51 protein-coding genes, 1 tRNA gene and 1 pseudogene (1 of these 53 cut by a window edge) are annotated in these 56,074 nt (G+C 74.8%); 23 read left to right on the forward strand and 30 right to left on the reverse strand.

What is annotated here, in order from left to right; translation table 11 throughout:
- Positions 1-16: 16 nt before the first annotated feature.
- From QC029_RS10185 to QC029_RS10215, 7 genes are all read right to left on the reverse strand, one after another.
- Positions 17-718, reverse strand: a complete 702-nt coding sequence (locus tag QC029_RS10185) for a response regulator transcription factor (protein ID WP_279555209.1) — start codon at positions 716-718, stop codon at positions 17-19.
- Between the two features lie 234 nt (positions 719-952).
- Positions 953-2,815: a PQQ-binding-like beta-propeller repeat protein gene (locus QC029_RS10190; RefSeq protein WP_279555210.1), complete on the reverse strand. Its 1,863-nt coding sequence runs from the start codon at positions 2,813-2,815 to the stop codon at positions 953-955.
- 267 nt (positions 2,816-3,082) lie between these two features.
- A complete protein-coding gene (locus tag QC029_RS10195; protein ID WP_279555211.1) occupies positions 3,083-4,924 on the reverse strand; it encodes an ABC-F family ATP-binding cassette domain-containing protein in 1,842 nt (613 codons plus the stop codon).
- A gap of 188 nt (positions 4,925-5,112) precedes the next feature.
- The gene (locus QC029_RS10200; RefSeq protein ID WP_279555212.1) at positions 5,113-5,763 is read right to left on the reverse strand and encodes a hypothetical protein; all 651 of its coding nucleotides are present in this window, start codon (positions 5,761-5,763) and stop codon (positions 5,113-5,115) included.
- 272 nt (positions 5,764-6,035) lie between these two features.
- On the reverse strand, positions 6,036-6,368 hold the full coding sequence (gene trxA / locus QC029_RS10205; RefSeq protein WP_279555213.1) for a thioredoxin: 333 nt from the start codon (positions 6,366-6,368) through the stop codon (positions 6,036-6,038).
- A gap of 16 nt (positions 6,369-6,384) precedes the next feature.
- On the reverse strand, positions 6,385-6,828 hold the full coding sequence (locus QC029_RS10210; RefSeq protein WP_279555214.1) for a MerR family transcriptional regulator: 444 nt from the start codon (positions 6,826-6,828) through the stop codon (positions 6,385-6,387).
- Positions 6,829-6,975: 147 nt separating this feature from the next.
- Positions 6,976-8,631 (reverse strand): penicillin-binding transpeptidase domain-containing protein, encoded by a 1,656-nt coding sequence (locus tag QC029_RS10215; protein WP_279555215.1) that lies wholly within the window; start codon positions 8,629-8,631, stop codon positions 6,976-6,978.
- Between the two features lie 491 nt (positions 8,632-9,122).
- On the opposite strand from QC029_RS10215, the gene QC029_RS10220 reads away from it, so the two are divergent.
- Positions 9,123-9,452 (forward strand): hypothetical protein, encoded by a 330-nt coding sequence (locus QC029_RS10220; protein WP_279555216.1) that lies wholly within the window; start codon positions 9,123-9,125, stop codon positions 9,450-9,452.
- Positions 9,453-9,864: 412 nt separating this feature from the next.
- Positions 9,865-10,191, forward strand: coding sequence for a hypothetical protein (locus QC029_RS10225; protein ID WP_279555217.1), 327 nt, complete (start codon positions 9,865-9,867; stop codon positions 10,189-10,191).
- Between the two features lie 131 nt (positions 10,192-10,322).
- Here QC029_RS10225 and QC029_RS10230 read toward each other — a convergent pair whose 3' ends face one another.
- Positions 10,323-12,095, reverse strand: coding sequence for a dolichyl-phosphate-mannose--protein mannosyltransferase (locus QC029_RS10230; protein ID WP_279555218.1), 1,773 nt, complete (start codon positions 12,093-12,095; stop codon positions 10,323-10,325).
- Between the two features lie 95 nt (positions 12,096-12,190).
- Here QC029_RS10230 and rsmI point away from each other — a divergent pair, with 95 nt between their 5' ends.
- The 7 genes from rsmI (at position 12,191) to QC029_RS10265 (ending at position 19,636) form a co-directional block, all read left to right on the forward strand.
- Complete coding sequence (rsmI, locus tag QC029_RS10235) at positions 12,191-13,042, forward strand: 16S rRNA (cytidine(1402)-2'-O)-methyltransferase (protein WP_279555219.1); 852 nt, start codon at positions 12,191-12,193, stop codon at positions 13,040-13,042.
- 84 nt (positions 13,043-13,126) lie between these two features.
- Positions 13,127-13,390 (forward strand): hypothetical protein, encoded by a 264-nt coding sequence (locus QC029_RS10240; protein ID WP_279555220.1) that lies wholly within the window; start codon positions 13,127-13,129, stop codon positions 13,388-13,390.
- Positions 13,391-13,474: 84 nt separating this feature from the next.
- Positions 13,475-14,326, forward strand: coding sequence for a TatD family hydrolase (locus QC029_RS10245; RefSeq protein WP_279555221.1), 852 nt, complete (start codon positions 13,475-13,477; stop codon positions 14,324-14,326).
- Positions 14,327-14,459: 133 nt separating this feature from the next.
- On the forward strand, positions 14,460-16,055 hold the full coding sequence (locus tag QC029_RS10250) for a resuscitation-promoting factor (protein ID WP_279555222.1): 1,596 nt from the start codon (positions 14,460-14,462) through the stop codon (positions 16,053-16,055).
- A complete protein-coding gene (gene rsmA, locus QC029_RS10255) occupies positions 16,052-16,948 on the forward strand; it encodes a 16S rRNA (adenine(1518)-N(6)/adenine(1519)-N(6))-dimethyltransferase RsmA (RefSeq protein WP_279555223.1) in 897 nt (298 codons plus the stop codon). The genes QC029_RS10250 and rsmA overlap by 4 nt, the downstream gene beginning before the upstream one ends.
- A complete protein-coding gene (locus QC029_RS10260; protein ID WP_279555224.1) occupies positions 16,945-17,925 on the forward strand; it encodes a 4-(cytidine 5'-diphospho)-2-C-methyl-D-erythritol kinase in 981 nt (326 codons plus the stop codon). Before rsmA ends, QC029_RS10260 begins: the two co-directional genes overlap by 4 nt.
- 127 nt (positions 17,926-18,052) lie before the next feature.
- Entirely contained in the window at positions 18,053-19,636 is a 1,584-nt protein-coding gene (locus QC029_RS10265; RefSeq protein ID WP_279555225.1) for an acyltransferase, read from the forward strand.
- Here the strand turns inward: QC029_RS10265 and QC029_RS10270 are convergent.
- The 3 genes from QC029_RS10270 to QC029_RS10280 all read right to left on the reverse strand — a co-directional run bounded on the left by QC029_RS10270 (position 19,623) and on the right by QC029_RS10280 (position 22,375).
- Entirely contained in the window at positions 19,623-20,291 is a 669-nt protein-coding gene (locus QC029_RS10270; RefSeq protein ID WP_279555226.1) for a lytic polysaccharide monooxygenase, read from the reverse strand. The genes QC029_RS10265 and QC029_RS10270 overlap by 14 nt on opposite strands.
- Positions 20,292-20,461: 170 nt before the next feature.
- Positions 20,462-21,640, reverse strand: coding sequence for a serine hydrolase domain-containing protein (locus tag QC029_RS10275; RefSeq protein ID WP_279555227.1), 1,179 nt, complete (start codon positions 21,638-21,640; stop codon positions 20,462-20,464).
- Between the two features lie 72 nt (positions 21,641-21,712).
- A complete protein-coding gene (locus tag QC029_RS10280; protein ID WP_279555228.1) occupies positions 21,713-22,375 on the reverse strand; it encodes an energy-coupling factor ABC transporter ATP-binding protein in 663 nt (220 codons plus the stop codon).
- Between the two features lie 539 nt (positions 22,376-22,914).
- On the opposite strand from QC029_RS10280, the gene QC029_RS10285 reads away from it, so the two are divergent.
- The gene (locus QC029_RS10285; RefSeq protein WP_279555229.1) at positions 22,915-23,322 is read left to right on the forward strand and encodes an SsgA family sporulation/cell division regulator; all 408 of its coding nucleotides are present in this window, start codon (positions 22,915-22,917) and stop codon (positions 23,320-23,322) included.
- A gap of 188 nt (positions 23,323-23,510) precedes the next feature.
- Here the strand turns inward: QC029_RS10285 and QC029_RS10290 are convergent, their stop codons facing one another.
- The gene (locus QC029_RS10290; protein WP_279555230.1) at positions 23,511-25,733 is read right to left on the reverse strand and encodes an MMPL family transporter; all 2,223 of its coding nucleotides are present in this window, start codon (positions 25,731-25,733) and stop codon (positions 23,511-23,513) included.
- A gap of 225 nt (positions 25,734-25,958) precedes the next feature.
- On the opposite strand from QC029_RS10290, the gene QC029_RS10295 reads away from it, so the two are divergent.
- Both QC029_RS10295 and QC029_RS10300 read left to right on the forward strand, forming a co-directional pair.
- Entirely contained in the window at positions 25,959-29,330 is a 3,372-nt protein-coding gene (locus QC029_RS10295; RefSeq protein ID WP_279555231.1) for a S41 family peptidase, read from the forward strand.
- A gap of 90 nt (positions 29,331-29,420) precedes the next feature.
- Positions 29,421-29,618, forward strand: a complete 198-nt coding sequence (locus QC029_RS10300; protein ID WP_279555233.1) for a hypothetical protein — start codon at positions 29,421-29,423, stop codon at positions 29,616-29,618.
- A 9-nt stretch (positions 29,619-29,627) separates the two neighbouring features.
- Here the strand turns inward: QC029_RS10300 and QC029_RS10305 are convergent, their stop codons facing one another.
- Positions 29,628-30,422 (reverse strand): NAD(P)H-dependent oxidoreductase, encoded by a 795-nt coding sequence (locus QC029_RS10305; RefSeq protein WP_279555234.1) that lies wholly within the window; start codon positions 30,420-30,422, stop codon positions 29,628-29,630.
- Positions 30,423-30,519: 97 nt separating this feature from the next.
- On the opposite strand from QC029_RS10305, the gene QC029_RS10310 reads away from it, so the two are divergent.
- The gene (locus QC029_RS10310; protein ID WP_279555235.1) at positions 30,520-31,494 is read left to right on the forward strand and encodes a helix-turn-helix domain-containing protein; all 975 of its coding nucleotides are present in this window, start codon (positions 30,520-30,522) and stop codon (positions 31,492-31,494) included.
- A 143-nt stretch (positions 31,495-31,637) separates the two neighbouring features.
- On the opposite strand, the gene QC029_RS10315 is transcribed toward QC029_RS10310, so the two are convergent.
- Positions 31,638-32,672: a saccharopine dehydrogenase NADP-binding domain-containing protein gene (locus QC029_RS10315; protein ID WP_279555236.1), complete on the reverse strand. Its 1,035-nt coding sequence runs from the start codon at positions 32,670-32,672 to the stop codon at positions 31,638-31,640.
- Between the two features lie 110 nt (positions 32,673-32,782).
- On the opposite strand from QC029_RS10315, the gene QC029_RS10320 reads away from it, so the two are divergent.
- Entirely contained in the window at positions 32,783-33,763 is a 981-nt protein-coding gene (locus tag QC029_RS10320; protein WP_279555237.1) for a helix-turn-helix domain-containing protein, read from the forward strand.
- 111 nt (positions 33,764-33,874) lie between these two features.
- Here QC029_RS10320 and QC029_RS10325 read toward each other — a convergent pair whose 3' ends face one another.
- Genes QC029_RS10325 through QC029_RS10335 form a run of 3 tightly spaced genes read right to left on the reverse strand, consistent with a single transcriptional unit; the run spans position 33,875 to position 37,277 of the window.
- Entirely contained in the window at positions 33,875-34,759 is an 885-nt protein-coding gene (locus tag QC029_RS10325; protein ID WP_279555238.1) for an SDR family oxidoreductase, read from the reverse strand.
- Positions 34,759-35,757: an alpha/beta fold hydrolase gene (locus tag QC029_RS10330; RefSeq protein ID WP_279555239.1), complete on the reverse strand. Its 999-nt coding sequence runs from the start codon at positions 35,755-35,757 to the stop codon at positions 34,759-34,761. The genes QC029_RS10325 and QC029_RS10330 overlap by 1 nt, the downstream gene beginning before the upstream one ends.
- Entirely contained in the window at positions 35,754-37,277 is a 1,524-nt protein-coding gene (locus QC029_RS10335) for an NAD(P)/FAD-dependent oxidoreductase (protein WP_279555294.1), read from the reverse strand. Before QC029_RS10335 ends, QC029_RS10330 begins: the two co-directional genes overlap by 4 nt.
- 169 nt (positions 37,278-37,446) lie before the next feature.
- On the opposite strand from QC029_RS10335, the gene QC029_RS10340 reads away from it, so the two are divergent.
- Together QC029_RS10340 and QC029_RS10345 are read left to right on the forward strand one after the other, a co-directional pair.
- On the forward strand, positions 37,447-38,319 hold the full coding sequence (locus QC029_RS10340; protein WP_279555240.1) for a MerR family transcriptional regulator: 873 nt from the start codon (positions 37,447-37,449) through the stop codon (positions 38,317-38,319).
- A gap of 165 nt (positions 38,320-38,484) precedes the next feature.
- Positions 38,485-39,729: an aromatic acid exporter family protein gene (locus tag QC029_RS10345; protein WP_279555241.1), complete on the forward strand. Its 1,245-nt coding sequence runs from the start codon at positions 38,485-38,487 to the stop codon at positions 39,727-39,729.
- 67 nt (positions 39,730-39,796) lie between these two features.
- On the opposite strand, the gene QC029_RS10350 is transcribed toward QC029_RS10345, so the two are convergent.
- Positions 39,797-40,594: an exodeoxyribonuclease III gene (locus QC029_RS10350; protein WP_279555242.1), complete on the reverse strand. Its 798-nt coding sequence runs from the start codon at positions 40,592-40,594 to the stop codon at positions 39,797-39,799.
- A 22-nt stretch (positions 40,595-40,616) separates the two neighbouring features.
- Here QC029_RS10350 and QC029_RS10355 point away from each other — a divergent pair, with 22 nt between their 5' ends.
- The 3 genes from QC029_RS10355 to QC029_RS10365 all read left to right on the forward strand — a co-directional run bounded on the left by QC029_RS10355 (position 40,617) and on the right by QC029_RS10365 (position 43,065).
- Complete coding sequence (locus QC029_RS10355) at positions 40,617-41,096, forward strand: GNAT family N-acetyltransferase (protein ID WP_279555243.1); 480 nt, start codon at positions 40,617-40,619, stop codon at positions 41,094-41,096.
- Positions 41,097-41,234: 138 nt separating this feature from the next.
- A complete protein-coding gene (locus QC029_RS10360; RefSeq protein ID WP_279555244.1) occupies positions 41,235-42,167 on the forward strand; it encodes an arylamine N-acetyltransferase in 933 nt (310 codons plus the stop codon).
- A 136-nt stretch (positions 42,168-42,303) separates the two neighbouring features.
- Positions 42,304-43,065 carry a cyclopropane-fatty-acyl-phospholipid synthase family protein gene (locus tag QC029_RS10365; protein WP_279555245.1) on the forward strand — a complete coding sequence of 254 codons (762 nt, stop codon included), beginning with the start codon at positions 42,304-42,306 and terminating at the stop codon, positions 43,063-43,065.
- A 79-nt stretch (positions 43,066-43,144) separates the two neighbouring features.
- On the opposite strand, the gene QC029_RS10370 is transcribed toward QC029_RS10365, so the two are convergent.
- The 5 genes and pseudogenes from QC029_RS10370 to QC029_RS10390 form a co-directional block, all read right to left on the reverse strand.
- The gene (locus QC029_RS10370) at positions 43,145-43,444 is read right to left on the reverse strand and encodes a hypothetical protein (RefSeq protein ID WP_279555246.1); all 300 of its coding nucleotides are present in this window, start codon (positions 43,442-43,444) and stop codon (positions 43,145-43,147) included.
- A 91-nt stretch (positions 43,445-43,535) separates the two neighbouring features.
- Entirely contained in the window at positions 43,536-44,258 is a 723-nt protein-coding gene (locus tag QC029_RS10375; RefSeq protein ID WP_279555247.1) for a class F sortase, read from the reverse strand.
- Positions 44,259-44,263: 5 nt separating this feature from the next.
- Positions 44,264-45,103: a DUF4397 domain-containing protein gene (locus QC029_RS10380; protein ID WP_279555248.1), complete on the reverse strand. Its 840-nt coding sequence runs from the start codon at positions 45,101-45,103 to the stop codon at positions 44,264-44,266.
- Positions 45,104-45,441: 338 nt separating this feature from the next.
- Positions 45,442-45,915 (reverse strand): annotated as a pseudogene (locus QC029_RS10385) (DUF4383 domain-containing protein); the annotation flags it as partial.
- 24 nt (positions 45,916-45,939) lie between these two features.
- The gene (locus QC029_RS10390; RefSeq protein WP_279555249.1) at positions 45,940-46,551 is read right to left on the reverse strand and encodes a sigma-70 family RNA polymerase sigma factor; all 612 of its coding nucleotides are present in this window, start codon (positions 46,549-46,551) and stop codon (positions 45,940-45,942) included.
- A 108-nt stretch (positions 46,552-46,659) separates the two neighbouring features.
- On the opposite strand from QC029_RS10390, the gene QC029_RS10395 reads away from it, so the two are divergent.
- Positions 46,660-47,751: a MerR family transcriptional regulator gene (locus tag QC029_RS10395; RefSeq protein ID WP_279555250.1), complete on the forward strand. Its 1,092-nt coding sequence runs from the start codon at positions 46,660-46,662 to the stop codon at positions 47,749-47,751.
- A gap of 145 nt (positions 47,752-47,896) precedes the next feature.
- On the opposite strand, the gene QC029_RS10400 is transcribed toward QC029_RS10395, so the two are convergent.
- Positions 47,897-48,301 (reverse strand): hypothetical protein, encoded by a 405-nt coding sequence (locus QC029_RS10400; RefSeq protein WP_279555251.1) that lies wholly within the window; start codon positions 48,299-48,301, stop codon positions 47,897-47,899.
- A gap of 385 nt (positions 48,302-48,686) precedes the next feature.
- Between QC029_RS10400 and QC029_RS10405 the strand changes: the two genes are divergently transcribed.
- From QC029_RS10405 to QC029_RS10415, 3 genes are all read left to right on the forward strand, one after another.
- Positions 48,687-48,923: a winged helix-turn-helix domain-containing protein gene (locus QC029_RS10405; RefSeq protein ID WP_279555252.1), complete on the forward strand. Its 237-nt coding sequence runs from the start codon at positions 48,687-48,689 to the stop codon at positions 48,921-48,923.
- 100 nt (positions 48,924-49,023) lie between these two features.
- Positions 49,024-49,470 (forward strand): NUDIX domain-containing protein, encoded by a 447-nt coding sequence (locus QC029_RS10410; RefSeq protein ID WP_279555295.1) that lies wholly within the window; start codon positions 49,024-49,026, stop codon positions 49,468-49,470.
- A gap of 212 nt (positions 49,471-49,682) precedes the next feature.
- Positions 49,683-51,770, forward strand: a complete 2,088-nt coding sequence (locus tag QC029_RS10415; RefSeq protein WP_279555253.1) for an FG-GAP-like repeat-containing protein — start codon at positions 49,683-49,685, stop codon at positions 51,768-51,770.
- 121 nt (positions 51,771-51,891) lie between these two features.
- Here the strand turns inward: QC029_RS10415 and QC029_RS10420 are convergent.
- The 6 genes from QC029_RS10420 to glp form a co-directional block, all read right to left on the reverse strand.
- A tRNA-Ala gene (locus QC029_RS10420) sits at positions 51,892-51,965 on the reverse strand.
- 85 nt (positions 51,966-52,050) lie between these two features.
- Complete coding sequence (glpR, locus tag QC029_RS10425; RefSeq protein ID WP_279555254.1) at positions 52,051-53,106, reverse strand: gephyrin-like molybdotransferase receptor GlpR; 1,056 nt, start codon at positions 53,104-53,106, stop codon at positions 52,051-52,053.
- 172 nt (positions 53,107-53,278) lie between these two features.
- Positions 53,279-53,905 carry a GNAT family N-acetyltransferase gene (locus QC029_RS10430; protein ID WP_279555296.1) on the reverse strand — a complete coding sequence of 209 codons (627 nt, stop codon included), beginning with the start codon at positions 53,903-53,905 and terminating at the stop codon, positions 53,279-53,281.
- The gene (locus QC029_RS10435; protein WP_279555255.1) at positions 53,902-54,429 is read right to left on the reverse strand and encodes a molybdenum cofactor biosynthesis protein B; all 528 of its coding nucleotides are present in this window, start codon (positions 54,427-54,429) and stop codon (positions 53,902-53,904) included. Before QC029_RS10435 ends, QC029_RS10430 begins: the two co-directional genes overlap by 4 nt.
- Positions 54,426-54,935, reverse strand: a complete 510-nt coding sequence (moaC, locus tag QC029_RS10440) for a cyclic pyranopterin monophosphate synthase MoaC (RefSeq protein ID WP_279555256.1) — start codon at positions 54,933-54,935, stop codon at positions 54,426-54,428. Before moaC ends, QC029_RS10435 begins: the two co-directional genes overlap by 4 nt.
- Before the next feature lie 65 nt (positions 54,936-55,000).
- Positions 55,001-56,074, reverse strand: partial view of a gephyrin-like molybdotransferase Glp gene (gene glp / locus QC029_RS10445; RefSeq protein ID WP_279555257.1) — the 3' portion only. 357 nt of this gene lie beyond the right edge of the window; the window shows 1,074 of its 1,431 coding nt (coding positions 358-1,431); the start codon falls outside the window, past its right edge — the gene reads right to left on this strand; it ends in the stop codon at positions 55,001-55,003.

Genomic DNA, 56,074 nt, shown 5'->3' on the forward strand with positions numbered 1-56,074 from the left:
GGGCCGGGCCGGGGGATCAGCCCGGCCCCGCACCCGCGTCCGCGCCCTCCCGCGCCCCGGCCACCCGGTCCAGCAGTCCGGTACGGGCCGCCAGCGCCGCCGCCTCCAGCCGCGAGCCGACGCCGAGCTTCATCAGCACCCGCTGCACGTGCGTACGGGCCGTGCTGGGGGCTATCCCCATCCCCACCGCGATCCGCCGGGTGTCCTCCCCCTCCGCCACCCGCACCAGCACCTCGGCCTCGCGCGGGGTGAGCATCCGCAGCAGCCGCACGCCCTCGTCGTCCGGCTCGGCCCTGGGGTTGAGCAGTTCCGCGAACGCCCCCTGGAGCAGGTGCGGCGTCACCGCCGCCTCCCCGGCGCGCGCCCTGACCATGCCGCGCTCGACGCCCTCGATCCGCTCGTCGTGCCGTATGTAGCCCGACGCCCCCGCGGCGAACGCCGCCGCGATGCCCCGCGGGCTGGGCACCGGTCCCAGCACCACCACGGCGATCTGCGACCGCTCCCGCTTGATCCGCGCCACGGGGTCGAACGCCCCCGGCTCCGCGGGGGCCGCCGTCCCCCACAGGCACACCTCGGGGGCCCGGCCGATCACCAGCTCGGCCGCCCCCGCGGCCGGCGCGGCGGCGGCGAGCACCCGGTGCCCGCGCAACTTCAGCGCCGAGGCGAGCGCCTCGGCGTGCAGACGGTGGTCGTCGACCACCACGAGCCGCACGGTCATCCACACCCCTGTCGTTCCGTCTGCCCCGCCCCAGGGACCGGGCCGCGCCCCGTCCGGCCCCGGCCCCGGCCCGCCCGGCTCCGTCTTGCCCCCGGAAGCTACACGCTCCCCCCGTGTCGCGCGTCCCTTCCGGCAAGAACTCGGGCAGGAACTCCCCGGGGCGCACGCGAGCGGCCCCGCACCCCTTCGCGGAAGGGGCGCGGGGCCGCCGGGCCGGGGCGGTGGGCCGCCGGGTCAGCCGAACGCCAGGATGCTGCCCTCGTTGAGGCTGGAGTCCTGGTAGAACCGGTGCACCACGAGGAAGAGCCTGCCGTCGTGCCAGTACGGGCGGCCGTTGCCGAGGGAGTTCATGCCCCGCTCGGCGTCCATGTCCTCCTCCGGCATCCGCGTGTACGGAGTCGGCTTGCCGGTCTTGGGGTCGATGGACGTGATGAGGCCGGGCTTCTCGTAGTTCGGCTGCTCGTAGCCGAGCAGCCTGCCGTCCTGGACGGTCAGCGGGGTGGTCTGGCGGCCGTCCTCCGTCGGCTCCGAGAGCCACTTCGACTTGCCGCTGGCCAGGTCGAACGCGGCGATCTCGCTGACGCTGCCGCCCTCGCCCTGGTGCATGTTGGTCTGGAGGTAGAGGGCGTCGTTCGCCTTGTCCACGACGACGTTGTGGCAGTCGGCGAGCCCGATGCCGCCGCAGGAGAACCAGTAGCGCTCCTTGGGCAGGCCGATCTTCGCCCTCAGCTTGCCCTTGTCGTCGAGGACCATGATGTCGGTGAGGTCGTACTCACCGCCGGCCTCGACGCCGATCACCACCGGGTCGACCGAGAAGACCCGCTTGATCTCGACGCCCGCGGGGGCCTTCCACTCCCAGCCCTTCTTGCCGTCGGGCCTGACGGACTGGAGCGACTGGCTGTCGCCGAAGCCGCACTCGATCTGCGCGATGAGCTGCTTGCCGCCGACGTAGGCGCGGTCCTGGCACTCGGAGCCGTCCTCCATCTGCCACAGCTTCTTGCCGGTGGCCAGGTCGTAGCCGACCGCGTCGCCGATCCACGCCGCGGCGGCGGTGTCGCCGCTGACGGCCATCTCGGTGTAGTTGAACTCGGTCGCGCCCCGGTCCTCGGAGGGGAGGTCCGCGCGCCACAGCTCCTTGCCCTTGGCGAGGTCGATCGCCATGATCTTCTCGCACTTGCGGCCCCACTGGACCACGGTCCTGTCGCCCGACGCGTCGGGAGCGGCCGCGCACCGGGGACCGCGCACGAGGTCGATGGACCAGGCTTCCTCGCCGCTGTCCGCGGCGTAGGCGGTGACGGAGTCGACCGACGCCCTCACCAGGTTGCCGCCCACCGTCCAGGTGCCGGGGACCTCGTAGATCTTGTCCTCGCCGGCCGGCAGCTTCGGCGCCTCCACCCGCCAGATCGCCTCGACCCGGTCCTTGTGGCCGCCGCTGCCGTCGTCCCCGCCGGTGGAGCCGTCGGTGGAGCCGCCGTCACCGCCCCGGGTGGTGCCCTTGTCGCCCTTCTTGGCCTCGGTGCCGCCGTCGTCCCCGGTCAGGAACCAGATCCCGCCGCCCGCGACGAGCAGGACGGCGACGACCGCGGCGACGATCGCCAGGATCTTGCCCTTGTTGCCCCCGCCGGGCGGCTGTACGCCGCCGCCGTACATGGGCTGGGTCGGGTACTGCCCGTACGCCGGCGGCTGGCCGTACGCCGGCTGCTGACCGTAAGCCGGCGGCTGCCCGTAGGCCGGGGGCTGCCCGTACGGCGCCTGCGGCGGCTGGCCGAACTGGCCGGGCGGCTGCTGCGGATAGCCGTACGACGGCGGCTGACCGGGCGGGACCTGCGGCGCCTGGCCGAACTGGCCGGGCGGCTGCTGCGGATAGCCGTAGGGCTGGGGGGCCGGGGGCGCCTGCGGCCCGGGGGGCGTCTGCGGCGGCTGTCCCGGCGGGTCCGCCGGAGGCGGCGTCTTGGACAGCGGGTCCTGCGGAGACTGCCCGGCCTGTTCCGGCTGCCCAGACCGTTCCGGCTGCTCCGGCCCGTCCTCCGGCTGCTCCGGCGGCGGACCGAAGCCGCCGGACGGCGGCTGGCTGGGTGGCGGAGGCGGCTGCGACATGGGTTTCCTCATTCACGCGCGGACCGGCTGCCCAGCCCCTCAAACCCCCGTAGGGCAGAGCGAATCGGACATGGCCCGCCACTTTTCGGCTGTGGTCGGCCTGTGACGCCGACGGTCGGAAGAAACTCTTTCTACCACCGGACACCCGGAGGGCGACCGCCGGTTCCCGCTCCGGCCCACCAGGTGAGACCGGTCCGCGACCGCGCCGTTATCGTCGCCGTCACCGCCGCCGCGTCCGCCCCCGTCACCGCCGCCGGGCCCGCCCCGTCAGCCCTCGTCGGCCAGTTCCAGCCAGCGCGTCTCCAACTCGTCGCGCTCGCCCGCCAGTTCGCGCAGCTCGGCGTCGAGTCCGGCGACCTTCTCGAAGTCGGTGGCGTGCTCGGCCATCCGCGCGTGCAGCTCCGCCTCCCGCTCCCCGATCCGCTCCAGCCTGCGCTCGATGCGCTGCAACTCCTTCTGGGCCGCCCGGGAGAGGGCCGCCGGCTTGGCGGGCCCGGCGGGCGCCGCCGCCGGGGAACCGGTGGCCGCGGTGGCCGTCGCCGGGGCCGGGGCGCCCGGGGCGGTGGCGGCCTGGCGCAGCCGCTCGCGGCGCTCCAGGTACTCGTCCAGCCCGCGCGGCAGCATCCGCAGCGTGCCGTCGCCCAGCAGCGCGTACACCCGGTCCGTGGTCCGCTCGACGAAGTAGCGGTCGTGGGAGATGACGACCAGTGAGCCGGGCCAGCCGTCGAGCAGGTCCTCCAGCCGGGTCAGGGTCTCGATGTCCAGGTCGTTGGTCGGCTCGTCCATGAACAGCACGTTCGGCTCGTCCATCAGCAGCCGCAGGAGCTGGAGCCGCCGCCGCTCGCCGCCGGAGAGGTCGCCGACCGGCGTCCACTGCTTCTCCTTGCCGAAGCCGAAGCGGTCGCACAGCTGGGAGGCGCTCATCTCGCGCCCCTTGCCCAGGTCGACGCGCGAGCGCACCCGCTCCACGGCCTCCAGCACCCGCCAGGCGGGGTCGAGTTCGGCGACCTCCTGGGAGAGGTAGGCCAGCCGCACCGTCCTGCCGACCCCGATCCGGCCGGCCGCGGGCTGCTTCTCGCCGCCGCTGTACGCCGCGTCCGCCAGCGCCCGCAGCAGCGAGGTCTTGCCCGCGCCGTTGACGCCGACCAGGCCGATCCGGTCGCCGGGGCCGAGCTGCCAGGTCAGGTGCTTGAGCAGCACCTTGGGCCCGGCCTGGACCGTCACGTCCTCCAGGTCGAAGACGGTCTTGCCCAGCCGCGAGCCCGCGAACCTCATCAGCTCGGCGCTGTCGCGCGGCGGCGGTACGTCGACGATCAGCTCGTTGGCGGCCTCGACGCGGAAGCGGGGCTTGCTGGTGCGGGCCGGGGCGCCGCGCCGCAGCCAGGCCAGCTCCTTGCGGACCAGGTTCTGCCGCTTGGCCTCCTCGGTGGCGGCGATGCGCTCGCGTTCGGCGCGGGCGAAGACGTAGTCGCTGTAGCCGCCCTCGTACTCGTGGACCGTGCCGCGCTGCACGTCCCACATCCGCGTGCACACCTGGTCCAGGAACCAGCGGTCGTGGGTGACGCACACCAGCGCCGAGCGCCGGGCCCGCAGGTGCGCGGCGAGCCAGGCGATGCCCTCGACGTCGAGGTGGTTGGTGGGCTCGTCCAGCACGATCAGGTCCTGCTCGGCGATGAGCAGCTTGGCCAGCGCGATGCGCCGCCGCTCGCCGCCGGAGAGCGGGCCGATGACGGTGTCCAGGCCCTGCGGGAAGCCCGGCATGTCCAGGCCGCCGAAGAGTCCGGTGAGGATGTCGCGGACGCGGGCGTTCCCGGCCCACTCGTGGTCGGCCATGTCGCCGATGACCTCGTGCCGGACAGTGGCGGCCGGGTCGAGCGAGTCGTGCTGGGTGAGCACGCCCAGCCGCAGCCCGCCCGCGTGGGTGACCCGGCCGTCGTCGGCGGGCTCCAGCCTGGACAGGATGCGGATGAGGGTGGTCTTGCCGTCGCCGTTGCGCCCGACGACGCCGATCCGGTCTCCCTCGCTGACGCCGAGGGAGACGCCGTCGAGCAGCGCACGGGTGCCGTACACCTTGCCGACGGCTTCCAGATTGACGAGGTTCGTGGCCATGGGGCTCCCGCTGCCCGGCAGGCGCCGGGCTGGTGTGGTCTTCGGGTGGGCTGGTCAGCCTCTCAGCCTAGTCGCCGTCCGGGTGCGCGCGCTCGTGCCCGCCCCTCCCCGCCGGCCGCACCGGCCGCCACGGCCCCGTCCAGGGCCCCGTCCACCGCCGCGCGGGCCGGCCGGGCGACGGCCCCGGCTCAGTACGACGGGCTGTGCTGGGCGGGGGCCGAGCGCGGGGTCGGCCGGTTGAGGCCGAACAGCGAACCGGTGGCGACCGTCAGCTCGGCGGCGCAGTCCGCCGCCGGCTGGTCCGGGACGCCCATCCGGCGCAGCGCTCCGGAGAACACGTCCTCCAGCAGGGCCAGCCGCCAGCTCAGCTCGGCGGGGCCGACCTGCTGGCCGTCGCGCGGCCGGCTCGCCAGGACGGTCAGCACGTCCTGCGCGTTGCTCTGCAGGTCGGCCAGGGACTGCCAGCCGTTCGGCAGCCGCGCGGGGGCCTGCCCCGACGCCTCCGCGCCCGGCGCGCCCAGCGTCATGGGCAGCTGCGCGGGGATGGAGGAGTACCAGTCGACCAGCGCGCCGCTCAGGTCGGCCCGCAGCCCGTCGAGGAAGCTCAGCAGCACGGCCGCGCCCATGGGGGCGCTGACGGGCTCGACGCGCGGGGCGGAGTCGCCGGGGGCGGACTGCCGGCCGGCCGCGTCGGGGCCCAGGAAGGACCGGATGACGACCGAGACCTCCTCCTGCTGCGCCGGGGCGTTTCGCTGGGACGGCACCAGCAGCGCCCGTACGGGCGCGATACCGCGGGCGGCCTGCTCGGCTGCCGCCTGGCACGCGTAGTCAGTGGGCACGGGGATCCCCCTTCTCCCGAAGCCGCCTTCTCTCCGCGGCATCGGCCTTACGTTTCGGGGCCGTACCGTATCGCTCCGCGACGGCTGGGGGGAGGTGTCGGTCACGCAGAGTTCTCGCAGGGCGGTCCCCGGGACCGGCCGCCCCGACCGCCCGGCCACGGGTCCGGGCGCGGCGGCGCCGCCGCGCCTCCCCGACGGCCGGGGACGGCCGGGGCCCGTCCCGCTCCCCGGCCGTCCCCGGCCTCCGCGGGCCCCTACCGCCCGTCACACCGTCACAGCACGCCGGCCAGTTCCTGGAGCAGCCGCCGCTTCGGGCGCGCGCCCACCACGGTCCGCACCGGCTCGCCGTCGCGGAAGACCATCAGCGTGGGCAGGGACAGCACCCCGTACGCCACCGCCGTCCGCTGGTTGGCGTCCACGTCGAGCTGGACGACCGCGAGCCGGCCGGCCTCCTCGCGGGCCACTTCCGCCAGCACCGGGGCGATCATCCTGCAGTACCCGCACCAGTCGGCGGTGAACTGCACCAGGACCGGTCCCGCCGCCTCCAGCACCTCCTCGGCGAACGTCGCGTCCGTGACCGCCGTCAGTTCCCCGGTCAGCGTCATGCCGTTCCTCCCCTTCTCACAGCCGGTACGGCCCGTGCGGCTCGCACGGCGCCATCGCGCACCGCGGTCGCGGCCCGGTCGTCCCGGGCGCCGGGCGCCCGGGTTCCGGGGCGCCCTCCGCCCGGGAGAGCTGGGCGGCGATCGCGTCCCGCACCGTCCGCAACCGGTCGATGCAGTCGTCCAGTTCGGCGAGCCTGCGGCGGTACGCCTCCAGCGAGGCCGGGCACGCGTCGCCCGTCGGATGGCCCGCCCGCAGGCACTCCACGAACGGGCGGGTGTCCTCCAGACCGAAGCCGAAGGCCTGGAGGGTCAGGATCTGCCGCAGCAGCCGCAGGTCCTCCTCGCCGTACTCGCGGTAGCCGTTGGAGGTGCGCCGCGCCCGCAGCAGGCCCAGCGACTCGTAGTACCGCAGGGCGCGGGTGGTGGTCCCCGCGCGCTTCGCCAGCTCGCCGATCCGCATGACCCGACCGTAGACCTTCACGCCGACGTCAACGCCAGCCCCGGCGCCGGGCCCGATACCGGTCCCGGTGCGGAACGGGCACGGCCCGCGCGATGCCGTCTCGCGCGGGCCGTGCGGGGTTCGGGGCGGCCGGGGGCGGGGTGGCGGTCAGCCGATGGAGTTGAGGACCTGGCGGACGACCGGGCCCGCGTTCTTGCCGCCGTGTCCCGAGGCCGGGACGACCGCCGCGGCGGCCATGTCGTTGCGGTAGGCGGTGAACCAGGCGTTGGGCTTCTCCTGGCCGTCCACCTCGGCCGAACCGGTCTTCGCGCCGAAGTCGCCGCTGGTGCCGGCCATCGCCTCGGCCGCCGAGCCGCTGGTGGCCGTCAGCCGCATCAGGGAGCGCAGCTCCTGGGAGACGGACGCCGGGAGGGTGCGCGGGGCCTTGGCCAGGGTGCGGCCGTCCACCTCGGGCGAGACGATGTACGGCTGGTTGAACACGCCGCTCTTCACCGTGGCCGACACCGAGGCCATGATCAGCGGGTTCGCCCGGACCCCGCCCTGTCCGATCAGCGAGGCGGCCATCTGCGCGTGGGACTGCACGGGCACCGAGCCGTCGAAGGTGGCGGTGCCGACCTGCCAGGTCAGCCCGATGCCGAAGACGTCGCGGGCCTGCCGGGTGAGGTCGTCGTCCTTCAGCTCGCCGGCCTGGCTGATGAAGGCGGTGTTGCAGGAGGCGGCGAAGGACTGCGCGAAGGTGCCGCCGTTGATCTCGAACTTGTCGAGGTTCTGGAACTTCCAGCCGCCGTGCGTGAAGTACTTCGGGCAGGGGTGCTGCGCGGAGCTGGAGGCCAGGCCCTTCTCCATGAGCATCGACGCGGTCACGATCTTCATCGTGGAGCCGGGGGCGAGGGAGCCCTTGAAGGCGGTGTTGAAGCCTCCGGCCGGGGTGTTGGCGACCGCCAGGATCTCGCCGGTGCTGGCCTTCAGCGCGACGACCGACGCCTTGGGCCTGCCCGCGATGGCCTGGACGGCGGCCTTCTGCACCGTGGCGTCCAGCGTGGTCCTCAGCTCGCCCGGGGTGCCCTCGCTGAGCCGCTTGAGCGTCTTGACCTCCTTGCCCGCGGCGTCGACGATCCGGGTCTCGACACCGGGCTTCCCGTCGGTCCTGTCGCCGTAGCGCTTGCGCAGGTCGGCCAGGATCGCGGCCAGTTCGGGGTGGGCCTCGGGCGTCAGCTCGGTGCCGTTGCGGTCCAGGGCCTTGATGGGCGGGGCCTCGGCCTCGGCGGTCTCCAGCTTCTGGCCGTCCTCGAGCGCGGGGTGCACGACGGACGGCTCCCAGTCGACGACCGGCCGGCCGGTCGCGGCGTCCCGTACGACCGTCAGCTCCGACTCGTAGGTCCAGACGCCGGGCTTCTCCTCCTCGTCGTACTCCACCCGGGCCGTGACCGTGAACGGGACGTCGGCGCCCGCGGCGGTGCCCGGCCGCAGGCTCACGCCCGACACGCGGACGTCCTCGCGGAAGCCGGCCAGTGCCCGGGCGGCGGCGGCCCGGTCGTCGGTCAGCGCGGCGGCCTCGTCGGCCTTCCCCGCCTGCCAGGCCCGGAGGAACTCTCCGGCGGTCTCCCGGACCTCCTCGTCCGAGGGCGGGCCGGTCTCGGCCGCCGGGGCGTCGGCCTTGCCGTCGGCGAGGGCCACCCCCTGCCGGTCCCCGCCACCGGACGTGCCGCTGTCGCCGATCAAGGTGTACGCCCCGAACCCGGCGGCTCCGACCACGGCGGTGAAGACCGCTCCGATCACCGCCACCTTCTGACCGTCACGCATGAGTCTCCCGAGTCTCCGCCCCTGCCCCGGCCCGACGCCGCCGGGGCTCGTGCGCAGAACCCTAGAGCACGTGAGCGACACGAGTCAGATCCAGGTGTCCGCGCGCGGACCGGGCCGCGGGCCGTGAACGGGCGCCGGTCCTTTCACCGTCCGCCACGAGGATGATTAGTATTCTTTTCCGAAGATTAATGACAGGAAAAACGTGCCGCTCTCGGCTCCGTCCGCCCGGGACGCGGCCGATTCACCCTTTCGGCAGCAGTACCATCACTCCCGCCCCGTCGTTATCAGCACGAAGCAGAAGGCCGATCCTCCTTACCGGCAATCACCGTTCGGGCCCGCGTCGCCTCCAGCGACGCGGGCCCGCAACACGTATGGAGCAGAAAAGAATTTCACGGCGCGCGGCAAGGCTTACCGTGTACTCGGCGAGCAGGTTCGTAGCATTACGCACCGCAAGCCTGTGAAGCGGCTTCGTACATTGGAGGTACACGCCCATGAATCTGAAGCGGACTGCTGCCGTCGCGCTTTCCACCGCCGCGCTGCTGATCGGCGGAGCCGGTGTCTCCCACGCCGGCGACGGCCCCAAGTTCCAGAACAACGCGCAGATCCTGCCCTGCGCCAACCTCGAGGTCATCAACATCCCGATCCTGTCGGCGGACATCAACAACCTCGACTGCTCGGTGAACTACAAGAAGAAGGTCCACGTCGAGTCCTACGGGTCCGACCGGGACCGGGACCGCGAAAGGGACCACCACAAGGGCGACGAGGACCACGGCAAGGGCTACGAGGACCACGGCAAGGACAACGGGTACGACAAGCACTGAGAGTCGGCACCACGACCGACCACGGTCCTGGAAGGCCGCCCCCGGTTCACCGGAGGCGGCCTTTCGCCTTTCCGCTCCATATCCGCGGGATAACACGGCGAAACAACACCCGGTTGGAGCAACGGCGACACGAAACCGCAGGTGGTTCACCGATCGGCGATGTCGGACACGAACTTTCCGAAGACACGCAGCGGCGTAAAAGCGTGCAAACGCGGATTCGGTCGGTTAATGTCGCCGACGTGGGGGCAACTCCCGCCTTTCCGGTGAGCCGGCCGCACGGCGGCCGCAATCCGGAAACCGGTTATCCGGCCGCTCGGCGGCGGCCGGGGACATCGGAACCTTCCTTCTCTCGTCAAGGAGACAAGACCGCATGATGCTGAAGAAGACGCTCGTCGTTTCTTTCGCCGCCGCCATGGCCCTCGCGGGTGGGGCCGCCAGCGCCCACGCCGGTGAGGGCAAGTTCGAGAACAACGCGCAGATCCTGCCCTGCCCGAACCTCGAGGTCGTCAACATCCCGATCCTGTCGAGCGACGTCAACAACCTCGACTGCTCGCGCAACTACAAGGAAGAGGTCAGCATCAAGAAGGTGACCAAGGTCGAGAAGGAGCACAAGCTCGTCTTCGCCCCCGAGCTGGAGCAGGCTCAGGGTCAGGGCCAGGGTCAGGAGCAGGACACCAAGCAGGGCCAGAAGCAGGAGGGCGAGCAGGACCTCCAGAACAAGAACAAGATCAAGGACTGACCCGCATCTGACGTTCACCCGTCAGATCGCTCGGACCCCCCAGATGACGCCGCCCGCCGGGTTTCCCGGCGGGCGGCGTCGGTCGTGTACGGGCGCCCGAGGGCACGGCCCCGGGGGCCGGCCCCGGGCCCTCAGATCCAGGTGTCCAGCCACATGCGGGCCTGCCAGGCCTCCTTGGGGATCTGCACCCCGGTGTAGAGCGGGTGGAAGTAGACGAAGTTCCAGACGATCAGCAGGACGAGCACGCCCGCGCCCACGGCGCCCGCCGCCCGCCGCCGCTCCGTGCTGCCGGGCGGCCCGAGGAGCGCGCCGATCGCCATGGCCAGCGCCAGGCACAGGAACGGCACGAAGACGACGGCGTAGAAGTAGAAGATCGTGCGCTCCTGGTACAGGAACCACGGCAGGTAGCCCGCCGCCACCCCGCACAGGATCGCGCCCGCGCGCCAGTCGCGCCGCAGCGCCCAGCGGTACAGGCAGTACAGCAGCGCGAAGCAGCCCGCCCACCACAGCAGCGGGGTGCCCAGCGCGAGCACCTCGCGGGCGCAGCCGCCGTCCGCCGTACAGCCGTGCTCGCCCCGGTCGGAGGACTCGTAGAAGTACGACACCGGGCGGGCGGTCACCAGCCAGCTCCAGGGGTGGGACTGGTAGGTGTGCTCGGAGGTCAGCCCCACGTGGAAGCTGTAGACCTCGCTCTCGTAGTGCCACAGGCTGCGCAGCGGCGCCGGGACCCAGGTCATGTCGAACTGGGGCAGGGGGAGCTTCAGACCGGTGAAGGGGACGGGCAGCGACTCCGGCGACAGGCCCCGCCGGTTCTCCGCCCAGGTGCGGAAGTAGCCGTCCCGGCTCGCGAACCAGCCGGCCCAGGAGGCCAGGTAGGTGGCGACGGCGACCGGCACCAGGGAGAGGAAGGCCGGGGCGGCGTCACGGCGCAGCATCGACCGGTGGGGGTGGTACGCCCCGGCGGTGCGCCGGGAGGCGGCGTCCCACAGGACGGTGAGGATCCCGAAGGCCGCCAGGACGTACAGACCGCTCCACTTGGTGGCGCAGGCCAGCCCCAGGCAGAGCCCGGCGGCCAGCCGCCAGGGGCGCCACCCCAGGCCCAGCCGGTCGCCGACCCCCGCGTCGGGCCGCCCGTCCGGCGGCAGGGCCCCGGCGAGCCGGGCGCGGACGTGGTCGCGGTCGACCAGCAGGCAGCCGAAGGCCGCCAGCACGAAGAACATCAGCACCAGGTCGAGCAGCGCGGTGCGGCTCATCACCAGGTGCAGCCCGTCCACGGCCAGCAGGAAGCCCGCCAGGCAGCCCAGGGCGGTGGAGCGGAACAGGCGGCGGCCGATGCGGCAGACCATCAGCACCGACAGGGTGCCGAGCACGGCGACCATGAAGCGCCAGCCGAAGGGCGTCAGGCCGAACGCCGCCTCGCCCAGGGCGATGATCCACTTGCCCACGGGCGGGTGCACCACGTACGAGGCGGCCTCACCGAGCGGGGCGGCCGCGGGGTTGTCGAGGATGGTGTCGTTGGCGCCGTCGGGCCAGGTCCCCTCGTAGCCGAGCTTGTACAGCGCCCAGGCGTCCTTGGCGTAGTACGTCTCGTCGAATATCACCGCGTGCGGCGAGCCGAGGTTCCAGAACCGCAGGAGACCGGCGAAGAGCGCGACGAGGACCGGGCCGCCCCACCCCGTCAGGCGTCCCAGCAGCCGGGCGTCCTCGCCGTCCAGCCCGAACAGGCCCCACACCCGGCCGCGGCCGGGCTCCGGGTACGGCGGCACCAGCCGCTCCCGCGCGCCGGCCCGCGGTGGGGGCGCGTATCCGTATCGCCGCAGCCGCCCACGCCACGACGGGGGCTGCTCCCCGACGGACTCCCCGTGCCGGGCCTGGGTCGCGGTGTCACTGGTCACGCGGGCCATCGTAGGGAACGGCCCCGCGGCGCCGTGCCGCGTACCGGCGCCCGGGCCGTGCCGCGCCGGTCCCCGGCCCCCGCCGGAGCTGCGAGGATGGCGGGGTGAGCGGAACACTCGTACTGGCAGGCACACCCATCGGCGACGTCGCCGACGCACCGCCCCGGCTCGCGGCGGAACTGGCGGGGGCCGACATCGTCGCCGCCGAGGACACCCGGCGGCTGCGGCGGCTCACGCAGGCGCTGGGGGTGCGGATCTCCGGCCGGGTGGTGTCGTACTTCGAGGGCAACGAGGCCGCGCGGACGCCCGAGCTGGCCGACGCGCTGGCGGAGGGCTCCCGGGTGCTGCTGGTCACGGACGCCGGGATGCCGTCGGTCTCCGACCCCGGCTACCGGCTGGTGGCCGCGGCCGTGGAGCGCGGGATCAGGGTCACGGCCGTGCCCGGACCGTCCGCCGTGCTGACCGCGCTGGCGCTGTCGGGGCTGCCGGTGGACCGCTTCTGCTTCGAGGGCTTCCTGCCGCGCAAGGCGGGCGAGCGGCTGGCGCGGCTGCGCGAGGCGGCCGGGGAGCGCCGCACGCTGGTCTACTTCGAGGCCCCGCACCGGCTGGCCGCCACCCTCGCCGCCATGGCGGAGGCCTTCGGCGCGGACCGCCGGGCCGCGGTGTGCCGGGAGCTGACCAAGACGTACGAGGAGGTCCGGCGGGGCCCGCTGGAGGAGCTGGCCGCCTGGGCGGAGGAGGGCGTCAGGGGCGAGATCACCGTCGTCGTCGAGGGCGCGCCCGCCGAGGCGCCCGGCGCGGTGGACGCCGCCGAGCTGGTGCGCCGGGTCGCGGTGCGCGAGGCGGCCGGGGAGCGCCGCAAGGAGGCCATCGCGGAGGTGGCGCGCGAGGCGGGGCTGCCCAAGCGGGAGGTCTTCGACGCGGTCGTCGCCGCCAAGAACTCCGGGACGGGGTGAGGGGCGGGAAGAGGGACCGGACGGGCCCGTGCATTTCCGGCCGGGAAGGAGTCCACTGGTAGGGAGGAACGGGAGGAGATTCCCATGGCCCCCAGGAACGAGACCGTCCACGAGGAGTACTCCTTCGCCTGCATGCACTGCGGCCACGGCTGGGAGCGGGCGTACCGGATACAGCACCACACCGACCTCGACGGCCGGCCCTTCGTCACCTACCACGACCCCGGGAGCGGCGAGCGGGTGCCGTCGCCGCTGACGCGCCCGGTCTGCCCGAACTGCGACACGCACGTGGTGCGGATCATGCGGGCGGGACAGGTGCACACCGCGGAGCACGCCCTGCCCCACGAGTGACCGGACGACCCGGCGACCCGACGGCCGGACGACCGGACGGCCGGCCGTGCGGGCGGTCGGGACGCGCGTCCTAGGATCGCGGGCATGGAGAAGTCCGCGAGGTCCGCCGCCGGGGCCGCAGAGCCCGCGCCGCCGCCCGTACCGCTGAACGTGCCGGTCGCCGACTCGCACACCCACATCGACATGCAGGACTCCACCGTCGGCGAGGCCGTCGCCGCCGCCGCCGCGGTCGGCGTGACGACGCTGGTGCAGGTCGGCTGCGACCTGGAGCGGTCCCGCTGGTCCGCGCGGACGGCCGCCGAGCACGACGCGGTGTGGGCCGCCGTCGCCCTGCACCCGAACGAGGCGCCGCGGCTGGAGCTGGACGGCGGGCGCGGGGCCCTGGACGCCGCCCTGGAGGAGATCGCCGAGCTGGCCGCCCGGCCGGAGGTGCTGGCCGTCGGCGAGACCGGCCTGGACCACTTCCGGACGGGCGAGGAGGGCCGGGAGGCCCAGCGGTACTCCTTCCGCCGCCACATCGAGATGGCCAAGCGGCTGGACAAGGCGCTGGTGATCCACGACCGGGACGCCCACGAGGACGTGCTGCGCGTCCTGGAGGAGGAGGGCGCCCCCGAGCGGACGGTCTTCCACTGCTTCTCCGGCGACGCCGCGATGGCCGAGGTGTGCGCCGGGAAGGGCTGGTTCATGTCCTTCGCCGGCAACGTCACCTTCAAGAACGCCCGGCCGCTGCGCGAGGCGCTGGCCGCCGCCCCGCCCGAGCTGCTGCTGGTGGAGACCGACGCGCCCTTCCTCACCCCGGCGCCGTACCGCGGCCGGCCCAACGCGCCGTACATGATCCCGTACACGCTGCGCGCCATGGCCGAGGTCAAGGGGCTGGACGAGGACGTGCTCGCGGCGCACGTCGCGGCCAACACGGCACGCGCCTTCGGCTACTGACGGGCGCGCGGGGGCGGGTGCGCGCGGTGCGGCGGCACGCTTTTCACACCTGTGAGTAGTCGTACGACTTGGGAGAGTGACGTCCGCTCCGCTAGGGTCCCGGCCCGCCACCCGGACCGCTTGGGAGTACGTCGTGAGCCATCCGCAGGGGATCCAGCAGTACGAGTACGCGTACCCCTACGCGCCGCCGCCGCAGCAGCAGCAGCCGTGGCGGTACGACGGGCATGAGTACGGGCAGGGGCCCGGGCAGGAGTACGAGCAGGGGTACGGGCGGGATCCGCACGACACCTACCGGCCCTCGTACGAGCTGTACGGCGCCCGGTACGAGGAGGACGGCGGACACGGGGCGTACGGCGGGTACGGGGCTTGCGGGGTGTACGGCGGGTACGAGCCGCCGGGGTCCTTCGGGCCGCCCGAGGCGCCCGCGTTCCCCGGGGACCCGGATCCCTCCGGGCCCCCCGCGCCCTCCGGGAGCCACGGAGACCCCGGCCCGTCCGCCCCGCCCGCCGAGCCGCCCGTGACCGGCGGGACCGGCGGGACCGACGTGACCGACGTCTGGCTGCCGCGGCAGTCCACCGGCGGCCGGGCCGCCGCGCGGCGGGCCGCCCGGGAGCGCAGGGCCGCCCAGCGTCCCGAGGCCCTGCGCCGGCTGCTGCCGCAGGCGCTCGTCGTCGTCTTCCTCGCGGGCGGCACCTCCGCCTTCGTCGCCAGCGACAAGGCCGTGGAGCTGGCGGTGGAGGGCGAGGACGGTCCGCGCACCCTCCACACCTTCGCCGACGACGTCTCCGAACTCCTCGCCGACGAGGGCGTGACCGTCGGCGCGCACGACGCCGTCTCCCCCGCCCCGGACGAGCCGCTCTCCCACGGCGACAGCGTCACCGTCCGCTACGGCCGGCCGCTGACGCTCACCCTCGACGGCCGCCCGCAGCGGGTGTGGACCACCGCCCCCACCGTGGAGGAGGCGCTGCGCGGGCTCGGGGTGCGCCCGGAGGGGGCGTACGTGTCGGTGCCCCGCGACCGGCGGATCGGGCGCGGCGGCCTGGCGCTGACCGTGCGGACCGAGCGGAGCGTGACCTTCCTCGCCGACGGGCGCGAGCACACCGTCCGCACCAATGCCGCGACCGTGCGCGAGGCCCTGGCCGAGGCGGGCGTCGGGCTGCGCGGCGCGGACCGCGCCTCCGTGGCGCTGGACTCCTTCCCGCGCGACGGCCAGACCGTCACCGTGCTGCGCATCACCGAGACCGAGCAGGTGCGCGACGAGTCCATCCCGTACACCACCGAGCGGCGCGAGGACCCGACCCTGTTCCGCGGCACGGAGGTGGTGGCCCGGACGGGCGCGCCGGGCCTGCGGCGGCACACCTACGAGGTGCGCACGGTCAACGGCGTACGGCAGCGGCCCCGGCACACCGGGACCGTGGTGGTGCGCGCGCCCAGGTCGCAGATCGTGCGCGTGGGCACCCGGGAGCTGCCCGCCTCGGTGCGGGGCGCCGACGCCCTGGACTGGGACGCCCTGGCCCGCTGCGAGTCCGGCGGCCGGCCGGACGCGGTGGACCCCACCGGCGCCCACGGCGGGCTCTACCAGTTCGACACCCGCACCTGGCGGAGCCTGGGCGGCGAGGGCCGCCCGCAGGACGCCCCGCCCGCCGAGCAGACCTACCGGGCGAAGAAGCTGTACGTGCAGAAGGGCGCGAGTCCCTGGCCGGTGTGCGGCCGTAAACTGCACCGGTGAGCTCAGCCCCCTCCCCCTCGCCCTCCTCCGACGCCGACGCCGGTGCCCTCCTCGGCCCCGCCGACGTCCGCGAGCTGGCCGCCGCGCTGGGCGTGCGCCCCACCAAGCAGCGCGGCCAGAACTTCGTCATCGACGCGAACACCGTCCGCCGGATCGTGCGGACCGCGCGGGTGGGCCCCGAGGACGTGGTGGTCGAGGTCGGGCCGGGGCTGGGGTCGCTGACGCTGGCGCTGCTGCGGGAGGCCGCCTGGGTGACGGCGGTGGAGATCGACGACGTGCTGGCGGCGGCGCTGCCCGCGACCGTCTCCGCGCGGCTGCCGGAGCGCGCCGACCGCTTCGCGCTCGTCCACCACGACGCGATGCGCGTCACGGAGCTGCCGGGCCCGGCGCCCACCGCGCTGGTGGCCAACCTGCCCTACAACGTCGCCGTGCCCGTCCTGCTGCACATGCTGGCGACGTTCCCGAGCATCGAGCACGGTCTGGTGATGGTGCAGGCGGAGGTCGCCGACCGGCTCGCGGCCGATCCGGGCTCGAAGGTCTACGGGGTGCCGTCGGTGAAGGCGGCCTGGTACGCGGAGGTGAGGCGGGCCGGGGCGATCGGGCGCAACGTGTTCTGGCCCGCGCCCAACGTGGACTCCGGGCTGGTGTCGCTGGTGCGGCGCGATCCGCCGCGCACCGCCGCCACCCGGCGGGAGGTCTTCGCCGTGGTGGACGCCGCCTTCGCCCAGCGCCGCAAGACGCTGCGCGCGGCGCTGGCGGGCTGGGCCGGTTCGGCCGCGGCGGCCGAGGAGGCGCTGACGGCGGCGGGGATCGACCCCCGCTCCCGGGGGGAGTCGTTGACGATCGAGGACTTCGCGGCCATCGCGGAGCGGAAGGGCACCACCAGCGCATGAGCACCGCACACACGGCCGGCGCGGGCACCGCCCGTACCGCGGCCCCGGTCACCGTACGCGTACCCGCCAAGGTCAACGTGCAGCTCGCGGTGGGCGGGCTGCGGCCGGACGGCTTCCACGACCTGGCGAACGTCTTCCTCGCCGTCGGCCTGTACGACGAGGTCACAGCCACCGCCACGGCCCCCGGCGAGGGACCGCGCGTCACCTGCTCCGGGCCCGGCGCCGACCGGGTGCCGCTGGACCGCACCAACCTGGCCGTCCGCGCCGCCGCCGCGCTCGCCGCACGGCACGGCGTCGTGCCGGACGTCCACCTGCACATCGCCAAGGAGATCCCCGTCGCCGGCGGCATGGCGGGCGGCAGCGCGGACGCGGCGGGCGCGCTGCTGGCCTGCGACGCGCTGTGGGGCACGGGCACCGCGCGCGAGGAACTGCTGGCGATCTGCGCCGCGCTGGGCTCGGACGTGCCGTTCTCGCTGGTCGGCGGCGCGGCGCTGGGGCGGGGCCGGGGCGAGCTGCTGACGCCGCTGGAGGTGGGCGGCACCTTCCACTGGGTGTTCGCCGTCGCCGAGGGCGGGCTGTCCACCCCGGCCGTCTACCGCGAGTGCGACCGGCTGCGCGAGGCGCGCGGGAGCGGCGCGGGCGTCGACGCCGTGCCCGCGCCCGAGGCCTCCCCCGCGCTGCTGGCCGCGCTGCGCGCCGGGGACCCCGCCCTGCTGGCCGCGCACCTCTCCAACGACCTCCAGCCCGCGGCCGTCTCCCTGCTGCCCTCCCTGGACGACACGCTGGCGGTGGGCACGGCGGCGGGCGCGCTGGCCGCCCTGGTCTCCGGCTCCGGGCCGACCTGCGCCTTCCTGGCCGAGGACGCCGCGGCGGCGTCGGACATCGCCTTCACCCTGCGCGCCTCGGGCGTCTGCCGCACGGCCCACACGGCCGCGGGCCCGGCGCCGGGCGCGACGGTGGTCCGCCCGGCGGACTGAGCGGGCCCGGCGGACTGAGCGAGCCGGACGGGCCGGACGGACTGAGTAGCCCGCCCGGGTCCTCCGCCGGCCTGTCTGAGTACGAACGCCCTGTCGGCCGGCCGGCCGTGCGCGCCAGGCTGCGCGCATGCAGACCACAGGAGTCCCGGCGGCCCGGGCCGCCGGCGCCCGCGCGCTCGCCGCGGCCACGCCCGCCACGCGCGACCGCTTCGTCGACCTGCTGCGCGTCGCCTCGCTCGGCACGGTGGTGCTCGGCCACTGGCTGATGGCGGCCGTCGCGGTCGGCGCGGACGGCCGCGCCGAGGTGGGCAACCTGCTCGCCGTCGTGCCCGCCCTCCAGCCGGCCACCTGGCTGCTCCAGGTCATGCCGGTGTTCTTCTTCGTCGGCGGCTTCTCGCACGCGCTGTCCCACCGCTCGCTGCGCCGCCGCACCCCGTCCGCCGCGGCCGGCGCGTCCGGCGCGGACGTCTACCCGGTGTTCCTGCGCGCCCGCCTCCAGCGGCTGCTCCGTCCGGCCATGGTGTTCACGGCGGTGTGGGGCGCGGGGGCGCTCGCCGTCCAGCTCGCGGGCGGCGGCGGGGCGCTGGCGGACACGGCGGCCCGGCTGGCCGCCCAGCCGCTGTGGTTCATCGGGGTCTACCTGGCCATGGTGGCCCTCACCCCGCCGCTGCTGCGGCTGCACGGGCGGTACGGCTGGGGGGCGTTCGCCGCGGCGGTCGCGGCCGCCGCGCTGGTGGACGTGCTGCGCTTCGCCGCCGGTGTGCCGTACGTGGAGTTCCTCAACTTCGCCCTGGTCTGGCTGGCCGTCCACCAGCTCGGCTTCCTGCGCGCCGACGGCCGGCTGGGCCCGGGTCCGCACGTCCCGGCGGCCCTGGCGCTGACCGGTCTGGCGTCGGCCGCCGCGCTGGTGGCGCTGGGCCCGTACCCGCTGTCGATGGTGGGGATGCCGGGCGAGCCGGTGAGCAACATGGCCCCGCCCACGCTGGCGCTGCTCTGCCACGGGATGTGGCTGGTCGGGGCGGTGGAGCTGCTGCGCGGCCCGGCGGCGCGGCTGCTGGAGCGGCCCCGGGTGTGGCGGGCGGTGGTGGCCGCGAACGGCGTCGCCATGACGGCCTTCCTGTGGCACCTCACCGCGATGCTCGGCGTCTACGGGCTGCTGCTGGCGCTCGGCGCGCCCTTCCCGGATCCGGCCGGCGCGGCGTGGTGGGCGTGGGCGCCGGTGCGCGTCGCGGCCGCGGCCGTGCTCACCGCGCTGCTGGTGGCGGTCTTCCGCCGCTTCGAGCGCCCGGCCCCCGCACCGGGCCCTGCAACCGTCCCCGCACCTGCCCCCGCGCCGGGCTCCACCGCCCGGCCCGCCGTCCGGTCCGCCGTCCGGTCCCGCGCCGCCGCCCCGGCCGCCGCGTTCGGCGTCGCGCTGTGCCTGCTGGGCGTGCTGGGCCTGTCGGCGGTCGGCTTCGGCGGACTGCTGGAGGGTCGCTCCGCGCTGCTGGTGGCCGTCCCCGTCACCGCCCCGGCGGCGGTGGCCCTGGCGGCGGTGGGCTGGCTGCTGGTGGAACGGGCGGGACGGGCAGGGCGGGCGGGGCCCCTGACAACGGCACGGGCCCCGGAAACGGCACCGGCCCCGCCGGACGCGGGTGCGCCCGGCGGGGCCGATGCCACTACCGATGCCGCCGGGTATGCGGGCCGGCGGATCGGGGTCAGCGGAAGTTGACGTCGCTGCAGAGGTAGTACGACTGGTCCATGTGCGAGGCCTGCCAGATCGTGAAGACGATGTGGCGGCCGCTGCGGCCGGGAGCGCTCACGTCGAACGAGATGTTCTGGGCGGGGGCGTAGCGGCCGGTCGTCCTGACCAGCTCCAGGTCGCTCCAGCGCAGGGCCTGGCGGGTGGCGTCGAAGCCCTGCTTGGTGACGTAGACGCGGAAGAAGTCGGCGCCGTGGCTGGCCTGGTCGTACAGCCGCATCGTGAAGTTGTTGCCGACGTCCGTCATCTTCCACGGGCCCACGGCGTCCAGGGCGTTGTAGCGGCCGCCCTCGGCGCCGCCGCCGCTGCACAGCTTCCCGTCGGGGAGGGCGGCCTGGAAGTTGCCGCCGACGCCGTTCTTGTATAGGCCGTTCCAGTTCCACATGGCGTTGGGGTTGGCCTGCCACGCCTGGTAGCACATCGGGTCCTGCTGCTGCATGGTGGGGTTCAGGTGGTCGCTGCCCCAACGCTGCCAGCAGCTGTAGGCGCGGAAGGCGGGGTCGACGATCCCGCCGTGCGCGGAGGCGGTGTTGGTCCAGGGCATCAGTGCCAGCAGCCCCGCGAACAGGACGACTAACGCGCGGACGGCCCAGCGGGGGGATTCGACCCGGTCATGACAATGCATTGTGCGGTCTCCGTTTTCCGGCTGTGGGGGTTCCGGCCATGGGAGCGCTCCCATATCACCGCCACTGTACCCGGCGGCATGGGGCGGAAACCTCCGCTCCGCGACGTGGCCGAAACATCGGCGCGTCCGGCACGCCGCCGCCGGGGCCCCGCGGACGGCGCGGAGCCGGGTCAGGCCTGCGCCACCGCCCCGCGCAGGGCGCGTACGAGGGCCTGGGCGCGCGGATCCGACGTCACCGACTTCTGCAGGGAGTTGGTGACGTAGGCGAAGGCCAGGCCCGTCTCCGGATCGGCGAAGGCCAGCGATCCGCCGCGGCCGGGATGGCCGAAGGAGCCGGGGCCGAGCATCGGCGAGGACGGCCCGTGGAGCATGTAGCCCAGCCCGAAGCGGGTGGCGACCAGCAGGACGCGGTCCGGCCCGGCCGACTCCTCGGTACGGGCCTGGGTGAGGGTGGCGGGCGCGTACAGGCGGCGGGAACCGTCGCCGAGGTCGCCGATGAGCGCCGCGTAGAAGCGGGCCAGGGAGCGGGCGGTGGCCACGCCGGAGGAGGAGGCGAGTTCGGCGGCCCGGTAGGCGGGGGCGTTCTCGTCGGGCTGCGGGTCGATGACGCCGAAGGCGCGGCGGGTGAGGGAGCGCGGGTCGCGCCAGGCGTCGACGACCTCGCGCTTGGGCCGGACCCGCAGGGCGCCCGGGGGCGGTGCGGGGCTTTCCGCGGACTCGGCGATCCGGCCCACCCGGTGGGCCTGGTCCTCCGGCAGCCCGATCCACAGGTCGAGGCCGAGCGGCGCGGCTATCTCGTCGGCGAACCAGCGGCCCAGGGTGCGTCCGGTGACCCGCTGCACCACCTCGCCCAGCAGCCAGCCGTAGGTCTGCGCGTGGTAGCCGTGCGCGGTGCCCGGCTCCCAGGCGGGCGCCTGGGCGGCGACGGCGCGCGGTCCGGAGACGCCGTCGAGCGCCTGCTCCGGGGTGAGGGGGGTGTCCAGGACGGGCAGTCCGGCGCGGTGGGTGAGCAGGTGGCGGACCGGTACGCGCTCCTTGCCCGCCGCCTTGAACTCCGGCCAGTACGTGCCCACCGGAGCGTCCAGGTCCAGCCGCCCGCGCTGGTGCAGCAGGTGCAGCACGGCGGCGGCCGGACCCTTGGTCACCGAGCGGACGACCTGGGCGGTGCCCTCGGTCCAGGGCGCGTCGCCGTGGGGGTCGGCCAGGCCTCCCCACAGGTCGACGACCTTGTGCCCGTCCCGGTAGACGGCCACGGCCGCGCCGCGGTCGCCGCGCTCGGTCAGGTTGGCGCGGAAGGCGTCACGGACCGGCTCGTAGCCGTCCGCCACCGTGCCCTGGACGTCCACCACTGTGTCTGTGCTCCCGCCGGTCAGAAGGTGAGGTGTGCCGCTGTGTACCCCTGTGTACCGCCGTACATGGTGCTACGCGTACGGCGGCGTCACCGACCTGGGGTCGAATCCGAAGGACGGCTCCAGCCGGTGGGCGCGCATCAGCGCCTCGTCGCACAGCAGGTCCCGGGTGCGGCCGTCGGCGGCGATGACGCCGACGCCGAGGGCGGCCGAGCGGGGGCACGGCTCCAGGGCGTGGGGCAGGTCGTGGGTGACCATCGGCACGGTGACGTCCAACGACCGCAGGATGTCGGCCGGTTCGCGGCGGGAGGCGGGGGCGGGGTCGGAGGGCGGCTCGTCCGGGACGAGGATCTCCGGCCGCCTGGCCGGGACGGCGGCGGGGCCGAAGGCGACGTCCTCGCGGACGGCGGGCATGAGGAGCCGGTCGTCGGGGTCCTGGAAGACGATGCCGACGCGGCGGCGGATCCCGGCGAGGGCGGTCCTGTCCGACGGGTCCACCCGCGGTCCGGCCACGGTGACGCTTCCCGCGCCGCCGGTGAGGATGCCGTCGAGGTGGAGCACGAGGGTGGTCTTGCCGGTGCCGGTGGGCCCGGGCAGCGCGACGCGCTCGCCGCACGCCACGGCGAGGCCGACGCCGAACAGGGTCTGGTGGCCGCCGGGGTAGGCGTGGGCGAGGCCGGAGACCTCCGGGGAGGGGGGCGGGACGGGACCGGTTCCCGGGTCGGCCGGCGTCACAGGGTCCGTCCCAGCAGGCGGACCGCGACGGCGGCCGCGGCCACGGCGCCGGTGGCCACCGGGACCGGGGCGTTGAGGAATCCGTCGGGCACGTGCATGGCAGGACTCCGCTTATCAGGCCTTCTGGACTTCTCGGGTCTTCTCGTAACTTCTCCGGCCCCTTCGCGACTTCTCGGGCCTTCTGGACTTATTTGGCCTTCTCGGGGCTCCGCGACCGCCGTCGCCGCACCGGAGGGCGGGACGGAACGCGAGGGCGGCGCCTCGTCCCGACGGCAGGGAGCCGTTGGGGCTCCTTCGCAAGATCGCCTGTGCCGCCGGAGCCGGATGTGACGGTCCGCGACGGGATGGACGGCGGAGCGTTCCACTGCCGTCCGGTTGCCGACGGAACGGGATACTTGCCCGGTCCATGGGAAGACGGGATCTATGTCGGACCTTCACAGAACTGTTGCGGAACTCACAACGATTACCTGCGGTATGCCGTCATGAAAACGCTCTGACGGGGTCGTAGGAGAAAAGGCCCCCCGGAAGGAGCACATCTCATGCGCGCAGTCGTCGACCACAGCGTCCAGGCTCGTCTGATCACCGTCCCCTCGGTCACCCGGGAAGTCACCGTGGGGCTGCGCTACGACCGCCACGACCCCTTCGCCGTGCGCCTGGTCTTCCCCTCCGACGTCTCCCTCGACGGGGAGGAGGTCGCCTGGGTGTTCTCCCGCGAGCTGCTGGAGGACGGACTGCGCGGCTCGGTGGGCCTCGGGGACGTGCACATCCGGCCGTCCGGCCCGGAGCGGACCGTCATCGAACTGCGCGCGCCGGAGGGCGTGGCGGTGATCGAGTTCGACACCACCGGCCTGCTGCGCTTCCTGCACGGCACGTACGGCGTGGTGCCCGGCGGCTCGGAGTACCTGGAGCTGGACCTGGACCGCGGCCTGACCTCCCTGCTGGGCTGAGACGCCCGTCCCGTCGGCGCTTCGGCAGACAGGCGCCGGGGACGGCGGGGCCCGCAGGATCCCGGGACCCGCGGGGCCCGGGGGAACCGCGGAACCGCGGAACCACCAGGGCCCGGAAGAACCGAGGGACCGAACCGCCCGCCCGTGAGGGCAGCCGGCCCGGTCCCTTCCACGGACCGCGATCCGCGTCAGACGCGGCTCGGCTCCCGGTCCGGCTCCTCCGGTGCGGAGGACATGCCGCCGGTGAGGTGCTTGCGCAGCCCCTCGCCCTCCACGTCCACGTTCGGCAGTACCCGGTCCAGCCAGGACGGCAGCCACCACGCGCGGGCGCCGAGCAGCGCGAGGACGGCCGGGACGACCGCCATGCGGACCACGAAGGCGTCGAAGAGGATGGCGACGGCCAGACCGAAGCCCATCATCTTGATCATCGAGTCCGACGCCCCGATGAAGCCCGCGAAGACGCTGATCATGATGATCGCCGCCGCGGTGACCACCCGGGCCCCCAGCCTGAAGCCGGTGACGATGGTCTGCCCGGGCCGCTCGCCATGGACGTGCGCCTCGCGCATCCGCGTGACGAGGAAGACCTCGTAGTCCATGGCCAGGCCGAAGACCACGCCGATCATGAAGATCGGCATCATGCTCATGATCGGCCCGGTCTGCTCCACCCCGATCAGGCCCGCCAGCCAGCCCCACTGGAAGACCGCCACGACCGCGCCCAGCGCCGCGAGCACGGACAGCAGGAAGCCGAGGGCCGCCTTGAGCGGGACGAGCACCGAGCGGAAGACCATCAGCAGCAGGACGAAGGCGAGGCCGACGACCAGCGCCAGGTAGGGCACCAGCGCGTCGTCCATCACCTGCGAGAAGTCGATGTTGATGGCGGTCACGCCGGAGACGAGGACGACCGCGCCGGTCCTCTCCCGGAGGTCGTCGGCCCGGTCGCGGATGTCCTCGACCAGCGCCTCGGTCCTGGTGCTGCTCGGCCGCGAGTCGGGGACGACGGTGACGGTGGCGGTGTCGCCGGCCTCGTTGAACGTCGCCGGGGCGACCGTGACCACGCCGTCGAGCTTCGCGACGGAGTCGGCGACGGCTTCGGCCGCGGCCTCGGGGTCGTCGCTGCCGCGGGTGTCCAGGATCAGCAGCAGCGGGCCGTTGAAGCCGGGGCCGAAGCCCTCGGCCATCAGGTCGTACGCCCGTCGCTGGGTGGAGCTGGTGGGCTGGTTGCCCTCGTCGGGCAGGCCGAGGTTCATGCTCGCGACCGGGACGGCGACGGCGCCCAGCCCCAGCGTGGCGACCAGCAGCACCACCAGCGGGCGGCGCAGCACGAAGCGGGCCCAGCGCACGCCCATGTTGGTGTGGCTGTCGTCGGGGTGCGGCACCCCGGTTTCGGGGTTGGCCTTCCGGACGCGGCGGCCGAAGATCCGCTTGCCGACGAAGCCCAGCGCCGCCGGGACGAGGGTGAGGGCGACCAGGACGGCGATGACGACGGTGGCGGCGGCGGCCAGACCCATCTTGGTGAGGATGGGGATGTTCACCACCGCCAGGCCCGCCAGGGCGATGACCACCGTCAGGCCGGCGAAGACCACCGCGGAGCCGGCGGTGCCCACGGCGCGGCCGGCCGCCTCCTCGCGGTCGCGGCCCTCGATCAGCTCGGCGCGGTAGCGGGAGGCGATGAACAGCGCGTAGTCGATGCCGACCGCCAGGCCGATCATCGTCGCCAGGGTGGAGGTGGTGGCGGACAGGCCCAGCGTGGCGCCCAGCGCCGCGATCCCCGCCACGCCGATCATGACGCCCATCAGCGCGGTGATCAGCGGCGATCCGGCGGCGACCAAGGAGCCGAAGGTCACCACGAGCACGACCGCGGCGACCGCGATGCCGATGATCTCCCCGTGGCCCATGTCGGGCTCGGTGAACAGGGCGTCGCCGCCGATCTCGACGGTCAGGCCCGCGTCCCGCCCCGTCTCGGCGGCCTTCTTCAGGTCCTCGCGGGTGGCGTCGGTGAGGTCTTGGACGGGCGCCTCGTACTGGACGCTCGCGTAGGCGATCTCGCCCTCGCGGCTGATCGTCTTCGCGGCGAAGGGGTCGGCGACGGCGGCGGTCTGCGGGCCCTCCAGCGCGTCGACCACCTTCTCCACGGCCGCCCTGTTCCCGGTGGCGGTGATCTTCTCGCCGTCGGGCGCGCGGAAGACGATGCGCGCGGTGGCGCCGTCGGCGTTGGCGGCGGGGAAGCGCTCCTCCATCAGGTCGAAGGCCTTCTGCGCCTCCGTGCCGGGGAGCGCGAAGTCGTCGTCGGGCGGGCTGGAGGCGGTGGAGGCGGCGACCCCGGCGAGCACCAGCAGCGCCACCCACACCAGGGCGACGATGCGGCGGCGGCGGAAGGAGAACCGGCCGAGTCTGTAGAGGAATGTGGCCACGGACGGGGCCTTTCGGTCTCGGGACGGTGCGGCGTACGGGTGGCGTACGGACGCCGGTGGGGCGGTACGGGTTGTGGAAGCCTGGTTCTTCTGACAGTCCGTGCCAGAAGACGCCGTCTCGCACTCCGCCGGGTGAGCGCGCCCCGGGAGTGAGACCCAGATCACTGCGCGTCGTGCGCACCCCAGGAGTTGCCCCCGGCCGACCGGCTGTCGACCATGGGAGAGATGAGCGCAACCTCCGGATCCCCCGGCACGTCCGCCCCGCCCGCCCCGGATCCCTCCGGCGCGTACCTCAGGTTCCCGCACCTCCACGGCGACCTCCTCTGCTTCACCGCCGAGGACGACCTGTGGATCGCCCCGCTCGCGCCCGGGGCCGCCGATCCGCCGCGCGCCTGGCGGCTGACGGTGGACCGCATCCGGATCGGGCACCCGCGCTTCTCCCCCGACGGCCGCCACATCGCGTACACGAACTGGCGCAGCCTGGACCCCGAGGTCCATCTGACGCCGGTCGACGGCGGGCCGTCGCGGCAGCTGACGTACTGGGGCGCGGTCGACACCCAGGTCTGCGGCTGGACGCCCGAGGGGGACATCCTCGCCGTCGCCTCGCACGGCCAGCCGTTCTCGCACTTCGCCTGGGCCTACCGGCTGCCGGCCGGCGGCGGTCCGGGCGAGAAGCTGCCCTGGGGCCCGGTCTCGCACATCGCCGTCGCCGACCTGGCGGGGAAGCGGCGCACCCTGCTGCTGACCGGCAAGCCGCCGCACGAACCCGCCGCCTGGAAGCGCTACCGCGGCGGCGCGATGGGGCGGCTCTGGCTGGAGGGCGAGCGCCTGGTGCCCGAGCTGTACGGCCACCTGGACTGCCCCATGATCGTCGGCGGCCGGATCGCGTTCCTCTCCGACCACGAGGGGGTGGGCAACCTCTACTCCTGCCTGCCCGACGGCACCGACCTGCGCCGCCACACCGACCACGCGGACTTCTACGCGCGCCACGCCTCCACCGACGGCGAGCGCGTGGTGTACCAGTGCGCGGGCGAGCTGTGGCTGGTGGACGACTTCTCGCCGCGCGCCGAACCGCGCCGCCTGCCGGTGCGGCTGGCGGGGCCGCGCGCCGGGCGGCGCGTCTACCAGGTGCCGGCCGCGGGCCACGTGAACTCCCTGGCCGTGGACACCACCGGGCGCGCGAGCGCGGTGGGGGTGCGCGGCAGCCTGTACTGGCTCACCCACCGCGACGGCCCGGCGCGGGTGATCGCCGACACCCCGGGCGTACGGGTGCGGCTGCCGGAGATGCTCGGCTCCACCGGGCGCATCGCGTACGTCACCGACGCCGAGGGCGAGGACGCGGTGGAGGTCTCCGACCTGCCGCGGGCCACCGGCGCCCGCGAGCCCCGGCGGCTGGCCGCGGGACGGCTGGGGCGGGTGCACGGGCTGGTCGCCTCGCCGGACGGCGCCACCCTCGCCGTCGCCTCGCACGACGGGCGGCTGCTGCTGGTGGACGCCGGCGCCGACGCCGGCGAGGAGGAGGACGCCGCGGCCGGGGAGGCGGGGCCGGGAGCGGAGACCGAGGTCGCCGAGCTGGTCCGGTCCGTCAACGGCCCGGTGCGCCACCTCGCCTTCTCCCCCGACTCCCAGTGGCTGGCCTGGGCCCACCCCGGCACCGACGGCGCGCTCACCCGCATCCGGATCGCCCGCCTGTCCGACCGCACCATCCTGGACGTCACCGAGGGCCGCTTCGAGGACGAGCAGCCCGTCTTCACCCGCGACGGCCGCTACCTCGCCTTCCTCTCCTGGCGCGGCTTCGACCCGGTGTACGACGTGCACACCGGCGACCTGTCCTTCCCGCTGGGCTGCCGCCCGTACCTGGTGCCGCTGTCGTCGGCCACGCCCTCGCCCTTCGCCCTCTCCCCCGAGGGCCGTCCGGCGGCCGGCGGGCTGGACCCGGACGCGCTCGGCGAGGCGGCCGGGGAGGAGGGCACGGTGCTGGTGGAGGCCGAGGGACTGGCCAGCCGCGTCACGCCGTTCCCCGTGGCGGCCTCGAAGTACTCCTCGCTCCACCCGGTGAGCGGCGGCGGGCTGGTCTGGCTGCGCTGGCCGATCTCCGGGGCGCTGGGCGAGACGTTCGCCAACCCGGCCGACACCTCCGGCCGCCCCACCCTGGAGCACTTCGACCTGATCAAGGCCAAGCGCACCGAACTGACCAGCGACATCGACTGGTTCGCGGTCAGCGGCGACGGCAGCCGCCTGGTGGTCAACGACGAGGGCGACCTGCGGGCCGTCCCGGCCAACGAACACGCCGACAGCGACTCCACCACCCACCTCGACCTGCGCCGCATCCTGCACGACGTCGACCCCCGCGCGGAGTGGCGGCAGGCGTTCGACGAGGCGGGCCGGATCATGCGGTCGTACTTCTGGGACCCGGGCATGAGCGGCGTGGACTGGGACGCGATCCTCGCCCAGTACCGCCCGCTGGTCGAACGGGTCTCCTCCCCGGACGAGTTCGCCGACCTGCTGCGCGAGACGGTGGGCGAGCTGGGCACCTCCCACGCGTACGTCTCGCCCGCCCGGCGCAACGAGGGGCCGGCCCACTACCAGCGGCCGATCGGCCTGCTGGGCGCCGACCTCGCCCGCGACGGGGAGGGCCGCTGGCGGGTGGAGCGCATCCTGCCCGGCGACTCCTCCGACTCCCGGGCCCGCTCCCCGCTGGCCGGCTCCGGCATCCGCGAGGGCTCGGTGCTCACCCACGTCGACGGCCGCCCGGTGGACCCGGAGGCCGGACCGTTCCCGCTGCTGGCCGCGGCGGGCGGCACCACCGTCGAACTGGCCTTCCTCACCGGCGACCCCGGCGACGCCCCGGACGCCGGACCGCGGCGCCCCCGCCGCGTGGCCGTCGTCCCGCTGATCGACGAGCGCCCGCTGCGCTACCAGGACTGGGTGAGCCGGCGGCGTGCGGTGGTGCGCAGGCTCAGCGACGGCGCGTGCGGCTATCTGCACATCCCCGACATGGGCGGCTCCGGCTGGGCGCAGTTCAACCGCGACCTGCGGATGGAGGTCTCCCGGCCCGCGCTGATCGTGGACGTGCGCGGCAACGCGGGCGGGCACATCAGCGAGCTGGTCGTCGAGGCGCTGACCCGCACCATCCTGGGCTGGGACCTGGTGCGCGACGCCCGGCCGGTCAGCTACGCCTCCAACGCCCCGCGCGGCCCGATAGTGGCGCTGGCGGACGAGGCCACCGCCTCCGACGGCGACATGATCACCGCCGCGTTCCGGCTGCTGGGCATCGGCCCGGTGGTCGGCGCCCGCACCTGGGGCGGGGTGGTCGGGATGACCGGGCGCCACCGGCTCGGCGACGGCACGGTCATCACGGTGCCGATGAACGCGGCGTGGTTCGACGCCTACAAGTGGTCGGTGGAGAACCACGGCGTGGAGCCCGACATCGAGGTCCTGCGCACCCCGACGGACTGGGCCGAGGACCACCACCCGATGCTGGAGACGGCGGTGCGCACCGCGCTGGACCTGCTGGAACGCCACCCGGCCGCCGCCCCGCCCGGCTACGACGACGTCCCCGACCGCAGCCGTCCGCCGCTGCCGCCGAGGCCGTGACGGTCCTGCGCGGCCGCCCGACGTGCGCGGTCCCCGCGCGCGTGTCAGCCTGGTGGTGACCGACCGTCCCGAGGACTTCCGGGAGTGCGCATGGGCAAGTCGGACAAGCAGTCGGACGACTTCGACGAGATCAGGGACAGGCGCCAGACGGCGCAGGGCGGCTCCCGCGAGGCCGGTGACCGCTCCGGGCGCCCCAGGACCCGCGACCGCGAGCAGGAGGACTGGAAGCTCCACCCCCGCGAGGACAGCCCTGCGGAGTGGGACGAGGAGGACAGGCCCGACGCGTAGCGCCGGACCTCAGCCGCGGGGACGGACGTGCAGGTCCAGGCCGCTCGTCCCCGGCGCCTCCACGCCCGGCAGCAGCCGCATGTCGCGGTCGTAGTCGCCACCGGTGAGCGACCGGAACGGGATCGGCTCGTCCGTGAAGAGCCGGTCGAGCCGCCGTCCGTACTCCCGCTTCGCCGCCTCGAACCGCTCCTCGGACAGGATGTTCGCGTCGTACACCGCGAACGGTTCGAGCGGCGCGATGCCGGTGAACCAGAACAGGCCGTGCTGGAACGGATGGAGGAGGTCCGCCAGCCGTCCGTGGACGCCCCGGTCGGAGAGGGACGGCTCCCGGGCGCCGGCCGTCACCGACATCAGCGCCCGCCGCCCCGCCAGGACGCCCTCACCGTAGGGCGGGGGGAGTTCCGGGCCGTGGGCGAACCCGCGGACGAACACCCGGTCCATCCAGCCCTTCAGGATCGCGGGCACCGAGAACCACCACAGGGGGAACTGCAGGACCACCGCGTCGGACCAGCGCACCTTCTCCTGCTCCGCGGCGATGTCCGGCGACAGCCGCCCCGCCCGGGTGGCCTCGGCCGAGACGGGCAGCAGGTCCAGCCGCCGGTCCGCGGGGTGGTCGGGGAAGTCGTCGGCGTCCACCACCGCCTTCCACTTCATCGCGTGGAGGTCGGAGACCCGCACCTCGTGCCCCGCCTCGCGCAGGTGCCCGACCGCGAAGGCGGTCAGGGCGGCGGTGAGCGAGCGGGGTTCGGGGTGGGCGCTGACGACGAGGATCTTCTTCGGCTGCTGCGGTACGGCTTCGGTCATGCCGCCACACTCCCCCGGGCGCGCCGGGGCAGCCAGTACCCGGTTCGACCGGCGGAACGGTGGTCCTGGTACCGCGGGGGCCACCCATACTGAGCCCATGGACGGCAGGAACGGCGGGGACGGCAGGGACGGCGGGGACGGCATCGGCGCGCCCCGCGGGGCAGGGGACGTCGACGAGGTCGGCGACCCCCGGCGGGCGCTGGGCGGCTTCCTGCGCGCCCGCCGGGGGCGCGTCACACCGGAGCAGGTCGGCCTCCCCGGCGGCCGCCGGCGGCGGGTGCGCGGGCTGCGCCGCGAGGAGTTGGCCCAGCTCGCCGGGATCAGCGTGGACTACTACGTGCGTCTCGAACAGGGCCGGGCCACCCAGCCGTCCCTCGAGGTCCTCGACGCGCTCGCCGGCGCGCTCGGCCTCGACGCGGCGGAGCGCAGGCACCTCGACACCCTGGCCGGCGCCAGGCGCGGTCCCGCGCCCAGGGCCCGGGTCAGCCCGCTGCTGCGGCGGGCCCTGGACGCCATGGCCCACCTCCCGGCCTTCGTGACGAACCACCGCACCGACGTGGTGGCCTGGAACCGACTGGGCGCCGAGCTGATCGGCGGCCTGGAGGGACCGGGCGGCCGCGACCGGAACCAGGCCCGGTACCTCTTCCGCGATCCGGCCTCGCGGACCGTCTTCCCCGACTGGGAGGACAGGGCGGCGGAGGCCGTGGGCCAGCTCCGGGTCGCCGCGGGGCGCTATCCCGGTGACGCGGGGCTGGCCGCGCTCATCACCGCGCTGTCCGCGGACAGCGCCGAGTTCCGGCGCATCTGGGCGACCGGCGAGGTCACGATGTGCACAGCGGGGCGCAAGCGGCTGTGGCACCCGGTGACCGGGCCGCTCACCCTGGACTACGAGACCCTGCACGTTCCGGTCGCGCCCGGCGAGACGGGCCTGGTGGCGCACGTGTTCGGCGCCGAGGAGGGCAGCCCGGACGCCGCCGCCCTCTCCCGGCTGGCCGCCGCCGTGCCGGACGTGCCCGGCCCGCCGCATCCGGGCGGCCCCGCCCTCCCCCTCGCCGCGGAGCCGGGGCTCTGAGACACCACGGTCCGAGGCACCGCGGCCGGCCGCTCACGCGGCGGGTTCGCCGCGGTCCACCGGATTCCGGGCCTCCTGGGCGGTGTCCGCCGGGGAACCGGGAACGACGGGTCCGGGCAGGCCGCGCGGGCGGGGCCCGCCCGCTACGGGCGCAGTTCCAGGTGGATGTGCGGGGACAGCGCGCGGAGGAAGTCGGGCGCGTCGAAGATCGCGCCGGCGGAGGCGACTCCGGTCGTCCTGGTCCGTCCCGCGAGGATGCGGTCGACCGCTTCCACCGCGAGCGGCGCGGTGACGGCGTAGATGTCCCGGCCCCTCGCCACCGCGCGCCGTTCGCCGCCGCCGGAGCGCACGACGGCGTCGACGAGGAAGGTCTGCGCGGACCGCCCGCGCTCGTCGGCCGCGGCCGGAGCCGGGGTGCCGGGGTCCGACACGTCCCTGGCCGCCTCGACCGTCATGTAGGTGCGCACCTCGGGGATGGGCAGGTGGCTGGGAACGGTGACGACGTCGGCCATCGTGAACCCCCCGATGACGGCCCGGGGGCCCGTCGGGTCGGGGAAGGGCCATTCCAGGGTCGGCAGGTCGTCCCGGTGGTACTCCAGCCGCCCCTTCGTGTAGCGGACGCCCCGGCCGTCCCGCCGCTGCCGGGAGACCGCGCCCGCGGCACGCGTCCCGGCGGTGGGGTGCCAACCGCTCAGCCCGTAGGCGACGTGCGCCTCGTCGGCCGCCGTCCAGTCGCCCATCGCGGCGGTGACCAGCAGGTCGCCGAGGCCGCCGTAGAAGGCCATCGCGGGGACGATCACGGCTCCCGCGGCGCGGGCGCGGTCCGTGAAGTGCGTGAACGTGTCGGCGTTGGCCTCGATCTCGGCCGCCACGTCCACGTACGAGATCCCGGCGCGCAGTGCCGCCTCGATCACGGGGGCGGCCGTCGCGGCGAAGGGGCCGGCGCAGTTGACCACGGCCGCCGCACCGGCCAGCGCGCGGTCGAGCGAGGCCGGGTCGTCGACCGCTGCCGGACGGGCGTCCGGTCCGGACCCGGATGCCTCCACCAGCGACTTCAGCCTGCCGGCGTCGCGGCCGGAGAGGATCGGCACGAACCCGCGCTCCCGCAACTGCTCCACCACAAAGCGCCCGGTGTGCCCGTACGCGCCGTACACCGCCACCTCGGGTCCTGATCCCATGGGTCTCCCCCCGCACTCGAACGACCGGTCGTGTTCCGTCGTGGACAGCCTGTCGGAGGCGATCACCCCGCACGAGTGTCCGGAACGCCACCTCCCGTACAGTTCCGGACGTGGACACTGTCGCACTGGCCGTCACCGACGGGATGCTTCACTTCGAACTGGCCCTGGCGTACGAGGTCTTCGAGGCCGCCCCGGCCGGCGTGGCGGAGCCCTGGTACGACCTCGTCGTCTGCGGGCCGGGCCCGGTGCGGGCCGGCCGGTTCCTGCTCGCGCCCGACCACGGCCTCGACCGGCTCCCCCGCGCCGGCACCGTGATCGTCCCGGGCTGGGCCGACGTCGATGAGGCCCCGCCCGCCGATCTGGTCGACGCGGTGCGCGCGGCCCACGAGGCGGGCGCACGCCTGGTCTCCCTGTGCACGGGCGCCTTCGTGCTGGCCGCCGCCGGTCTGCTGGACGGACTCCGTGCGACCACCCACTGGGCGCACACCCGGGCCCTGGCCGCCCGCCACCCGCGGATCGAAGTGGACCCGGACGTCCTCTACGTGGACAACGGCAGCGTGCTCACCTCCGCGGGCAAGGCCGCCGCGATGGATCTGTGCCTGCACCTGGTCCGCCTCGACCACGGCTCGTCGGTCGCCAACGCGGTCGCCCGCCGCCTGGTCGTGCCCCCGCACCGGGCCGGCGGACAGGCCCAGTTCGTCACCACCCCGGTACCCGCCCCGGACCGCCACCCCCTCGCCGAACTGCTCCCCTGGGTGCTCGAACGGCTCGACCAGCCGCTGAGCGTGGAGGACCTGGCCCGCCGGGCGCGGATGAGCTCACGCAGTCTGGGCCGCCACTTCAGGGCCGCGACCGGCACCACCCCGTTGCAGTGGCTGCTGACCCAGCGGATCCGTCGCGCCCAGGAGTTGCTGGAGACCACCGGTGAGAGCGTCGACACCATCGCGGCGGCCACCGGCATGGGCACCGCCACGACGCTGCGCCGGCACTTCAACCGCACGATCGGCGTGCCCCCGGACACCTACCGCCGCACGTTCCGTTCGAGGAGCCGTTCCGGTCCCCGCGACGGCGGGCAGCACCGCCGCCCCTGAGCCGGCCCCGGGGAGCACCGCGCCGCCGGCAGGGCGCGGCGCGACCCCCGGAGCCGTGTCCCCGGGGGCCGCGCCGCGCGTTCCCCGGCCCGTGGCGCGGGCCGGGCCTCCTCAGCCCTCCGTGCGCTCCTTCTCGTCCGCCGCGCCGCCCGCGCCGACCAGGCCGCGTACGCCGCCGGCCGCGGCCAGGCGCGGGGCGAAGTGCCGCATCTCGCGCTCGCCGGCCCGGCCGATGAGCGCGGGCAGGCAGCCGCGGACCGACTGCATGCCGCGCAGCCACCACTGCCCGTAGACGTGGAACGAGCGGCGCTCGATGCCCTCGACGATCCGGTCCACCGCCGGGTCCAGCGGATAGGTCCGGTTGGCCGGCCACGGCAGCCGGCCGCGCATCTCGCGCAGCACCTCGTTCTGGTCGGCGCCGCGCACCATGTCGGTGTCGGTCCAGCTCATATAGCCGACGCCGACGCGTACGCCCTGGTAGCCGACCTCCACGCGCAGACTGTGCGCGAAGGCCTCCACGCCCGACTTGGACGTGGAGTACGCCGTCATCAGCGGGGCCGGGGCGATCGCGGCGAGCGAGGCGATCTGGAGCAGGTAGCCGCGCGACTCGATCAGGGCGGGGAGGAAGGCGCGGGCGGTGGTGACGCTGCCGAGCAGGTTGACCTCGATGACCCGCCGCCAGGCTTCCATGTCGGAGTCGATGAAGGGGCCGCCGGTGGCCACCCCGGCGTTGGCGACGACGATGTCCACCGCGCCGAAGCGCTCCCGCACCTCGCGGGCGACGCGGGACATGGCGTCGTGGTCGGTGACGTCGGCGTGCCAGTGCGCGGAGTCGGTCGGCAGCGCCGCGGCGACCTTCTTCAGCTCGTCCGGCTCCAGCCCGACCAGCGCGAGCCGGGCGCCGCGCGCCGCGAGCTTGTGCGCCAGGAGCGCGCCCACACCCCGGGCCGCGCCCGTCACCACCGCGACCTGCCCCTGGAGGTCCCTGCGTCCCATCACTGCATCATCTCCTTCCCGGCCGGTACCCCGGCCGGCGGTACGTTCTGCCGCGCGGCCCGCGGCAGGTGGTCGCGCACCAGCGCGGCCACGGCGTCGGCCACGGTACGCGGGGCCTCGATGGGGGTCATGTGCCCCAGGCCCGGCAGTTCAGTGAGGCCGGTGCAGTTCGGCAGCGCCTCGGCGAGGCGGCGGGCGTGCACCGGCGGGGTGAGCCGGTCCTTCTCGCCCGCGATGACGCCGACCGGCAGGTCCAGGTCGGTCAGGCCGGCGTCCAGGTCCAGCACGGCCAGGACCTTCCGGGCCCAGGCGGCGCGCACGGCACGCGGACAGGCGTGGACGATACGGGCGCACGCCTCCATCTGCTCGCGGGTGGCGGCGGGCCCCATCGTGGCGTACCGCAGGACCCGCATGCCCAGCGGCGTCACGGGACCCAGCGGCAGGCTGGAGCCGAGGACCGCCTTCTGGACGCGGTAGCGCAGCTTCCCCGCTCTCAGCGGCGCGACCGTGGACTCGTACAGCAGCCGTGAGCTGCCGGTGTTGCACAGCAGCGCGGCGGCGACGCGTTCGCGCACCTGCGGGCGCCCGGCCGCGGCCATGACCGTCATGCCGCCCATGGAGTGCCCGGCGACGACCGCCCGGGAGCCGGCTGTGTTCGAGGTGGTGTCCGAAGCGGTGTCCAGAGCGGTGTCCAGGACGGCGCACAGGTCGTCGGCGAGGGCGTCGGTGCTGTAGCCGCCGGGGCCGGCGGCCGGGGAGCGCCCGTGGCCGCGCTGGTCGTAGACGAACACCCGGTGCCCGTCGGCCAGGTGCCGGATCACGGGGCCCCAGAAGGCGGTCGAGCAGGTCCAGCCGTGCACCAGGACGACGGTGGGCCCGTCCTCGCGGCCGTGCTCCTCGACGTGCAGCCGGGAGCCGTCGGCGGAGGTGACGGTCAGCTCGCGGCGGGGGGCGGGCGGTGCGTACGGCCCGCTGGTCGCATGGGATCTCCGGCTCATCGGGCCGCCTCCGTCTTCATCTCCCGCCGCCGCCCCGCGGGGGCGCGCAGCACCTCGTACTCGGCCAGGTCCACCCGCCTGGTCACCTTCCTGAACTCGCCGGTGGTGCCCGGCCACACGGTGGTGTTGCGGCCGTTCGCGTCCAGGTACCAGCTGTCGCAGCCCCCGGTGGTCCACACGGTGCGCCTCATCCGCCGCTGGACGTGGTCGGTCCAGGAGCGCACCGCCTCGGGACGGGCGTCGAGCGCGGCCCGGCCGGCCGACGCGGTGGTGAGCGTCTCCAACTGCCCGAGGTAGTCGATCATGTAGTTCAGCTGGGCCTCGATGATGAGGATCATCGAGCTGTTGCCGAGGCCGGTGTTGGGTCCGATGACCGTCATGAAGTTGGGGAAGCCCGCGGCCGTGGAGCCGCGCAGCGCCTCCATGCCGTCCTTCCACTCCTCGGCCAGGGTGGTGCCGTTCGCGCCGGTGATCCGCTGGGCGATCGGCATGTCGGTGACGTGGAAGCCGGTGCCGAAGACGATCGCGTCCACCTCGGCCTCGGTGCCGTCGGCGGCCACCAGGGTGTTGCCGCGCACCTCCCGCAGACCGGAGGCCACCACGTCCACATTGGGCTCGACCAGGGCCGGGTAGTAGGTGTTGGACAGCAGGATGCGCTTGCAGCCGATGCGGTAGTCGGGGGTGAGCTTGGCGCGCAGCGCCGGGTCCTTGACGACCTTGGTCATGTGGTGCTTGGCGAGCTTCTCCACCAGACCGAGTTGCGCGGGGTGCTTGGTGAAGGCGCCGACCTGGAACTCCCTGATCAGCCAGAGCATCTGACGGCGCAGGGCGCGCGTGGGGGGCACCTTGGCGTGCAGCCAGCGCTCGGCCCTGCTGATCTCCCGGTCCATGCGCGGCATGACCCACGGCGGGGTGCGCTGGAAGAGGGTGAGCCTTCCGACGACCGGCTGGATCGAGGGGACGATCTGGATGGCGGACGCGCCGGTGCCGATCACGGCGACGCGCTTGCCGAGCAGGTCGTAGTCGTGGTCCCACCGGGCGGAGTGGAAGACCTTGCCGGTGAAGCCGTCCAGGCCGGGGACGTCGGGGATCCTGGGGTCGGAGAGCGGGCCGGTGGCCGAGACGAGCATGTCGGCGGTCAGGGTCCCGCGGCTGGTCCCGACCTCCCAGCGCAGCGCGTCGGTGTCCCAGCGGGCGTGCAGCACCTCGGCGCCGAGGCGGATGTGCGGGCGCAGCCCGAAGGTGTCGGCGACCCGCTCCAGGTAGGCGCGGATGTGCTCCTGCCCGGAGAAGTTCCGCGGCCAGTCGGGGTTGGGCGCGAACGAGAACGAGTAGAGGTGCGAGGGCACGTCGCAGGCGCACCCGGGATAGCTGTTGTCGCGCCAGGTGCCGCCCACGGAGTCGCGGCGCTCCAGCACGACGAAGTCCGTGACGCCCGCGCGGCGCAGTCGTACGGCGGCGCCCAGGCCGCCGAATCCCGATCCGATCACCGCCACCCGTACGTGTTCGTGTCCGGCCATGCCGCCTCCCGACTCCGGTGTCTCGCGCATGAACATGCCAGTAATCACTGGCATGGTTGGAGGGTAGAGCAGGAACGTACCGGTGGGTAGGGGTCCGGGGCAGGAAAGTTACCGCCGGTTGCACCCCTGGACCCGGCCGCGTGCGGCCCGCGCCGCATAGGCTTCCGGTGTGGCGGACAGAGCACCAGTGGACAGCGGACGGGCGGACGGCGCGGCGCCCGCGCCTGCGCAGGCGCGCGAGGAGGGCGCGGACGCGTCCGCCGAGTACCGCACCGCCGAACTCGCCCGGGCGGCCGGCATCACCGTGCGCACCCTGCGGTTCTACCGCGAGCGCAGGCTCCTCCCGCCGCCGCGCCGCGAGGGCCGCATCGCCTGGTACAACGAGCACCACCTCAACCGGCTGCGGACGATCTCCGCGCTGCTGGCCCGCGGCCACACCCTCGGCGGCATCGCCGACCTGATCGACGCCTTCGAGAAGGGCCGCGACGCGGGCGGCGCCGCCGAACTGCTCGGTCTGGAGAGCGCCCTGGTCTCCCCCTGGTCGGAGGAGACCCCCGTCCGCCTCACCCCCGAGGACCTGGCCGCGCACTTCCCCGGCGAGGTCACCTCCGAGAACCTCGCCGCCGCCCTGGACCTCGGCTACGTGGCCGTCGACGGCGACGAGGTCGTCCACGTCAGCCGGCGGCTGCTCGACGCGTCCACCGCGCTGGTCGGCGAGGGCATCCCGCTGGCGTCCGTGCTGGAGGCCGGGCGCGTGGTGCGCGAGCACGCCGACGCCGTCGCCGACCTCTTCACCCACCTCGTCCGCGCCCACCTGTTCGCGGAGGACCGCGAGCTCTCCCCGGACGGCCTCCGGCGCCTGTCCGACGTCATGGACCGGCTGCGCCCGCTGGCCAAGCAGGTCGTCGACGTCGAACTGGCGCTGGCCATGGACCGCCGCGTCCGCGCGGAACTGGAGAGCTGGTCGCGGCCGGAGGAGGGGGCGCGGGAGGAGCCGGAGGAGGGAGCGGAGGAGGAGCCGGACGCGGGCTCCGCGGACTGACCGGACGACCGCCGCCCGCCCCCGTACGCCCGGATCCCGCGCGTCCGCCCCCGTACACCGGCGGAACGCCACGTATGACCGGTCGCCCCCGCGGCAACCCGTACCCCGATGGTGCACACACAGTCCGCGACGCGGCCCGGCCGCCCCTCCTTCGCAACACGCGCCGTGCGCGCCGCACGGGCCGAGACGTCCTGGGCCGTACGCGCCCTGCGCCGCGCCTGGCGGGCCCCGGGCCGGGAGCGCAACATCGTCCTCCAGTCCGCCAAGGCCGCGCTCGCCGCCGTCCTGGCCTGGCTGGCCGCCGCCTGGCTGCTGCCCGACGCCTTCGCCCTGATGGCGCCCTGGGTGGCGGTGGTCCTGGTGCAGGCGACCGTCTACCGCTCGGTGTGGCAGGGCCTCCAGCAGACGCTGGCGATCACCGTCGGCACGGTGTTCGCCGCGGCCCTGGTCATCCCCCTGGGCCATCCGGTGCTGGTGATGATCATCGTCCTGCCCCTCACCACCCTGCTGGGCAACTGGCCGCGCTTCGGCAGCCAGGGCATCTACGCCTCCACGGCCGCCCTGTTCACCCTGGTCCCCGGCGAGGCGACGCTCGACTCCACCGTCTCCCGCATCCTGGCCGCCCTGCTGGGCACCGCCATCGGCGTCGGCGTCAACGCGCTGATCCTGCCGCCCTCCTACCTGCGCAACGCGCGCGAGGCGGTGGACGCGGCGGTCGGCGAGGCCCGGGAGATCGTGACGGAGATCGCCGACGGCGTCGACGAGCCCTGGGAGTACGACCGCCTCCTCGCCTGGCACGAGCGGGCCCGCCGCCTCCCGCGGACGATCCGCAGCGGGCAGGAGTCGATCGGCTGGGGGCAGGAGAGCCTGCGGTTCAACCCCGCCCGCCGGCGCCACCCGGACTCGGTCCGGCTGACGGCGGAGTACGACGAGGCCCTGACGACGCTGGCCCGGGCCGCCGAGCACCTCGCCGGCCTGACCCACACCCTGCTGGAGGCCGCCGAAGGCGACGAGGAGACGCCCCGGCCCGGCCACGACGTCACCCGCCCGTACGCCGGTTTCCTCCGGGAGGTCGCCACGGCCGTGGACGCCTACGGGCGCACCGTCACCGGCGACGACCCCGAGGGGGCCCGCGCCGAGCTGCACGAGGCCGCCGAAGGCGCCCGGCGCGCCCAGGACCGGCTGCGCGCCGCCCTCTCCCGGCACGCCGTCGCCGCCCCCGGTGGCCTGGCGGTGTTCGGCCCGCTGCTGGCCGAGGCCCGCCGCCTCACCGCCTGCCTGCTGCCCGGGTCGTCCGGGGGGAACGGGAACGGCGGGGACGGCGGGGACGGCAGGCACGAGGAGGAGGACGGAGACGGCGGCGACAACGGCGACGAGGGCGGGAACGGGAACCGCGGGGACGCCGTCTGACGCGCGGCTCCTCCGGCGGACGCGGCCGGGACGGCCCCCGTGCCTCCCCGGGCCCCGAGGACGCGCCTCAGGGCGCGTAGACGACCGTCACCGGCGCGTGGTCGCTCCACCGGCCCGCGTGGTCGGCCGCGCGCTCCACGTACGCCTTCACCGCCCGCCGCGCCAGCGGCTCGGTGGCGACGTGGTAGTCGATCCGCCACCCCGCGTCGTTGTCGAAGGCCCGGCCCCGGTAGGACCACCAGCTGTACGGCCCGTCCTGGTCCGGGTGCATCAGGCGGACGACGTCGACGTAGCCCGCCTCGTCGAAGACGCGGCCGAGCCAGGCGCGCTCCTCGGGCAGGAAGCCGGAGTTCTTCCGGTTGGTCTTCCAGTTCTTCAGGTCGGCCTCCCGGTGGGCGATGTTCCAGTCGCCGCAGACCAGGACCTCGCGGCCGGCCGCGGCGGCGCGCTCGCGCAGGGCGGCGAGGTGGGGCAGGAAAGCCGCCATGAAGCGCTCCTTCTCCTCCTGCCGCTCGGTGCCGACCTCCCCCGAGGGCAGGTAGAGGCTCGCGACGGTCAGGCCCGGGAGGTCGACCTCCAGATAGCGGCCGGAGTCCGTGAACTCGGTCACCCCGAACCCCACCCGTACCTCCTCCGGCGCACGCCGGGTGAGCACCGCGACGCCCGCGCGCCCCTTGGCGGCCGCGGGGGCGTACACCGCGTGCCAGCCCTCCGGCTCGCGTACGGCGTCGGGGAGTTGGTCCGGCTCGGCGCGCACCTCCTGGAGGCACACCACGTCCGCGTCGGTGGCGGCCAGCCACTCCGCGTAGCCCTTCTTCGCGGCGGCGCGCAGCCCGTTCACGTTGACCGTAGAAATCGTCAGCACCCCGGCACCTTACGATGCGGGCATGCGCATCACGCCCGCCCCCTACGACCACCCGGACGCCGTGAAGCTCACCGACATGGTGCAGCTGGAGTACGCCGAGCGCTACGGCGGCGAGGGCGACGTCACCCCGCTGGACCCCGCGATGTTCACGCCTCCGAACGGCCTGTTCCTGATCGCCTACGACGAGCGGGACCGCCCCGTCGCCACCGGCGGCTGGCGGGCGATGGACGAGAACGGGGAGAACTACCGGAACGGTGATGCCGAGCTCAAGCGGATGTTCGTGATCCGCGAGGCGCGGCGCCAGGGCCTGTCCCGCCGCATCCTGGCGCTGCTGGAGGAGGACGCGCGGGAGGCGGGCCGGCTGCGGATGGTGCTGGAGACCGGCACCAAGCAGCCGGAGGCCATGGCGCTGTACGAGTCGAGCGGCTACGCGCCGGCGGAGAAGTTCGGGGTCTACCGCCACGAGCCCAACAGCCGCTGCTACGCCAAGCCGCTGCGCTGAGCCGCGCCGAGCCGCGCTGAGCCGCACGGCGGTCCCGCCGCCCCTTGACTTCAATCCCGCTTGAAGTCCTAGGTTCGTTCACGCGGGCCGGTGACCACCGGCCCGCGCGGAAGGACGCGACGGGGAGGACGTACGGCCATGGAGAGCACGGAACACACGGGGGACGCGGACCGGCGCTGGGACGGCGATGAGCTGGATCTGGAGGCCTACCTGACCCGGATCGGCCACACCGGGGACCGCTCCCCGACCGAGGCGAACCTGCGCGCCCTGCACCGCGCGCACGTGCTGGGGATCCCCTTCGAGAACCTGGAGATCGTCCTGGGGCGGCCGGTCCCGCTGGACCTGCCCGCCCTCCAGGACAAGCTGGTGCGCCGGGCGCGCGGCGGCTACTGCTTCGAGCACGCCCGGCTCTTCGCCGCCGCCCTGGAACGGCTGGGCTTCGGCGTCTCCGGGCTGACCTCCCGGGTGGGCATGGGCTCGGGCCGCGTACGCCCGGCCACGCACGCCGTGCTGCGCGTGGAGACGGCCGAGACGGAGGAGACCGGGCGGGTGTGGATCTGCGACGTCGGCTTCGGCGGCAGCCCGCTGGAGCCGATCGAGCTGGCCGACGGCGCCGGGACCGCGGACAGCGGCTGGGAGTTCCGGCTGGAGCGGCGCACCACGCCCCTCGGCACGACCGCGGAGGCCGGGGAGTGGGTGCTCCACGAGCGGCCCGGGGCCGGGGACGGCTGGGCCGACCTGCACGCCTTCACCCTGGACCCGCGGTACGCGATCGACTGGGTGGTGGGCAACCACTACGTGTCCACCCACCCGCACTCGCCCTTCGTCCGGCGCCCGATCGTCCAGCGCACCGGCCCGGACGTCCGCCACGGGCTGTACGGCGCGACCCTGGTCACCACCGTCCGCGCGGACGGCTCGCGCCGGGTGCGGGAGCTGGAGCCGCGCGAGGTGCCCGGGGTGCTGGGGGACGTCTTCGGCGTCGAGCTGGACGCGGACGACTCCGGGGCGCTCGTCTCGGCCCTGGAGCGCCTCCCCGCGCCGGACGGCCCGGCCGGCGTGCCGGCGGGCTGACGGGGCGGCAGGGCCCGGAGGGCGGACGGGGATGGGGCGCGGACGGGGGCGCGCCGCCCGCCGTCCCCCTCCGGGCATCCGGGCATCCGAATATCCGGTGTACCCCGCCACCGCTCCGCCGCTAGCGTTCCGCGGCATGACCGACGCCGATCAGCCGCCCCGCCTCACCCGCCTCACCTTCCACGGGCCCCTCTCCGAGGCACGGGCCGACCGCATCGTCCGGCGGCTCGCCCGCAACGGCCCCGCCACCGTCCTCGACATCGGGTGCGGCTGGGGCGAGATGACGCTGCGCGTCCTGGAGGCCGTACCCGGCGCCACGGCCACGGGCCTGGACGTCAACGGCGAGGACCTGGAGCGCGGTCGCCGCGACGCCGAGGCGCGCGGGCTGGCCGGGCGGGTGGAGTTCGTCCGGGAGTCCGCCGAGCGGACCGCGCGCGGACCCGCCGACCTCGTCCTGTGCCTCGGGGCGAGCCACGCCCTGACCGACACCGAACCGCCCCACCACACCGTCCCGGCCCTCGAAGCGCTCCGCGGGCTGGTCTCCCCGGGGGGACGGGTCCTGCTCGGCGAGGGCTTCTGGCAGCGCACCCCCACCGCCGCCGAGCTCTCGGGCATGTGGCCGGGGGCCTCCGCCTCGGACCACCTCCCCCTCGCGGGTCTCGTGGACGCCGCCACCGGAGCCGGGTTCCGGATCGAGTGGATCGAGACGGCGAACGAGGACGAGTGGGAGGAGTTCGAGTCGGGTTACCAGGCCGATGCGGAGGAGTGGCTGGCGAGCCACGGCGACCACCCCCTGGCCGCCGGGACCAGGGAGCGCGTCGACCGGCACCGGTCCGCCTGGCTGCACTACCGGGGTGTGCTGGGACTGGCCTACCTCACGCTGATCCCCGTCGGCTGACCGCCGCCCCGGCCGGCCGCGGTCCCGATGCCCGGCGCCCGGCGCCCGGTGGCCGGTGTCCGGCGTTCGCTTCCCGGCGTCACTCGGGCCCGTCCTCCGCGCCGCTGTGCCCGCCGTCCCGCGGCTCGGCGGTGATCTCGGCGGTGACCTCGGCGGTGACCTCGGCTGCGATGGCGTCCCACACCCGCGGGGGCGGCCGTACGGACACGCTGTCGGCGGGGGCGGTGCGGCGGGCGGTGTCCACCAGTCCCCGCAGGGTCTCCACTTCCTCGCGGCAGGCGGCGCAGCGCTCCAGGTGGCGCCCGGCGGCGCGGGCGTCCTCCGCGGAGGCCCAGCCGAGGGCGAGCGCGGCCGGCAGAGCGGGGTCGCAGTGGTCCACGCCGTCCTCCTCGCCATCTCACCGGGCCCGCGCGCACGCGCCCGTCCGCCTTCCGTCCGCCTCGAGCCACGAACACGACCCGGAACACGCCCTAGCCGCGCCCCCCGGCCGGGACGGCGTACACCAGCAGGTTCCTCTGGTAGCCGCCGCGTTCGCGGTCGTAGGGGGGCGCGCAGGTGACCAGGGTCAGGACCGGCCGCCCGTCGCGCCGGAACACCTCGGCGGGGAGCCTGTCCTTGTCGACCACCTCACGGGCCGTCACCTCGTACCGTACGGGAGGGGCGTCCTCGCGTGCGACGGTGACGTCGTCGCCCTTCCGGACGCCGTACAGCCTGGCGAAGGCGCCCAGGTCGCCGGTGCGGTCGTCCACGTGGCCGACGATGACGGCGGATCCGGCGGGCGCGCCCGGCGCCGGGCCGTAGCGGTACCAGCCGGCCTGCCCGGCGTCCTCGGGGATCTCCACCGTTCCGTCGTCCTGGACGCCGACGTCCTGGACGCGGGCGTCCAGGGAGAGCCGGGGGACGCGCAGCGCCACCGGTTCGGGCGCGGGACCGGCACCGGCACCGGACGCGTCCTGCGCCCCGCCCGGGCCCAGGTCGCCGTCGCGGCCCCCGGACGGCGGCCCGGCCGCGGGCTCCTGGGCCCGCGGCCGGTCGCCGAAGTCCGACGGCGCCGCGGTCCCGGACGGCCACAGCGTCCAGGCCAGCAGCGCCGCCAGGACGGCGGCGGTGACCGCGGCGGCCGTGACGGCCGCCGCGGAGGGCCGCCCACCCCTGGTGGAGGCGCGAGTGGAGGCGCGGGTGGAGGCGCGCATGGCCGTCAGTTGTCCCGGGCGTACCGGCGGCGGGCGGCCAGCAGACCGGCGACCGCGACGGCTCCCGCGGTGCCCCAGGCGAGCCAGGCGGTGGCGGACTCGTTGTCCGCGGCCATCGCACCGCTCTCACCGGCGTTCACACCGCCCGGCGCGGACTGCATGCCGCTGATGGTCTGCGTCTTCAGCGCGAGGTTCCCGTCCTCGGCGCTGCCCCAGGCGTAGACGACGGTGTTGGCGCCCTCGCCGAGCTCCAGGTCGGCGGGGCCGATGGCCACGGTGTCGGTCCCGGCGAGGACCACGTCGGCGCTGACCGTGCCGGCGGGCACCTCCAGCGACTTCTCGTCGGGGTTGGTCAGGCCCTCGATGACCGGCTCGCCGCCCGCGCGGACGTCCACGGCCGGAGCGGCGGCCACATGGCGGACGGTCAGCCGGGACTGTCCGGCCGGGACCTTGGAGGTGTCGTTGACGAAGGCGGTGAGCACGGGGTCGCCCTGCGCGTTCAGGTGCGCGGCGAGCGTGGCGTTCGCGCCGGCCGGGACCTCGACGCTCTTCTGGATGGCGGGGTCGCCGTCGGGCCCCTCGCCGTCCGCGAAGACCTCGATGTCGTAGGTGCCCGGGTCCAGGGCCTGAGGCTCGGTCAGGGTGCCGGGCCGGAAGTCGGGGAGCAGTTCGTTCCCGTTGGCGTAGACGTCGACGGTGAGGCCGGGGACGCCGTGGAAGACCGAGACCGATGCCTTCCCGCCCTGCGCCGGTCCGTCCGCGGAGGCGGGGACGGCCACGGCCAGGGACAGTGCGCACGCACCGGCGGCGACGGAGACGATCTTCCTGCTGCGCGAGTTCATCATCGGGTTTCCCTTCGTGGGAGCCCCGCTCGGAGCGGGACTTCACCCCCTCTTCCGGATGACCGGCCCTCTCGGATGCACGTGGCGACGGGATTTCACGGAACGATTCCCCGTCGCCCCTTCTCCCGGATCGGTTGGTCGTCGTACCGGGACGCCCTGGCTCGGGCGCCGGCTCGGGCCCTGTCGCGGGCCCTGTCGCGAGCCCTGTCGCGGGTCCTGTCGCGGTCGTTGTCACGGGTGAGGGCGGGCCGGTCCGGGCCGGCTCCCCGGAGGCCGGTGGCCTCGGGCGTACGGCCCGGTGCGCCGATCCCCGCCGCCGCCAGGCGGCGCCTGCGTTCCTCCTCCTGAACGGCCCGGTCGGGGTGGCGCCTGAGCCAGTATGGGTTGTCGTGGGGCAGTCCGCCACTTATCCGCCCGTACATCCCGATAGTGAGGATGACCAGGCCCATCAGGAAGCTGAAGACGACGCTGGGCATGCGGAACGCCAGGATGTTGGCGGACCTCTCCAGCAGGACCAGGTGGACGAAGCCGCTGAGGACGAACAGCGAGCCGATCGTCATGGTGAGCGTGGAGGCGGCGTTGCCGCCGATGAACGCCCCGGCCACCAGGAGCGTCCCGACCGCCACCGAGACCAGGCTCAGCAGGCCGTTGCCGGAGAGCCCGGCGATCCCGGAACCGGTGGTGTCGAAGAAGTCGAGCCGGTTGGCGAATCCGAGGGCGCCGAAGGCCAGGAGGACGACGCCGCTGAGGGCGGCGCCGTAGCGGTGGACAGCGGCCAGGCGGTGGTTCACGGGCAGTTCGTCCCGGATCCTCATGGTTCACCGTCTCCTCACGGGAGTTCACGGGGCGTACCGGACGGCCTCCATCCGCCGGCGCAGCCGCAGCAGTCCCCTGCGGGCGTGCGTCTTGACCGTGCCCAGGGGCAGGCCGGTGCGGCGGGCTATCTCGGCCTGGGTGAGGTCCTCGTAGAAGGCCAGGAAGAGCACCCGGCGCTGGGGGGCGGGCAGTCCGGCCAGCGCGCGGGCGACCAGGAGCCGGTCCAGGACCTCGTCCGGATGGGGCCCGGCCGCGGCGGGCGGGAACGCGGGGCCCGCCGCGGCCAGTTCACGGCGCCGGGCGCGGGCGGCCAGCGCGTCGGCCGTCACCCGGCGGGTGATGCCGACCAGCCAGCCCGGCAGCGAACCGCGCTCGGACCGGTAGGCGCCCCGGCCGCGCCAGGCGGCCAGGAAGACCTGCTGCGTGACGTCCTCCGCCTCCCGGGAGTCGCCCAGGACGCGGGTGGACAGGGTGTGGACGAGCGTGCCCCAGCGCCCGAAGAGTTCGGCCAGGGCCCACTCCTCACCGCGCGCCAGGGCCTGGGCCAGCTCCTCCTCGGACGCGGCCGGGCCTCCGGGGACCGGCCGGCGCGGCTCCGGACGAGGGGCCGCCACCCGGGCCGTCGCAGGCGTCATGGCTTCGCTCCTCCCAACGGGCGCGGGACGCGCTTCGGTACTGCCACGGTGGAGCGCATGACGGGAGGGGGCAAGTTGCATCGTTTGTGCGTCGACTACTCTGGACGTATGGCGGACCCTCTGGACCCTCCGGACCCCGTGGAGCCCGCTCCCGGGCGGGCGGGACTGAGCACCGGCGCCGTCGCCCGGCGGCTGGGCGTCGCGCCCACCACCCTGCGCTCGTGGGACCGGCGGTACGGGCTGGGGCCCGGCGGCCGGGAGGGCGGCCGGCACCGGCGCTGGTCGCCGGAGGACATCGCGGTGCTGGAGGCCATGTGCCGCCTGACCGCCTCCGGCGTCCCCCCGGCGGAGGCGGCCCGCCAGGCCCGCGCCGCCGCTCCCCCCGCGCCCGCCGAGCCGCTCCCGGCGCCGTCCCCCGAGCCCGGCCCGCCCGACGCGTCCGGGGAGCCCGAGGAGGCCGGGGAGCCCGACACGTCCGGCACTCCCGCCGAACCCGCCGGGCCGGCCCGCGCGGGGGGCGGCAACGCCCTCCCCCTGGGCAGCGTCGGCCGGGAGTGCCGGGGCTTGGCCCGCGCGGCCGTACGCCTGGACGCCCCCGCCCTCGACGACCTGCTGGACCGCGCGATCGCCGCACACGGTGTGGCCGGGGCCTGGGAGGAGGTGATCATGCCCACGCTGCGGGCGGCGGGCCGCAAGTGGGTCACCTCCGGCGAGCGCTACATCGAGGTGGAGCACCTGCTGTCCTGGCACGTCTCCTCGGCCCTGCGCCGCGTGACGGCCGGATCGCGCTCCGCGCCCCCCGCGTCGACCGCGCCCCCCGCCCCGGTCCTGCTGGCCTGCGCGCCCGACGAGACGCACACCCTCCCCCTGGAGGCCCTGGCCGCCGGGCTGACCGAGCACGGCGCCCCCGTCCGGATGTTCGGCGCCTCCGTCCCGGCCGAGGCGATGGAGGAGGCCGTGCGCCGCACCGGCCCGTCCGCCGTCGTCCTGTGGTCGCAGACCCGCCGCACCGCCGACCCCGCCCTGGTCCGCCGGGTGCGCGCCACCGCCTGGGGCGTGCGCGGCGCCCGGGTGCGCCCCACCGTGCTGGTCGCGGGACCGGGCTGGCGGGGGCTGCGCCTGCCCGGCGCCGTCCGCCCCCGCGGCCTGCGCGACGCCCTCGGACTCCTCACCGCCCCGGCGAGCCCCCGGCCGTCCTGAGGACCGCTGGCGCGGGCTGCCCCGGGCTCCGGCAGCGGGCGCTACCCGGCCCCGCCTCCCCGGGCGGCCTGGACCAGCAGCACCACGGCGACGGCGGACATCGCCACCAATACGCCCGTCCACGTTCCCGGACCCGGCCCCCGCCTCACCGGCCCGCCCCGATACGCCGGGCGCGCACCACCACGCCGCCGGCCCGGTACGTCCACCCGGCCCCGGTAGCGGCCAGGTCCCGTACGCGCGCCGGGTCGTGGAAGGCGAGCGGGGACAGGCAGCCGCGCATCCCGCGCAGCATCGCGGGCACGTCCCGCCCGACCAACACCCCGTACTCCACCCCGGGCGCCTCGCGCCGCGCCGACCAGCACAGCCGGTACCAGTCCCCGCCGCGCCCGGCCGGGGCCGCGCTCCCCTCCACCGGGTGGCACCCGCACCCGCACACCATGTGCAGCACCCCCGGCACCCCGCTGTCCCGCGGCTCGCCGTCCTCGCACCAGCCGTGCCGTCCGATGACGCAGTGCGCCGACCGGTACTCCGGCTCCCCCACCGGGCTCACCGGGGGCTTCCGGGAAAGGTCACGGTCCACCCGGGCCGCAGGGTGTGCGGGTTGTAGACGTAGGCGGGCCGATACGGTCGTTCGGGTGCCGCGACGGTGGCCCGGCCTCCCGGCACGCGGGGCTTCCGATGCCGTCCGGTGGCCGGAAGCACATGGGTCAGCAGCGTCAGAAGGGCAGGGCTCCACGCCCGGCCCAGGGCACGCGCGATAAGGTCTCGCACGTCATCAACTCCCCAGAAGTTGGTGGCCGTGCCCCCGGACCGGTCGCAACGGTCGCGGGGGCGTTCACATGGCCCAGCATAGGAAGCCTGTATACCCCTGTCTACTGGTAGCTATAGCCAGGGGTCTATATGTCCAGGTGTGCGCTGATACGTAACCTCGGCAGGTGACCGATTTCGAGTTCGACCCCACGCGACCGAAGTGGGAGCAGATCGCCGACACGCTCCGGGAGCGCATCCGCAGTGGCGAGTACCCGCCGCGCCGCCTGATCTCCGAGGTGCGCCTCGAGGCGGAGTTCGGGGTCGCGCGGGTCACCGTCAGGAAGGCGACAGCGGCGCTGCGCGAAGAGGGGCTGATCATCACCACCCCGGGCATGGGCTCGTTCGTGGCCGACAGGAGTTGAACCGGGCCCACCGCCGAAGGGACCGTCGATCGTGACCCACCCCGAGCACGACACCCGCCCCAACCCCCGCCCCGACTCCCTGGCCCCCGCGGTCGAATCGATGACCCTGCTGGTCGCGTCCGTCATCGTCCACGACAGGGCCGCCGACCGCGTCCTCCTCCTCCAACGCGGCCCGCGGGCCAAGTTCGGCCAGGGGATGTGGGACCTGCCCACCGGCAAGAGCGATCCGGGCGAGCCCGTCACCGAGACCGCCGTGCGCGAACTCCGTGAGGAGACCGGCCTGGTCATGAAGGCCGAGCACCTGCGCCTCGCCCATGTCGTCCACGGGGCCTGGGGCGTCGAGTCCCCCAACGGCTACCTCACCGTCGTCTTCGCCGCCCACGACTGGTCCGGCGAGCCCGAGAACCGCGAACCGGGCAAGCACTCCCAGGTCCGCTGGACCCCCACCGACGCCCTCCCCGGGAACTTCGTCCCCTCCACCGCCGGCGCCCTGCGCCACTACCTCACCGGCGGCCCCCAGTTCTCGCTCGTCCGCTGGAACACCTGAGGGAGCCGGTCCCCGTGCGCGCCCGTCGGAGGCGATCCGTTATATGCCGGGCCGCCTCCGCCGCCCGCTGCTAAGCTCCCTCAGCCCCGCTCGGGGCACCGAGGGGCCCCACACCCTCCGACTCGGTTCAGGCCCCGCCGTGGTCACGGCGGTGCGGCCTTACACGGGAGGACCCCTTGCCTCGTCTTCTTCTGACACGCCGTCGCGGACCGATGCGCGGCGGCGCCGTCCTGGCGGCCCTGTCGGTCGTCGTCTCGGGGATCGCCGCGGCGCCCGCCGCGGGCGCCGCGGAGACGCCGACCCCGATACGGACGGACGGCGTATGGGGCATCGATTTCTCCGGCGGCACGTTGCACACCGTCGAACGCAGCGCGTCCGGTGATCGGTTCGTCATGGCACGGCAGGTCTCGCCGGACGGTTCGACGGCGTCCGACCGGGTCCCCTGGGGGTACGCCGGCGTACTCGCGAACGGAGCGCACATCAAGCACGTGCCGTGCGACGCGGGCTCCTGCGTGCCCCTGGTCGGCTCCGGCCGCGGCAGCGTCGGGTGGGTCTTCGTGAACACGGGCCTGGAGAAGGTCCAGATCCAGATCCGCCCGAACACCTACCACAGCAGCGACGAGCCCGCGGTCACCGGTGCGCGCATCGTGGACATGGCCGGCCGCTACTTCGTCTACAACGCCCAGTCGACCGGCAGGCAGTACGTCGACGACGTCTCCCCGCACCGGACGACGGACGTACGGATGACCCGCCCGATCACCGCCGCCTCGGTGTGGGGCACCCGGCTGTGGACTCCGGGTTCCGCCGGCGGGACCGTCACCGCGACCGACCTGGAGCAGAAGAAGGTCGTCGAGACGGTCTCCACCGGAGCGCCCTGCGCGATCAGGGAGCTGCAGGCCGTTGGCCGCTGGCTCTACTGGAACTGCGGCCCGACCGGCGCCGCCGGCGTCTACGACCGCGCCGCCAGGAGGAACGTCGCCGTCCCCCCTGGGGCCGCCATGGTCGGCGACGGCTACCTCGTCCGGCACGACAGGACCGCCGGGAAGCTCCTCCTCACCGACTTCCACACCGGCACGAGCGCCGCTCCCCGCGCGATCGCGGACCTGCCCGCCGGCGACACCGCCGACCAGCGGCGGCTCACCTGGTCCGTGGACAGATTCGGCGGCGACATCGCCTACGTCGACTCCGACGACGCCGTCCGCATCGTGGCCAGCGGGGTCCCGTCCCAGCCCCTGGCGAAGACCGAGTCCGAAGTGGACAGCGGTTCCCTGGACATCAAGGAGGACGCCTGGAAGAGCGTCTGGCAGTTCAGCAAGCCGGCGGCCTGGACCTTCACCGTCAAGGACGCGTCCGGCCGCACGATCCGGACCCTGACCGGCGAGGGCGGCACGGAGGCCGATGTCGTCTGGGACGGCAGGACCGACGCGGGGACGTACACCTACAACGGCGCGCACACCTGGACGCTGAAGGCCACCGCGCTCGAGGGCGGGGGCTCGTACAGCACCACCGGGAAGATCGGGGTGGGCGGCGGCCGGCAGGGCCACCACGACCAGGGCGGTTACAGCTACGGCGAGCTGGTCACGCTGAACTCCACCGGCGGCCTCACCCTCCACTTCACCCACGGCAGGGGGACCTTCGACTGGAAGGCGTCGGGCTCCGGGTGGCCTGCCGGTGCCGTGGCCGTCCCGTTCGGCGACATGGGCAGCGACCGCTGCTCCGAGATGCTCGTCCGCATGCCGGGCGGCGAACTGCGCCGGTACGCGAGCAGGTGCGGCGGCGCGTACACGCCGTCGAGCAGCCACACGTCGCTCGGCACCGGCTGGAACGCGTACAACGTCCTGACCGCCCCCGGCGACCTGACCGGCGACGGCCGCGCCGACCTGCTCGCCCGCAAGGCGTCCACCGGCGACATCTACCTCTTCGCCAACGACGGCCGCGGCAAGCTGGCGACGGGGAAGAAGATCCGCTCGGCGTGGACGACGTACACCAAGGTCGTCGGCGCAGGAGACCTCAACGGCGACGGCCACGGCGACGTCCTCGCCCACCGCAAGGACGGCGCGCTCTTCCGCTACGACGGCACCGGCACCGGCCTGCTCAAGGAACGCGTCCAACTCGCCACCGGCTGGGGCCTGTCGTACAACACCCTGGTCGGCGTCGGCGACATCACCGGCGACGGCCACGCCGACATCATCGTCCGCGACACCAACAACGTCCTGTACCGCAACAACGGCACCGGCCGGGGCACCTTCACCGGCCGCACGAAGATCGCCACCGGCTGGAGCTACAGGGGCGTCTTCTAGAACCTTCGGCCTCCGCGGTCCCCGCCGTCTCCGCGGTGTCTTCCGGGCGCCGCCCGACTGCCTGCCGTACGCACGGCGAAGCCCCTCCCGAGACTCCCGGGAGGGGCTTCGTGCTGCGGTGTGGACCTGAGGGGATTTGAACCCCTGACCCCCTCGATGCGAACGAGGTGCGCTACCGGACTGCGCTACAGGCCCTTGCAACGGGTGAAACCCTAGCATCCCCGATGCCGTGCGCGGAAATCCGTTCCCGTGCTGGTCACGGAGGGCGGGTCGCCCCGGGTCACTCGTTGGCCGCGCGGGGGCGGCCCTCCTCCGCGTACTGGTCGAACAGCGGCGTCTGGCGGCGCGGGGACGGAGCCGGGGTGTGGTGGGGAGCGGGGGCCGGGGCGGGTTCGGAGGAGGCCGTGGTGGAGCGGGCGGAGCTCCAGGCGTCCGGGGCGCCGAGGTCCACGCCGCGGGCGGTACGGCGGGCGACGGGGGCGTTGACGTACGTGGGCAGCGGCACGGGGGTGGGCTCCCAGCCGCTCTCCGCCGGGGCGGGGGTGCGCTCGCGGCGCTGGGCGTCCACCCACTCGGCGTGGTCGGTCTGCTCCACCAGGGCGCGCCGCTCGGCCGCCTCCGGGTCGGGAGCGGGCTCGGGGGCGGGCTCCGGGGCCGGGGCGGCGGCCTCGGCGCGGGCGGGGCGGGTGGCGCGGCGCTCGCGCAGATGGCGCGCGGCGACCTCGGCGCGGCGCTGGTCCATGACGAACTCGAAGCGGCGCTTCTCCTGGGCGCGCAGATGGGCGATGTACGCGCTCAGCAGCCCGGCCGGGATCGCCGGGGCCCACAGGAACGCGATGCCGCCGACCGCCGCGACGATCGCGCCGAGCGTGAAGGCGAGGAAGAGCGCCATCGTGGTGCGCCGGCGGCGGGCGAGGACCTTGGCCCGGCCCTTGTGGCCCTGGTCCGGCCGCTCCTGCTGGGGGCGGTCCTGCTGGGACCGGTCCTGCTGGGGGCGGCGCACCTCCGTGAGGGCCTCGGAACGCGCGACCGTCGCCGGCCCGGGGACCTTGAGGCGCTCGGTCACGGGGTTGGCGAGGGCCCGGACGTCGACGCCGTCCGGGGCACCCTTGTCGTCATCGTCGGCGGGGCCGCCGGTGCCCTCGGCCGTCTCCTTCAGGCTCCTGGCGTACCGGCGCTCCATGCCCGCACGGCCGGACAGCAGCCGGATGGCGGTGCTGAAGCGCTCCGTCGGACGCGCCTCGTTGAGTTCGTCCTGCCGGCGGAGCCACATCGGCACCAGGTAGGCGGCCCAGGCCCCGACGATGACTGCGTAGATGAGGCCGCTGCTGCTCACCCACCACACGGTAGAGGGGTTTCGGGAGGGGGATACGCCAATTGGCGCGGTGTGTCGCACGATCCGGCTGATATCCCAACCGTTTTTTGTGATGACAGCGGTCTGCCTCCGCGTATGTGTCCGCCCGATGACTGTAGGGTGTCTTATCCACAGGCAATATCGAACATTTATTTTATTTCCGCGGAGCCCCGGGATGGGAGCGCCGCCGCCAGCGGCTCAGCAGGCCCTCGGGGACGTCCTCCGTGGTCAGCGCGTAGACCAGGTGGTCGCGCCAGGCGCCGTCGATATGCAGATAACGCGGTCGCAGCCCTTCCTCGCGGAATCCGAGTTTCTCCACCACCCGGCGGCTCGGCCCGTTCTCCGGGCGGATGCAGACTTCGATGCGGTGCAGTCCGACGGTGCGGAAGCAGTGGTCCACGGCCAGTGCCACGGCCGTCGGCATCACCCCGCGCCCGGCCACCTCCCGGTCGACCCAGTAGCCGATGTGCCCCGAGCACATCGAGCCCCAGGTGATGCCCGCGACCGTGAGCTGGCCGGCCAGCCGTCCCTCGTACTCGATCACGAAGGGCAGCATCCGGCCCGCCTGCGCCTCCGTCCGCAGATGACGGACCATCTGCCGGTACGTCGGGCGCCGCGGCGGCAGGCGGCCGGGCAGGGCGGGCGGGATGGTGGCCTCCCAGGGGCGCAGCCAGTCGCGGTTGCGCTGGTTCACCTCGCGCCAGGCGCGGTGGTCGCGCAGCCTTATGGGGCGGAGGGTGACGTCGCCCTCCGACAGCTCGACCGGCCACGGGGCGTTCAGTGGGTCACGTCCTTCTCCGGGGAGGCCCCCCTGGGGTGGTCGCCGCCGTGGATCTGGTCCACGGCGTGCGGCAACAGGGGCTCCAGGACGGCCAGGCCGTCGCGTACGCCCCCGGTGGAGCCGGGGAGGTTGACGATCAGGGTGCGCCCGGCGACGCCCGCGACGCCGCGCGAGAGCGCGGCGGTGGGGACCTTGGCCGCCCCGGCGGCGCGGACGGCCTCGGGGATGCCGGGGATCTCGCGGTCGAGCACGGCCCGGGTCATCTCCGGGGTGCGGTCGGTGGGCGAGATGCCGGTGCCGCCGGTGGTGAGCACCACGGCGTAGCCGTCGGCGACGGCCTCGCGCAGCACGTCCCGGACGGGCTCGCCGTCGGGGACGACGCGCGGGCCGTCGGTGGCGAAGCCCAGCGCGCGCAGGGCCTCGGCCAGCAGCGGGCCGGTGGTGTCGGCGTAGACGCCCGCGGCGGCGCGGTTGGAGACGGTGACGGCGAGGGCGCGGTGGCCCGTGGGCGCGGGCCCGGTCATCGGTCGCGGCTCCAGTCCCCGGAGGCTCCCCCGGTCTTCTCCTCCACCCGCACGTCGGTGATGACGGCCCCCTTGTCGACGGCCTTGACCATGTCGACGACGGTCAGCGCCGCGACCGACACGGCCGTCAGCGCCTCCATCTCCACTCCGGTGCGGTCGGTGGTCCGCACCGTCGCCGCGATCTCCACCGCGTCGTCCGCGACGGACAGCTCGACCCGTACCCCGGACAGGGCCAGCGGGTGGCACAGCGGTACGAGGTCGGGGGTGCGCTTGGCGCCCATGATCCCGGCGATGCGGGCGACCGCGAGCGCGTCGCCCTTGGGCACGCCCTCGCCGCGCAGCAGCTCCACCACGCGCGGGGAGACGCGTACGCGGCCGGTGGCGCGCGCCGTGCGGGCGGTGACGTCCTTGGCCGAGACGTCGACCATCCGGGCCGCGCCCGCCTCGTCGATGTGGGTGAGGCCCGCGGCCCCGCCCGATGGACTCCCCTGTCGCGCGCTGCTCATCGCTCTCCCGCGTCGGTCCGTTCCCGGACGACAACGGTACCCGCCGCCCCGCGGGCGCCGTCGCGTCAGTCCAGGAGCACGACCTCCAGTTCATCGCCCCGGGCGACTTCCGTGGTCCGCTCGGGTACGACGACCAGCGCGTCGGCCCGGGCCAGGGAACCCAGCAGGTGGGAGCCGGGGCCGCCGACCGGGCGGACCGTGCCGTGCTCCTCGCCCGCGGCCGGCGGCTCGTACCGGCCGCGCAGGAACTGCCGCTTGCCCTCGGGGGAGGCGATCGGCCCGTCGCACTCCAGACGCGCGGTGACCGTGCGCCGGGTGACGGGCTCCAGGCCCATCAGGACGCGCAGGGCGGGACGGACGAACAGCTCGAAGGAGACGTAGGAGCTGACCGGGTTGCCGGGGAGGGCGAACAGCGGGATCCGGTCGGGGCCGACCAGGCCGAAGCCCTGCGGCTTGCCGGGCTGCATGGCCAGGCGGCGGAACTCCACGCGCGCGGCGGCCCGGCCCCCGGCGGGCTCCGCCGGCGCGCCGGCGCCGGCGGCACTGGCATCGGCACCGGCGGCATCGGCATCGGTGGCGTCGGCGGGGCCGTCGGCGCGCGGCGGCTCGGCGCCGCCCAGGACGGTGCCCTCCAGATCGGTGAGCGCCTCCTTGACCACGTCGTACGCGCCGACGCTGACGCCGCCGCTGGTGACGACGGCGTCGGCCCGGACGAGCTGGTCCTCGATGACGGTGCGCAGGGTCTCCGCGTCGTCGGCCACCGCGCCGACGCGGTAGGCGATGGCGCCGGCCGCGCGGGCGGCGGCGGTCAGGGCGAAGCTGTTGGAGTCGTGTATCTGGCCGGGGCCCAACGGGGCGCCGGGCCTGACCAGTTCGCTGCCGGTGGAGAGCACGACCACGCGCGGGCGCGGCCGTACCGTGACGGTGCCGCAGCCGACGGCGGCCAGCAGGCCGATCTGCGCGGGGCCCAGGACGGTGCCGGCCTCCAGGGCGACCGATCCGGCGCGTACGTCGCCGCCCTTGTCGCGCACGTACTGCCGCGCCGCCACCGGGCGGTGGACGCGGACCTCGCCCGCCGCGCCGGACGGATCGGAGCCGTGGGCGGCCATGGCGTCGGCGGGGCCGCCGCCGGTGCCGCC

The sequence above is a fragment of the Streptomyces sp. DH37 genome, from assembly GCF_029813835.1.
Classification (GTDB): Bacteria; Actinomycetota; Actinomycetes; order Streptomycetales; family Streptomycetaceae; genus Streptomyces.

What these genes read in the sequence shown, in the direction of transcription:
- QC029_RS10435 (WP_279555255.1), bottom strand. Translation starts at nt 54,429, where the DNA reads ATGACCGGGCCCGCGCCCACGGGCCACCGCGCCCTCGCCGTCACCGTC.
- QC029_RS10215 (WP_279555215.1), bottom strand. Translation starts at nt 8,631, where the DNA reads ATGCGTGACGGTCAGAAGGTGGCGGTGATCGGAGCGGTCTTCACCGCC.
- QC029_RS10270 (WP_279555226.1), bottom strand. Translation starts at nt 20,291, where the DNA reads ATGCATTGTCATGACCGGGTCGAATCCCCCCGCTGGGCCGTCCGCGCG.
- QC029_RS10285 (WP_279555229.1), top strand. Translation starts at nt 22,915, where the DNA reads ATGCGCGCAGTCGTCGACCACAGCGTCCAGGCTCGTCTGATCACCGTC.
- QC029_RS10230 (WP_279555218.1), bottom strand. Translation starts at nt 12,095, where the DNA reads ATGGCCCGCGTGACCAGTGACACCGCGACCCAGGCCCGGCACGGGGAG.
- QC029_RS10380 (WP_279555248.1), bottom strand. Translation starts at nt 45,103, where the DNA reads ATGATGAACTCGCGCAGCAGGAAGATCGTCTCCGTCGCCGCCGGTGCG.
- QC029_RS10375 (WP_279555247.1), bottom strand. Translation starts at nt 44,258, where the DNA reads ATGCGCGCCTCCACCCGCGCCTCCACTCGCGCCTCCACCAGGGGTGGG.
- QC029_RS10355 (WP_279555243.1), top strand. Translation starts at nt 40,617, where the DNA reads ATGCGCATCACGCCCGCCCCCTACGACCACCCGGACGCCGTGAAGCTC.
- QC029_RS10185 (WP_279555209.1), bottom strand. Translation starts at nt 718, where the DNA reads ATGACCGTGCGGCTCGTGGTGGTCGACGACCACCGTCTGCACGCCGAG.
- QC029_RS10410 (WP_279555295.1), top strand. Translation starts at nt 49,024, where the DNA reads ATGACCCTGCTGGTCGCGTCCGTCATCGTCCACGACAGGGCCGCCGAC.
- QC029_RS10220 (WP_279555216.1), top strand. Translation starts at nt 9,123, where the DNA reads ATGAATCTGAAGCGGACTGCTGCCGTCGCGCTTTCCACCGCCGCGCTG.
- QC029_RS10245 (WP_279555221.1), top strand. Translation starts at nt 13,475, where the DNA reads ATGGAGAAGTCCGCGAGGTCCGCCGCCGGGGCCGCAGAGCCCGCGCCG.
- QC029_RS10265 (WP_279555225.1), top strand. Translation starts at nt 18,053, where the DNA reads ATGCAGACCACAGGAGTCCCGGCGGCCCGGGCCGCCGGCGCCCGCGCG.
- trxA (WP_279555213.1), bottom strand. Translation starts at nt 6,368, where the DNA reads ATGACGCTGACCGGGGAACTGACGGCGGTCACGGACGCGACGTTCGCC.
- QC029_RS10415 (WP_279555253.1), top strand. Translation starts at nt 49,683, where the DNA reads ATGCGCGGCGGCGCCGTCCTGGCGGCCCTGTCGGTCGTCGTCTCGGGG.
- QC029_RS10190 (WP_279555210.1), bottom strand. Translation starts at nt 2,815, where the DNA reads ATGTCGCAGCCGCCTCCGCCACCCAGCCAGCCGCCGTCCGGCGGCTTC.
- QC029_RS10295 (WP_279555231.1), top strand. Translation starts at nt 25,959, where the DNA reads ATGAGCGCAACCTCCGGATCCCCCGGCACGTCCGCCCCGCCCGCCCCG.
- QC029_RS10325 (WP_279555238.1), bottom strand. Translation starts at nt 34,759, where the DNA reads ATGGGACGCAGGGACCTCCAGGGGCAGGTCGCGGTGGTGACGGGCGCG.
- QC029_RS10390 (WP_279555249.1), bottom strand. Translation starts at nt 46,551, where the DNA reads ATGACGCCTGCGACGGCCCGGGTGGCGGCCCCTCGTCCGGAGCCGCGC.
- QC029_RS10365 (WP_279555245.1), top strand. Translation starts at nt 42,304, where the DNA reads ATGACCGACGCCGATCAGCCGCCCCGCCTCACCCGCCTCACCTTCCAC.
- QC029_RS10240 (WP_279555220.1), top strand. Translation starts at nt 13,127, where the DNA reads ATGGCCCCCAGGAACGAGACCGTCCACGAGGAGTACTCCTTCGCCTGC.
- QC029_RS10360 (WP_279555244.1), top strand. Translation starts at nt 41,235, where the DNA reads ATGGAGAGCACGGAACACACGGGGGACGCGGACCGGCGCTGGGACGGC.
- QC029_RS10195 (WP_279555211.1), bottom strand. Translation starts at nt 4,924, where the DNA reads ATGGCCACGAACCTCGTCAATCTGGAAGCCGTCGGCAAGGTGTACGGC.
- QC029_RS10315 (WP_279555236.1), bottom strand. Translation starts at nt 32,672, where the DNA reads ATGGGATCAGGACCCGAGGTGGCGGTGTACGGCGCGTACGGGCACACC.
- QC029_RS10305 (WP_279555234.1), bottom strand. Translation starts at nt 30,422, where the DNA reads ATGACCGAAGCCGTACCGCAGCAGCCGAAGAAGATCCTCGTCGTCAGC.
- QC029_RS10300 (WP_279555233.1), top strand. Translation starts at nt 29,421, where the DNA reads ATGGGCAAGTCGGACAAGCAGTCGGACGACTTCGACGAGATCAGGGAC.
- QC029_RS10260 (WP_279555224.1), top strand. Translation starts at nt 16,945, where the DNA reads ATGAGCACCGCACACACGGCCGGCGCGGGCACCGCCCGTACCGCGGCC.
- QC029_RS10330 (WP_279555239.1), bottom strand. Translation starts at nt 35,757, where the DNA reads ATGAGCCGGAGATCCCATGCGACCAGCGGGCCGTACGCACCGCCCGCC.
- QC029_RS10225 (WP_279555217.1), top strand. Translation starts at nt 9,865, where the DNA reads ATGGCCCTCGCGGGTGGGGCCGCCAGCGCCCACGCCGGTGAGGGCAAG.
- QC029_RS10310 (WP_279555235.1), top strand. Translation starts at nt 30,520, where the DNA reads ATGGACGGCAGGAACGGCGGGGACGGCAGGGACGGCGGGGACGGCATC.
- QC029_RS10210 (WP_279555214.1), bottom strand. Translation starts at nt 6,828, where the DNA reads ATGCGGATCGGCGAGCTGGCGAAGCGCGCGGGGACCACCACCCGCGCC.
- QC029_RS10335 (WP_279555294.1), bottom strand. Translation starts at nt 37,277, where the DNA reads ATGGCCGGACACGAACACGTACGGGTGGCGGTGATCGGATCGGGATTC.
- QC029_RS10395 (WP_279555250.1), top strand. Translation starts at nt 46,660, where the DNA reads ATGGCGGACCCTCTGGACCCTCCGGACCCCGTGGAGCCCGCTCCCGGG.
- moaC (WP_279555256.1), bottom strand. Translation starts at nt 54,935, where the DNA reads ATGAGCAGCGCGCGACAGGGGAGTCCATCGGGCGGGGCCGCGGGCCTC.